Raw genomic sequence first — 41,114 nt, 5'->3', positions numbered from 1 at the left:
GACCTGCGCGCGCAGGTCCGCAACGGCCGGCCGCTGAGCGCCGAGCTGCTGCGCGAGGTCACCGACCGGATGATGTCCGCCGTCCGGGACCAGCTGGCCGAGCTGCGCGGTGAGCCGGCGCCGGCGACGTTCGCGCCGCGCCCGCAGCGCAGCCGGCCCGGCCAGCTGCCGGGGAGCGCCGCATGACGCGAGCGGCGGTCCTCGGGGCCGGTTCCTGGGGGACGACCTTCGGCAAGGTGCTCGCCGACGCCGGCTGCGCGGTCACCCTCCACGCGCGGCGGCCGGAGCTGGCCCAGGTCATCACCGAGACCCGGGAGAACCCCGACTACCTGCCCGGCATCCGGCTGCCGGAGCGGCTGCAGGCCACCGCCGACCCCGAGGAGGCGCTGCGGGACGCGGAGATCGTCGTCCTCGCCGTCCCCTCCCAGTCGCTGCGGGACAACCTCGTCGAGTGGGCGCCGCTGCTGCCCGACGACGCCGTCCTGCTGTCGCTGATGAAGGGCATCGAGCTGGGCAGCACCAAGCGGATGAGCCAGGTGATCTGCGAGGTCACCGGCGCCGGTGCCGACCGCGTGGCGGCGCTGTCGGGCCCGAACCTGGCGCGGGAGATCGCCGAGGAGCAGCCGGCCGCGACCGTCATCGCCTGCACCGACCACGAGCGTGCCGCGCAGGTCCAGGCCGCCTGCCACACGCCCTACCTGCGGCCCTACACCAACCGCGACCTGGTCGGCTGCGAGATCGGCGGGGCGGTGAAGAACGTGATCGCGCTGGCCTGCGGCATCACCGAGGGGATGGGTTTCGGGGACAACACCCGCGCCTCCCTGATCACCCGCGGGCTGGCCGAGACCGCCCGGCTGGGCACCGCCCTCGGCGCTGAGCTGACCACGTTCGCCGGTCTGGCGGGCCTGGGCGACCTGGTGGCCACGTGCAGCTCGCCGCTGTCGCGCAACCGCACCTTCGGGGAGAAGCTGGGACGGGGGATGACGCTGGAGGAGGTCCAGCAGACCACCCGCCAGGTCGCCGAGGGCGTCAAGAGCTGCCGCCCCGTGCTCGACCTGGCCCGCGCGCACGGGGTCGACATGCCGCTCACCGAGGCCGTCGTGCGCGTCTGCCACGAGGACGTGCCGGCGGCCCAGATGGTGAAGGAGATCATGTCCCGAGAGGCCAAGCCGGAGTGAGCGACGGCACCCCGAGCGGAGCCGGCGTGAGCCGGCCGAACGAGGGCCGAGCCGGGGGGAGCGGGTCACCCGAGGGCCCGGCCGGGGGAGCGGGCTCCGCCTGGGGGGACGGCACCCGGTCGGTCCGGGCCGGCGAGCCGGACGCCGTCCCCGGGGCGCCGCTGCGTCCCTCGCCGGTCTTCGCCGCCCCGTACCACCTGGGGGACGCACCGCCCCGGGCCGGCGGCGCGGACGCCTACGCGCGCACCGAGCACCCGACGCTGCGGGTCTTCGAGGCCGCCGTCGGCGAGCTGGACGGCGGCCGCTGCCTGTCCTTCGCGACCGGTATGGCCGCGATCAGCGCCGCGGTGCTGGCCTGCGCGCGGGCGGGGGACCGCGTGGTCCTCCCCTCGGACGGCTACTACACGACCCGGCTGCTCGCCCGCGAGGAGCTCGCGCGCTTCGGCGTCCGCGTGGAGTACGTCCCGACGCCGGAGATCGAGGCGGTCGCCGCCCGCGGGGACCTCGAGGGCGCCGCGCTGGTCCTGCTGGAGACGCCGAGCAACCCGCAGCTGGACGTCTGCGACATCGCCGCGGTCGCGCGGGCCACCCGCGCCGCCGGGGCCGTCCTGGCCGTCGACAACACCACCGCCACGCCGCTCGGGCAGCGGCCGCTGGAGCTGGGCGCCGACCTCACCGTCGGCAGCGACACCAAGGCGCTCACCGGTCACAGCGACCTGCTGCTCGGCCACGTCAGCACCGCCGACGACGAGCTGTGGGCCCGGCTCAAGGCCTTCCGCGACCACACCGGGGGCACCCCAGGGCCGTTCGAGGCGTGGCTCGGCCACCGCTCGATGAGCACGCTGGACCTGCGGCTGGCCCGGCAGGCCGCCACCGCGGCGGCCGTGGCCGACCTGCTGGCCGCCCACCCGGCGGTGACCGGCCTGCGCTGGCCGTGGCGCCCCGGCGACCCGTCGTACGAACTGGCCGCCCGCCAGATGCTGCGCCCGGGCGGCGTGCTGTCCGCCCAGCTGGCCGACGAGGCCGCGGTGCGCCAGGTGCTGGCCGCCAGCCGGCTGTGGACGGCGGCGACCAGCTTCGGCGGGGTGCACAGCACGGTCGACCGGCGGGCGCAGTGGGGCGGGGACGCGGTCCCGGTGGGCTTCGTCCGCTTCTCCTGCGGCATCGAGGACACCGCCGACCTCGTCGCCGACCTCGCCGCCGCGCTCGACCTCCTGTGAGCCGCACGACGCTGGAGCGGGTGCTCGGCGCGGGCCCGGTGCTGCGCCGGGGCCGCGACACCGACTACCACGCGCTCGCCTGGCACCCCGGGGAGCCGCACCGCACCCGCCGGGAACTGGTCGGCTCCACCTGGGAGCCGCCGCGCACCGGGGTCCGTTCCCTGGCCTGCCTGGCGCACGTCACCGACGTGCAGCTGGCCGACGTCTGCTCCCCGGCCCGCTTCGAGTTCTTCAACGGGCACTTCGCCGACCCGCGGATGCGCGCCCTGGTGCCGATGCACCGGCCGCAGGAGGCGATCACCGCGCACGCGATCGACGCGCTGGTCCGGACGCTCAACGGGCTCCCCGGCGGCCCGCGCACCGGGCACCCGCTGCAGGTGGTGGTCACCACCGGGGACGCGATCGACAACGCCCAGTGGAACGAGCTCGAGCTCTTCCTCGCCGTCCTCCGCGGCGGGCGGGTGTCCCCGGGGGCCGGCCTGTCCGCCTACGACGGCGTGCAGGCCGCCGGCTGGCCGCACGACCTCTTCTGGCGCCCCGAGGGCGACGACCCCGAGCCGGACATCTACCGCGCCCGGCACGGCTTCCCCGACCGTCCGGGGCTGCTGGAGGCGGCGTTCGCCTCGTTCACCGCGGAGGGGCTGCGCCTGCCGTGGCTGGGCTGCCACGGCAACCACGAGGCGCTGATCGCCGGGGTCGGCGTCCCGACCCCGGCCCTGGGCGGCCTCCTGCTCGCCGACCGCAAGCCGGTGGAGCTGGCACCGGACGTGCCGCTGGACGACGCGCTGCGGCTGTTCACCCACTCCTCCGAGGTCTTCACGACGGCCGGCGCGCGCACGATCACCCCCCTGGCCGGGCGGCGGTTCATCGACCGCCGGGAGTTCGTCGCGGCCCACCTCGCCGACGGGGGCGAGCCGGCCGGCCACGGGTTCACCGAGGCCAACCTGCGCGACGGCACCGCCTACTACGCGTGGGACGGGCTGCCCGGCGTCCGGGTGGTGTGCCTGGACACGACCCGCACCACCGGGGGTGGCGACGGCTCGCTGGACCCCGCCCAGAGCCGGTGGCTGGCCGAGCGGCTGCGCGAGGTGTCCTCGGTGGTGGTCGAGCCCGACGGCACCCGGGTGGCCACCGGCAACGCCGACCGGCTGGTCGTCGTCATCTCCCACCACGGGTCCTCCACGCTGCACCGGGACGACCCCTGGCACCCGCGGCCGGCCGCGGAGGCCGGCGTCCTGGGCGGCCCGGAGCTGGTCGCGCTGCTGCACCGCTTCCCCAACGTGGTGCTGTGGCTCAACGGGCACACCCACGTGAGCGAGGTGCGCCCGTGGGCGCACCCGGAGGAGGCCGGCCGGGGCTTCTGGGAGGTCACCACCTGCGCGGTCGTCGACTGGCCCGGGCAGGCGCGGCTGGTGGAGTTCCTCGACAACGGCGACGGCACGCTGTCGCTGGTCTGCACGATGGTCGACCACGACAGCCCGGCGCGGCCGCCCTCCCCGCTGGACCCGGCTGCGCGTGAGCCCGCGGGGCTGGCGTCGCTGCACCGGGAGCTGTCGGCCAACGTGCCGTGGGCCGGGCTCGACGCCGGGCTGGCGGGGGGGCCGGAGGACCGCAACGTCGAGCTGGTGCTGCGCTCGCCGCTCAGACGCTGACGGTCAGCCGGCGGCGGCCAGGCGCGCGGTGCGGTCCTCCCGCCGGCGCCGGTGCGCCGCCCGCGCGGTGAGCCAGCCGCTGATGCCCACGTAGTACACGAGGTAGGCCAGCGACAGCGCGACGACCACCGGGTGCGGGTCGGGCACCTGGAGCAGCAGCAGGGCGTAGGTGCCCAGCCAGACGGCGGTCAGCGCCAGGCTCAGCCCCTGCAGGACCTGCGTCCGCGACGGGTACAGGTAGCGCACCGGGACGAACACCAGCACGGAGCAGACCACCAGCACGGCGGCGATCGTCGCGGGGCCGAGGTCCAGGACGACGGCGTAGAAGGCCACCACGTTCCAGTAGCTGGGGAACCCGAGGAAGGTGTGGTCGTCGGTCTTCGCGTCGACCCGGCAGAACTGGTAGCTCGAGGCCAGCAGCGGCAGCGCGGCGACGACCCACCCGAGCGCGCCGGCGGGCAGCGAGCCGGTGGTCCACAGCAGGACCACCGGCGCGAAGGCGTAGGTCAGGTAGTCGACGATGTCGTCCAGCCGGGCGCCGTCGAACCAGGGGATGGTCTCCTTGACCCGCATCCGCCGGGCCAGCATCCCGTCGGTGCCGTCGACGACCAGCGCCGCGAGGCCCAGCCACAGGGCGGTGACCGCGTTGCCGTCGAAGGCCGCGAGCACGATCAGCAGCGCGAGCACCGTGCCGCTGGCGGTGTAGAGGTGGACGGCGGCACCGGCCAGCCGCAGCCCACGCGGGTGGACCGCCCGGAGGCCCTCGCCACCGGCGGTCGTCCCCGGGAGGCCCTCGCCGGTCCGGGCGGCCACGTTGTCGCGCATCGCGTCGAGGTTCCCACACCGCCGGGACCGCGGCGCTGCCGCACGCGGCCCGCCCGTCGCCGGGGGAGCGGCCGGCGGCTCCACTAGTGTCGGCCGCGATGAGCGGACAGGCAGGCAAGCTGCGCATCGCCGTCGTCTTCGGCGGCCGCAGCGCGGAACACTCGATCTCCTGCGTCTCCGCCGGGGCCGTCCTCGCGGCGCTGGACCCCGACCGGTACGACGTGGTCCCCGTCGGCATCACCCGCGAGGGCGGGTGGGTGCTGCCCGACCCCGAGCTGCGGCTCGCCATCGTCGACGGCGAGCTGCCCGAGGTCACCGGCGGGACGGCGGTGACCCTGGTGGGCGACCCCGCCCGCCGGGGGCTGGTCCGCCTGGACGGCAGCGGCTCGCGCATCGAGCTCGACGTCGTCTTCCCCGTGCTGCACGGCGCCTACGGCGAGGACGGCACGATCCAGGGCCTGCTGGAGATGAGCGGCCTGCCCTACGTGGGGTCGGGGGTCTTCGCCAGCGCGGCGTCGATGGACAAGGAGTTCACCAAGAAGCTGCTGGCGGCGGCCGGGCTGGCGCAGGGCGACCACGTGGTGCTCCGCGACGCGGCCGGGGCCCTGGCGGCCGACCCGGACGTGCTCGACCCCGCCGCCCGGGAGCGGCTGGGCCTGCCGGTCTTCGTCAAGCCCTCCCGCGCCGGGTCCAGCATCGGGATCAGCAAGGTCACCGACTGGGCGCAGTTCCCCGCGGCCGTCGCCACCGCGGCCGCGGTCGACGCGAAGGTCGTCGTCGAGGCCGCCGTCCCGGGCCGGGAGATCGAGTGCGGCGTGCTGGCCGGGCCCGACGGCGGGCTGCCCGAGGCCAGCCTGCCCGCCGAGATCCGGCTGCGGCCGGGCACCGACTGGTACGACTTCAGCGCCAAGTACCTCGAGGACGCCGCCGAGTTCGACGTCCCGGCGCAGCTCACCCCCGAGCAGACGCGGGCGGTCCAGGAGGCCGCGTGCCGCGCCTACCTGGCGCTGGACTGCTCGGGCCTGGCCCGCGTCGACTTCTTCCTCGGCACCGGCCCGGACGGCGCCGACCGGCTCGTCGTCAACGAGGTGAACACCCTGCCGGGGTTCACCCCGATCTCGATGTACCCCCGGATGTGGGCCGCGACCGGCGTGGGCTTCGCCGAGCTCGTCGACCGGCTCGTCACGGCCGCGCTGGCCACGGCCCGCCCGGCGGTCACCCCCGCCGTGGACGGCGGCGCGGGGAGGTGACCCCGCCGGTGCCGGCCCGGTGGGGCGGGACGGCGCTGCTGTCCGCCCGGCTGGTCCGGGCGGCCCCGCTGCTGGCGGTGCTGGCGTCGGCTCTCTGCGGGTGTGCCACCGAGGTCGAGGGCGTCGCGACCGCGGTGCCGGCCGGGCCGACGCCGTCGGATCCGGAGGAGCTGGAGGAGCTGGTGGTCACCACCGTGCCCTCCGGCCTGCCACGCGTGCCCGACACCGACCTCTCCCCGCCCGCGGGCGAGAAGTCCGCCGAGGACGTCGCCGCCTACGGCGAGGACCCCGACCGGGAGCGCCAGGTGCTGGAGGACTACGGCTACCGCTTCGGCTGGGAGCGGGTCTGGAGCGCCGGTACCGGACCGGTGACCAGCGTCTTCGTCAACCAGTTCGCGACCCGCTCGGGCGCCGGCGACTACGCGCGCGACCTCGCCGAGAACGAGGCGGAGCTCTACGACGGCGTGCTGCGGGAGGACCCGCCGCACCTGCCCGGCGGCTGCCGGCTGCTCACCGTGGAGGACGCCGAGCCGGCCGCCGGGCTGTCCGGGCCGGCGGCGTTCGCCTGGTGCGGGCACGGTGTGTACAGCGTCGGCGTGACCGCGGTCGCCGACTCGGTCACCGCGGCCTCCCAGGAGGTCCACGCCGTGTTGGAGGCGCAGCTGGAGCGGCTGCCGCCGTCCTGACCGGTCAGGGCTGCTGGGCCGGGAGGGCGTCGTTGATGACCGGCCCGAGGGCGGTGACCGGGGCGCTGTCGGTCTCGGCCGAGACGGTGACCTGCACGTGGACGGCCCGGTCCACGGTGGTCCAGACGACGACGTCGGGGTCGCCGGTGTCGACGAACCAGTTCACGCCGTTGATCTGGATCAGAGGGGAGGTCGCCTCCAACCCCGCCGGACGGTCGACGCCGCACACCAGCACGATCGCGGGGTCGCCCCACGCGTAGGCGAACGGGCTGTCGGACTGCACCGGGCGGGAGGGCTCCCCGGTCAGCTCCAGCGGCAGGGCGGACATCAGCCCGGGGCAGGACGCGTCGGCCTCCGGGGTCACCGGCGGCACCTCCACCGGCAGCGGCGGCAGGTCCACGCGGCCGGGCGAGGGGGCGCCCTCGACCTCGGCGACCCCGGACCCGCCGCCGTCGTCCCCGCTGCCGCCGTCGTCGCCGAGGACCCGGGTCAGCACCAGCAGGACGACGACCAGCGGGACGGCGACCGCCGTCACGACCAGGGAGATCCGCCGCAGCGGGTCGTCGGGACGAGCCGGCCGCTGCTCGGGGGCCGGCGCGTCGTCCGGGGGCTTCTCGGTCAGCGCGGTCAGATGTTGACGACGGGGCAGGTGAGCGTGCGGGTGATGCCGTCGACCGACTGCACGCGGGCGACCACGAGGCGGCCGAGCTCGTCGACGGTCTCGGCCTCGGCCCGCACGATGACGTCGTAGGGACCGGTCACGTCCTCGGCCTTGGTCACGCCCGAGATCTGGCTGATCGTCGACGCGACCTGGGCGGCCTTGCCGACTTCGGTCTGGATGAGGATGTAGGCGTGGACCACGGGAGACCTTTCCTCGGGCAGCGCTGCCGATGCGGCGTCCGCACCGGCGGGCGGACAGTTCGGCAACCTACCTCAGCCGGGGAGGGGGACCGGTGACTCGTCCCCGTCCCCTGGTGCCCCGGGACGACCCGGCCGACAGCGTGCGGGTCGTCGGCGAGTTCGGGGTGATCGCGCGCGTGCTGTCCCGGTCGGGCGCGGCGCGGGTCGCCGAGGTCGGCCCGGGTGACGACGCGGCGGTGCTGCGCGTCCCCGACGGCCGGGTGGTGGCGACCACCGACGTCCTGGTGGAGGGCCGGCACTTCCGGCGCGACTGGTCGTCGGCGGAGGACGTCGGGCACAAGGCGGCGGCGGCCAACCTGGCCGACGTCGCCGCGATGGGCGGCGTCACGACCGCACTCCTGGTGGGGCTGGCCTGCCCGCCGGACACCTCGACCGCCTGGCTGGAGGGCGTCGCGACGGGGCTGGCCGAGGAGTGCGCGCCGCTGGGTGCGGCCGTCGTCGGCGGGGACACGGTCTCCGCGGCGCCGGACAGCTCCGGCGTCGTCCTCTCGGTGACCGCCCTCGGCGACCTCGGCGGCCGGGCCCCGGTGCTGCGCTCCGGCGCCCGGCCGGGCGACGTGCTCGCCCTGGCCGGCCGGCTGGGCTGGTCGGCCTGCGGGCTGGCGGTGCTGCGGCGGGGGTTCACCAGCCCCGCGGCGGCGGTGGCCGCGCACCGGCGGCCGGCACCGCCCTACGCCGCCGGCCCCGCCGCGGCAGACGCCGGCGCGACGGCGATGTGCGACGTCAGCGACGGACTGCTGGCCGACGCCGGGCACCTGGCCGACGACAGCGGCGTGGTGGTGGACGTCGACCGCGCCGCGCTGGTGCGGGCCACCCTCGAGCCCCCCGGGCCGATGCAGCAGGTCGCGGCGGCGCTGGGCGGGGACCCGCTGGCGTGGGTCCTCACCGGCGGTGAGGACCACGCGTTCCTGGCCACCTTCCCGAGGCGGAGGACGCTGCCAGCCGGCTGGACGGCGATCGGCACGGTCCGGGCGGCGGGGGCATCCCCGGGCGTGCGGGTGGACGGCGTGCCGGCAACCGAGGTGGCCGAGGCCGTCGGCGCGGGAGGGACCGGGCATGTCCACTTCCGGTGAGGCGGCCGTGCTGCGCGCGGTGCCCTACGACGACCCGGTCGCGCGCCGGCTGGTCGCCCGGGTCCAGCAGGAGTACGTCACCCGCTACGGCGGGCCGGACGGGGCCGTCGTCGACCCCGCGGAGTTCGCGCCGCCGGCCGGGCTGTTCCTCGTCGCCGAGGTGGACGGCGTCCCCGCGGGGTGCGGTGCGTGGCGGGTGCACGACGAGGGTGTGGTCGAGGTCAAGCGGGTGTACGTCGAGCCGGCGTTCCGCCGCCGAGGGCTCGCGCAGCTGCTCATGGCGGAGCTGGAGCGCACCGCGGCCGCGGCGGGGCACCGGGCGGTGGTGCTCAACTCCGGCAACCGGCAGCCCGAGGCGCTGGCCCTCTACGCCGCCCTGGGGTACACACCGGTCGCCGGCTACGGCGTCTACGCGGACGCGCCCGGGGCGGTGTTCCTGGGCAAGGAGCTGCCGCCACCGGGTGGGGAGGAGCGGGCGTGGGCATCGTGACGATCTCGGCCGCGTACGGGGCCGCCGGTGCGGAGGTGGGCACCGCGGTCGCCGAGCGGCTCGGGCTGACCTTCCACGACCGGGCGATCCCGGCGCAGGTGGCCGGCCGGCTCGGCGTCCCGCTGAGCGAGGCGGAGGCCAACGACGAGAAGGTCGCCCGTGGGCTGTGGCGCCTGGTGGCCTCCCTCGGCACCATGCCCGACCCGGTCGGCGGCGTGGTGCCGGTCACCCAGCTGCCGGACGAGCGCGCCTTCCGGCAGCAGACCGAGCGCGTCCTGGGCGAGATCGCCGACGGGCCCGGCGGCGTGGTCCTCGGCCGGGCGGCGGCGCTGGTCCTCGGCGACCGCGCCGACGCCCTGCACGTCCGGCTCGACGGCCCGCCCGAGCGCCGGCTGGCGTCCGCGGTGGCGCGCAGCGGTCGACCGCGCGAGGAGGTTCGGCGGGAGATGGCGGCCAACGACGCCGCGCGGGAGGCCTACGTGCGGCACTTCTACCGGTGCGACCCGGCCTCGCCGGCGCTCTACCACCTGGTCGTCGACAGCACAGCGCTGCCGCTGGACGCGGTCGTCGACCTGGTGGTCACCGCCGCCCGGGCGCGCGGGATCTGACGAGCGCCCGGTCCGACGCCAGGGACGGCTCGTGGCCGCGGGTGGACCGGTCGCGGGGGCCGGAGGCTCCCCGACCGGGACACGGGTGGCGGCTCAGCGTCGGTCGGGGACGGCTCCTGGCCGCGGTGCCGTCCGGGAGGACGGCGGTGGAAACAGCCGAGGACCCCGGGGGGCGTCGCCCTCCGGGGTCCTCGCCCGGCCGGTGCCGGGGTGTTCGGTGCGGTCGTCGCGGTGTCAGGCGCGGACGACCTTGCCGGCGCGGATGCACGAGGTGCACGCGTTGATCCGGCGACGGTTGCCGGGGGCGACCAGCGCCCGCACGGACTGGATGTTCGGGTTCCAACGGCGCGGCGTGCGGCGGTGCGAGTGAGACACCGACATACCGAAACCGGGCCCCTTGCCACAGACATCGCACACGGCAGCCACGGTGGATCACTCCCAGAGAATCGTTCAGACGAGCGGTGCGCGACACGCGCCCGCACAAGACCGTCGACCAGTCTAACCGCTTCCCGCCGACGCCGTCGCCGCGCCCGTCGGGAACCGCTGTCGCGGCCCCGCCCGGACGGGTCGTCGCCCGGGCCGTGTCGGCCCGCCTGGGTACCCTCCGCCTCGTGCTGCGGGCGCTCGACGACGCCGCGGTCGGTCAGTGGTGCCGGGCCGCGGTCGCCGGCCTGTCCGCGTCCCGCGGGCGGCTCGACGACCTCAACGTCTTCCCCGTGCCCGACGGGGACACCGGCACCAACCTCCTGCTGACCGCCCAGGCGGCCCTCGCCGAGCTCGAGGAGCGGGGGAGCGCCGAGCCGGCGTGGGCCCCGCTGGCCCGCGGCGCGGTGCTCGGCGCCCGCGGCAACTCCGGCACGATCCTCGCCCAGCTCCTCCGCGGGCTGGCCGACCAGCTCACCGACGCCGGCCCCGCCGACGGCCCGACGTTCGCCGCCGCGCTGCAGAAGGCCGCCGACGCCGCCTACGCCGCGGTCGCCGACCCGGAGGAGGGCACCTTCCTCACCGTGGCCCGCGCCGGCGGGGAGGCCGCGGTGGCAGCGGTCGCCGAGGGCCGCGGCGAGCTCGCCGACGTCGTCCGTGCGGCGGCCGACGGTGCCCGCGCCGCCCTGGAGGCCACGCCCGGGCAGCTGGCCGCGCTGCGCGAGGCGGGCGTCGTCGACGCCGGCGGCGCCGGGCTCTGCCTGGTGCTCGACGCGCTGGTCGCCACGGTCACCGGGGTGGAGCCGGCCCGCGCCCCGCTGGTCGTGGCCGCCCGCGACCACGACCACGGCGGCGACCGGCCGCACCAGCCGCCGGCCGGCCCGGGCAGCGAGGTGCAGTACCTGCTGGCCGACAGCGACGAGGCGACCGTGACCCGGCTGCAGGACCGGCTCGCCGCGCTCGGCGACAGCCTGGTGGTGGTGGGCGTGGACACCCCGTCGGGCCGGGAGTGGAACGTGCACGTCCACACCACCGACGTCGGCGCCGCGATCGAGGCCGGGATCGAGGCCGGCCGCCCCTACCGGATCTCGGTCACCCCGCTGGCGCCGGTGCGCCCCCCGGCTCCGGTGCCGGGAGCGCGGGCGGTCGTCGCGATCGTGTCCGGCGAGGGGCTGGCCGGGTTGTTCGCCGGGGAGGGCGTCCGGGTGGTCCCGTGTGGTCCGGACGGCGTCACCGAGGACGACGTGCTCGCCGCGATCGTCGACTCGGCCGCCGCCACGGTCGTCGTGCTGCCCAACGACGCGGCCCTGACCGCGCCGGCCGCCCGCGCCGCCGAGCGCGCCCGCGAGGCCGACCGCGACGTGGCCGTCGTCCCGACGCGCTCGCCGCTGCAGGGGCTGGCCGCGATCGCCGTCGCCGACCCCGCACGCCGCTTCTCCGACGACGTCATCACGATGGCCGAGGCCGCCGCCGCGACCCGCTGGGCCGAGGTCACCCTGGCCGAGCAGGAGGCCCTGACCAGCGCCGGACCCTGCCGGCGCGGCGACGTCCTCGGCTCCGCGGAGGGCGACGTGGTGCTCATCGGGGAGGACCTCGTCAGGGTCTCCTGCGAGCTGCTGGACCGCATGCTCTCGGCCGGCGGGGAGCTGGTGACCCTCGTCGTCGGCCCCGACCCGGCGCTCGGCGCGGCCGTCTGCGCCCACGTCGCCGCGACCCACCCGCTGGTCGAGGTGACCCGTTACGACGTCGGGCCCGGCGTGGTCCCGCTCCAGGTGGGGGTGGAGTGATGGCGGTCGAGATGACGACCCGGCTCGACCGGGTGCTCGGCGCGAAGACGGCGAAGGCGATGGGGGAGTCGCTGGGGCTGCACACCGTCCGTGACCTGCTGCGGCACTACCCGCGCCGCTACGCCCGCCGCGGGGAGATGACCAAGCTGGAGGACCTCCAGGTCGGCGACCGCGTGACCGTCCTCGCCCAGGTGCGCAAGGTCACCACGCGGAAGATGCGCAACCGTCCCGGCAGCCTCACCGAGGTCACCGTCGGCGACGGTGCGGGCTCCATGCAGCTGGTGTTCTTCAACCGCAGGCACGCCAACCTGCGGGAGGGCGCCTGGGGGCTGTTCGCCGGCACGGTCGGCGAGTACCGCAACGCCAAGCAGTTCGCCCACCCCGACTGCCACCTCATGACCGGTGACGACGACGAGGACTGGGCGCGCGCGCTCATCCCGATCTACCCGGCCACCAAGGACGTCTCCAGCTGGGTGATCCAGCGCTCGGTGAAGCTGCTGCTCGACGCCGGGGGCGGTTTCGGGTTCGTCGACGACCCGCTGCCCGAGGAGATCCGCGCCCGGCACGCCCTGCCGAGCCTGCCCGCGGCGCTGCTGGACATCCACCGGCCGACCTCGGCCGAGGACGTCGAGCACGCCGAGCACCGGCTCAAGTGGGACGAGGCGCTCACCCTCCAGCTGACCCTCGCCGCCCGGCGCCGGGCCGCCGCGCTCGAGCCCGGCGTGGCCCGCCCGCGCCGCCCCGGCGGCCTGCTCGACGCCGTCGACGCCGCGCTGCCGTTCGCGCTCACCGAGGGGCAGCGCGAGGTGGGGGAGGAGCTGGCGGCGGAGCTGTCCCGGGAGCAGCCGATGCACCGGCTGCTGCAGGGCGAGGTGGGGTCGGGCAAGACCGTCGTCGCGCTGCGGGCGATGGCCCAGGTCGTCGACTCCGGGGGCCAGGCCGCCCTCCTGGCGCCCACCGAGGTGCTGGCCGCGCAGCACGCCCGGGGCATCCGCGCGCTGCTGGGTCCCCTCGGCCGCGCCGGTGAGCTCGACGGCGACCCGGCCGGGACCCGGGTCACCCTGCTCACCGGCTCGCTCAAGGCCGCTGCCCGGCGCGAGGCGCTCGCCGAGGTCGCCGAGGGCCGGGCCGGCATCGTCGTCGGCACCCACGCGCTGCTGCAGGAGACCGTGGAGTTCGCCGACCTCGGCCTGGTCGTCGTCGACGAGCAGCACCGCTTCGGCGTCGAGCAGCGCGACGCGCTGCGGGCCAAGGGCAACCGGCCGCCGCACGTGCTGGTCATGACCGCCACGCCCATCCCGCGCACCGTCGCGATGACCGTCTACGGCGACCTGGAGACCTCCACGCTGCGCCAGCTGCCCAGCGGCCGGGGCGGCGTGCGCAGCTCCGTGGTCCCGGTGCGGGAGAAGCCGGCCTGGCTGGACCGGGCCTGGGAGCGGCTGCGCGAGGAGGTGGCCGCCGGGCGGCAGGCCTACGTCGTCTGCCCGCGGATCGGCGAGGACGCCGGTGCGGACGAGGAGCCCGACGACGCCGACGGCGCGCCGGCCGAGGAGGCGACGTCGGACCGCCGTCCGCCGCTGGCGGTGCTCGACGTCGCCGAGGCGCTGCGCGAGGGACCGCTGGCCGGGCTGCGGCTGGAGGTGCTGCACGGCCGGCTCACGCCCGAGGAGAAGGAGGCCCGGATGCGGGCCTTCGCCGCGGCGGAGGTCGACGTGCTGGTCGCCACCACCGTGGTCGAGGTCGGTGTCGACGTCCCCAACGCCACCGTCATGGTGGTGATGGACGCCGACCGCTTCGGTGTCAGCCAGCTGCACCAGCTGCGGGGCCGCGTCGCGCGCGGGAAGCACGAGGGGCTGTGCCTCCTGGTGAGCGAGGCGCCCACCGCCTCGGCCACCGGTCAGCGGCTGGCCTCGGTCGCCGCCACCTCCGACGGCTTCGAGCTGGCCCGCCTCGACCTCGAGACCCGCCGCGAGGGCGACGTGCTCGGCGCCGCGCAGTCCGGCAACCGGTCGGGGGTCCGCCTGCTGTCGCTGCTCGAGGACGAGGAGCTGATCGCCGAGGCCCGCGTGGAGGCCGGCGCGCTGCTGGCGACCGAGCGCGGCCTGGCCGACTTCCCGGGGCTGGAGACGGAGGTCGCCGCGCTGGCCACCGACGAGCGGGCCACGTACCTGGAGAAGGCATGAGGGAGGGGCCCGACCTCCGCACCCCTCGCGGGCTCGGGGCGGGCTCCGGGACGGCGCCGTGACCCGACTGATCTCCGGGGTCGCCCGCGGACGGCGGCTCAAGGTCCCGCCGTCGGGGGTGCGGCCCACCGGCGACCGGGCCCGGGAGGGCCTGTTCAACAGCCTGTCGACGCTGCTGGACCTCGAGGGGGCCACGGTCCTGGACCTCTACGCCGGCTCCGGTGCCCTCGGCCTGGAGGCGTTGAGCCGGGGCGCGCGGCAGGTGGTGTTCGTCGAGTCCGGGCCGCGCGTGCTGCCGGTGCTCAAGGCCAACCTGGCCGCCGTCGGCCTGCCCGGCGGGCGGGTGGTCGCCGGGTCGGTGCCCACCGTGGTGGGCGGGCCGCCGCCGGCCCGCTTCGACCTCGTGCTCGCCGACCCGCCCTACGCCACGCCGGTGGCGGAGGTCCTCGGCGTCCTGGAGGCGCTGGTCGCCGGGGACTGGCTGGCGCCGGACGCCGTGGTCGTGGTCGAGCGCTCGTCCCGCGAGGAGCCCTGGGAGTGGCCGACACCCCTGCGCGGACTGCGCGACCGCCGCTACGGGGAGGCCGTGCTCCGGTACGGTCGCTGTCCGTGAGGCGTGCGGTCTGCCCCGGCTCGTTCGACCCGGTCACCAACGGCCACGTCGACGTCATCAACCGCGCAGCGGCGCTGTACGACGAGCTGGTCGTCGCCGTGCTGGTCAACCCCGGCAAGGCGGGGCTGTTCACCGTCGACGAGCGCATGGAGCTGCTCCGGGACGCCGTCGCGGGGCTGCCCAACGTCACCGTCGACAGCTTCCAGGGTCTGCTGGTCGACTACTGCCGGGACCACGACATCCCGGTGATCGTCAAGGGGCTGCGGGCGGTCAGCGACTTCGAGTACGAGCTGCAGATGGCGCAGATGAACCGGGAGCTGGCCGGCGTCGAGACGCTGTTCGTGCCCACCGCGCCGCAGGTGGGGCACCTGTCCTCGAGCCTGGTGAAGCAGATCGCCACCTTCGGCGGGGACGTCTCCAGCCTCGTCCCCAAGGCCGTGCACGCGCGGCTGCTGGCCCACCGGGAGCGGGGGATGTCGTGACGGAGGTCGTGTACCGGCTGTACGAGACCGTCGACGAGCTCAGCAGCGTCATCGAGAACGCCCGCAACGTGCCGATGTCCGGTGGCTCGTGCATGGTCCCGCGCGACGTCCTGCTCGACCTGCTCGACGACCTCCGCGAGAACCTCCCCGAGGAGGTGCACAAGGCTGGCGCGATCGTCGAGCAGCGCACCGAGATCCTCCAGCAGGCGCAGGCCGAGGCCGAGCGGCTGACCGGCCGCACCCGCAGCGAGAGCGAGCAGGTGGTCGGCTCCGCCCGGCGGCAGCGCGAGGAGATCCTCGGCACCGCCCGTCGGCAGCGCGACGAGCTGCTCGCCCGGGCACAGGCCGAGGCCGAGGACCTGCTGGCGCAGGCCGAGGAGGAGGCCGAGCGGATCGTGGCGGAGGCCCGTCAGCACCACGAGGCGGTGCTGGCCGACGCCCAGGCCCAGCACGCCGAGGTCCTCGCCGCGGCCGCGGCCGAGCACGAGCGGCTCATCAGCGAGACCGAGGTCTACCGCGGCGCGGTCAGCCGCGCCGACGAGCTCGGTGCGCAGACCGCCGCCGACGTCGCCCGCATGCGCGCGGAGGTCGACCAGTACGTCGACACCCGGCTGGCCGACTTCGGCGCCACCCTCGAGCGCATGGTGCGCTCGGTGGAGAAGGCCCGCTCCGCGCTCCGGGAGTCCTGAGGGAGGACCCCGCCGGCGGGTGGGTGGCCTCACCCGGTCGGCGGGGACGGTGCCGTCCGGGCATCGGGTAGGCTGGTTCTCCGGTCGACCGCCGGAGGCCTCGCGCCCCGGCCGGCCCCTCCCCGCTGCCTACCGCGAGTACCGACATGCCTGCCGCTCAGCCGCCCCGCTCCGGCGCCGCGTCCCCGGACGCCCGGCGCCCCGCTGCCAACCCCTGGCGCGTGGACCTGCGGGAACTGGGTCGACGGGCCGGCTCCCTGCAGGAGCTGGACCGGACCATCCCGGCTCCCGCGGACTGGAGGGTGGAGCTCATCGGCGTCCCCGAGGGGGCGACGGTCGCGCTGCGGCTGCGGCTGGAGTCGGTGATGGAGGGCGTGCTGGTCTCCGGTGACGTGGAGGTCCCGCTCGTCGGGTCGTGCGCGCGGTGCCTGGAGCCGGTCGAGGACACCCTCCGGCTCGACGTCCAGGAGCTGTTCGCCTACGAGGGCAGCACCACGGAGGCCACCAGCGAGGAGGACGAGGTCCGGCGGGTCGAGGGCGACCACCTCGACCTCGAGCCGATGGTCCGCGACCTCGTGGTCCTCAGCCTGCCGCTGGCGCCCACCTGCACCGAGGACTGCTCGGGGCTGTGCGTGGACTGCGGTCAGCGGCTCGACGACCTGCCGGTCGACCACACCCACGAGGTGCTCGACCCGCGCTGGGCCGGACTGGCACAACGCTTCGGTGCCTCGCAGGCCGACCGATTCGCTTCCGGACCGGGCACCCCCGGTGCGGACAACCCAGAGGAGAACTGACCGTGGCCGTCCCGAAGCGGAAGATGTCCCGCGCCAACACCCGCATGCGTCGCTCGCAGTGGAAGGCGTCCGCTCCCACGCTCTCGCCGTGCCCGAACCGGGCCTGTGGCGAGCTCAAGCCGCCGCACCAGGCCTGCCCGAACTGCGGTCAGTACGAGGGCCGTCAGGTCCTCTCGGTCTGACCTCCACGAGTCGACCCGCCGTGGCGACGCCGGTCACCGGGACCCCACCCGCACCGGGAGGGGCTCCCGGCCGCTCGCCGGCGGGGCAGGCGCACGCCGAACGGTCGGCCGCCTGGCTCCGCGACGCCCTGGGCGTCGAGTTGCCCGGCGGCCTCCTGGCGTTGGCGCTGACCCACCGGTCCTACGCGTACGAGAACGGTGGGCTGCCCACCAACGAGCGCCTGGAGTTCCTCGGGGACTCCGTGCTGGGCCTGGTGGTCACCGACGAGCTGTACCGGCGCCACCCCGAGCTGCCCGAGGGCCGGCTGGCGAAGCTGCGCGCCTCGGTGGTCAACATGGCCTCCCTGGCCGGGGTGGCGCGGCGGCTCGGCGCCGGCGGGCTGGGGCCGCACCTGCTGCTCGGGCGCGGTGAGGAGACCACCGGCGGCCGGGAGAAGGACTCGATCCTCGCCGACGCGGTCGAGGCGTTGATCGGCGCCGTCCACGTCGGTCTGGGCCTGGACGCCGCGGCCGCCATCGTGCACCGGCTGTTCGACCCGCTCCTGGACCAGGCCGCCACGCGCGGCGCCGGTCTGGACTGGAAGACCAGCCTGCAGGAGCTCGGCGCCGCCCTCGGCCTGGGTGCCCCGACCTACGTGGTCGAGGACGAGGGCCCCGACCACGCGAAGACCTTCAGCGCGGACGTCGTCCTCGACGGCACCGTCCGCGGCCGCGGCTCCGGCCGCACGAAGAAGGCCGCCGAGCAGGAGGCCGCCGAGGCCGCGTGGCGCGCACTGTCCACGTCGCCCGCCGATGGCGACCCCGCGTCGGCCGCACCTGCCGAGGACTGACCCGCCGTGCCCGAGCTGCCCGAGGTCGAGGTGGTCCGGCGCGGCCTGGAGCGCTGGGTCGCCGGGCGCACCGTCGCCTCCGTCGAGGTGACCCACCCGCGCGCGGTCCGCCGGCACCTGGAGGGCACCGACCACTTCGTCGCGGCGCTGACCGGCCGCACGTTCACCGCAGCCCGCCGCCGTGGCAAGTACCTGTGGCTGCCGCTCGCCGAGCCCGACGGCACCCCGGTCGGTGCGGCGCTGGTCGCGCACCTGGGCATGAGCGGCCAGCTGCTGGTCGAGAAGCCGTCCCAGCCCGACGAGACGCACCTGCGGGCGCGCTTCACCTTCACCGACGGCGGCCGCGAGCTGCGGTTCGTCGACCAGCGCACGTTCGGCGGGCTGGCGGTCGAGGAGGCCGGGGAGAGCGAGGCCGGGAGCAAGGCAGCCGGGCTCCCCCCGCGGCTGGCGCACATCGCCATCGACCCCCTCGACGACACCTTCGACACCGCCGGTTTCAGCGCGGCCCTGCGGCGACGGCGCACCGAGGTCAAGCGGGCGCTGCTGGACCAGACCCTGATCGGCGGGGTGGGCAACATCTACGCCGACGAGGCGCTGTGGCGGGCCCGCCTGCACGGCGCCCGCCCCACCGACAAGCTGACCCGCGCCCAGGTCGAGGACCTGCTCAGCGGTGTCCGCGACGTGCTCGGGGAGGCCCTGGCGCAGGGCGGGACCTCCTTCGACTCGCTGTACGTCGACGTCAACGGCCAGAGCGGCTACTTCTCCCGGTTCCTCGCGGTCTACGGCCAGGAGGACCGCCCCTGCCCCCGCTGCGGCACGCCGATCATCCGCGAGTCGTTCATGAACCGGTCGAGCTACAGCTGCCCGTCCTGCCAGCCGCGCCCCCGCGCCCGCCGGGCGGCCGCCGGGACGCGGGCAGCCCGGCCGTGACGCGCCGCGCGGTCGCCGTGGTGTCCGGCTCGGTCCAGGGGGTCGGCTACCGGTGGTTCGTGCGCGGCCGGGCCGAGGCCGCGGGGCTGGCGGGCTCGGCGACCAACCTGCCGGACGGGCGGGTCGAGGTCGTCCTCGAGGGGGAGGACGCCGCGGTGGCCGCCGTCCTGGCCGATCTGGACGGCCCGGCTGCGCCCGGCGCGGTCACGGGTGTCGACGTCCGGGACGAACCGGCCCGGGGCGGCACCGACTTCACCACAGGGTGACGAACGCGACATCCCCCTGACACGTGACGTGTGCAGGGTCGGCGTTGACCTGCGTGACCTGGCCTGTCACCCTGGGAACACACGGACCGCGCCGACCGTCGTACGGGGCGCAGGTCATCCCTCAACGCAGTCGAAAGGCCGTTCCCGCCATGGCCAAGGCCCTGTTCGGTCACGTCGTCACCCCCGCGGAGCTCCGAGTAGTCGAGGAGAACGCCGTCCTGCGGGCCAAGGTGCGCCGGCTGGAGCAGGAACTGCAGCAGCTGCGCGCTCAGCGTGACGCGGCCATCGCCCACGAGCTGCTCAGCATGGCCGGCGACAACGCCGAGCCGGCGCTCGCCTAAAGAGCGGAGCTCCGGCCCCGTCCCGGAGGCTCGCCCCGAGCGTGCGAGGGGTGAGAGGGACGGGGTCCTCCCACTGATCCTGTGCACCTGTCGAGCCTGACGCTCAAGGGCTTCAAGTCCTTCGCGTCCGCGACGACCCTGCGCCTCGAGCCGGGGATCACCGCCGTCGTGGGCCCCAACGGCTCCGGGAAGTCCAACGTCGTCGACGCCATCGCCTGGGTCCTCGGTGAGCAGGGGGCCAAGAGCCTGCGCGGCGGCAAGATGGAGGACGTCATCTTCGCCGGCACCGCCGGCCGCCCGGCGCTCGGCCGGGCCGAGGTCACCCTCACCATCGACAACGCCGACGGCGTGCTGCCGATCGAGTACACCGAGGTCTCGATCACCCGCCGGATGTACCGCTCCGGTGAGAGCGAGTACGAGATCAACGGCGACAAGGTGCGGCTGCTCGACGTCCAGGAGCTGCTCAGCGACTCCGGCATCGGCCGCGAGATGCACGTCATCGTGGGGCAGGGGCAGCTCGACGCCGTCCTCTCCGGCCGTCCGGAGGACCGCCGCGCGTTCGTCGAGGAGGCCGCCGGTGTCCTCAAGCACCGCAAGCGCAAGGAGAAGGCGCTCCGCAAGCTCGATGCGATGCAGGCCAACCTCGACCGGCTCGGGGACCTCACCGCCGAGCTGCGCCGCCAGCTCAAGCCGCTGGGCCGGCAGGCCGAGGTGGCCCGTCGCGCCGCCGGTGTCCAGGCCGACCTGCGCGACGCCCGCCTGCGGCTGCTCGCCGACGACCTGGTGCAGCTGCGCGACGCCCTGGACAAGGACGTCGCCGACGAGACCGCCGCCCGCCAGCGGCGGGCCGTCGTCGAGGCGGAGCTGGCCCGGACGTCGACCCGTGAGGCGGCCCTGGAGGCCGAGCTCGCCGCCGACGCGCCGCTGTTGAGCTCGGCGCAGGAGACCTGGTACCGGCTCTCGGCGCTGACCGAGCGGTTCCGCGGAGTCGCCCAGCTGGCCGCCGAGCGCCACCGGCACCTCTCGGCGGTGCCGGCCTCGCCGACCGGCGGCCGGGACCCCGAGCAGCTGGAGGCCGAGGCCGACCGGGTCGCCGCCACCGAGGCCGAGCTCGCGGCAAGCCTGGAGGCCGAGCGGAGCCGGCTGGCCGCCGCGGTGACCACCCGGGCCGAGGCCGAGGCCACGCTGGCCGAGGAGGAGCGCGCCTGGGTCGCCGCTGCGCGGGCGCTGGCCGACCGCCGCGAGGGCCTGGCGCGGCTGTCCGGGAAGGTCGCCGCCGCGCGGTCGCGCGTCGCGGCCGGCGAGGCGGAGATCGAGCGGCTGGCACTGGCCGCCGGGGAGGCCGCCGACCGCGCCGAGGTCGCCGCCGAGCGACTGGCCGAGCGCCGCGGCGAGGTCGCCTCCCAGGAGGACACCGACGTCGCCCTGGTCACCGCCCACTCCGACGCCGTCGCCGCGCACGCCGAGGCCGCCCGGGCGGTCACCGAGCTGGCCGCCGCCGAACGGGCTGCCGAGCGGGACCGCGCGTCCTGGCAGGCCCGCCGCGACGCGCTGGCCCTGGGCCTGGCCCCGGCCGACGGGTCCGCCGCGGCGCTGGCCGCCGGCCTGCCCGGCGTGCTCGGCCCGGTGACCGAGCGGCTCGCCGTCGAGCCCGGCGCCGAGGTCCCGCTGGCCGCCGCCCTGGCCGGCATGGCCGACGCGCTGGTGGTCGACGGTGTCGCCGGGGCCGCGGCCGTGCTGGCCCACCTGAGGGACGTCGACGGTGGCCGTGCCGGGCTGCTCGTGACCGGCGGTCTGCCCGCGCTGCCCCGCGAGGGCTGGCCGCAGCTGCCCGAGGGCGCGCGCTGGGCGCTGGACCTCGTGACGGCCCCCGAGGAGCTGCGGCCCGCGCTGGCCCGAGCCCTGGACCGGGTCGCGGTCGTGCCCGACCTGGCCGCCGCCGTCGCGCTCGTGGGCACCCACCCGCGGGTGCGGGCGGTGACCGCCGACGGCGACCTGGTCGGCGCCGACTGGGCGGTCGGCGGGCAGGCCAACGCCCCCTCCGGGCTGGAGGTCCGCGCCCGGGTCGACGAGGCCGAGCGGGAGCTGACCGCCGCCGCCGAGCGCGCCGCGGACCTCGCCGACCGCCTCGCCGCGGCGCGGGACACGGCACGGGAGCGCTCGGCCGACGTCGACACCACCCTGGCCGCGCGGCAGGCGGCCGACCGCACCCGCTCCGTCGTCGCCGCGCACCTGGCCGAGCTGGGTGCCGCTGCCCGCTCGGCCGCCGCGGAGGCCGAGCGGTCCGCTGCCGCCCGGGTCCGCGCCGAGCAGGCGCTGGAACAGGCGCAGGCCGCGCTGAGCGACCTCGAGCTGCGGCTCGCCGAGGCCGAGGCCGCGCCGGTGGAGGAGGAGCCCGATCCCGCCGCCCGCGACCGCCTGCGCCTGGAGGCCGCCGCCGCGCGGCAGGCCGAGACCGAGGCGCGGCTGGCGGTCCGCACCGCCGAGGAGCGCGCCCGGGCGCTGTCCGGCCGGGCCGAGTCGCTGCGCCGCCAGGCCCGCCAGGAGCGTGCCGCCCGCGAGCGGGCCGCGGCGGCCCGGCTGGCCCGCCAGCGGGGCGCGCAGGTGGCCGCCCGGGTGCGCGCGGGAGCGGACACGGCGCTGACCGCGCTGGCCACCAGCCTCGCCCGTGCCGCCGCCGAGCGCGACGAGCTGGCCCGGGTCCGCACCGCGCGGGAGGCCGAGCTGCTGGAGGTCCGGACGGCGGTCCGTGCGGCCACCGCCGAGCTGGAGCGGCTGACCGACGAGGTGCACCGCGACGAGGTCGCCCGCGCCGAGCAGCGGTACCGGATCGAGACCCTCGAGGGCCGGGCCGCCGAGGAGTACGGCGTCGACCTGCCGACGCTGCTGGCCGAGTACGGCCCCGCCGCGGCCGTGCCGCCCACCCCCGCCCAGGTGGCCGCCGCCCAGGCGGCGGGGGAGCCCGAGCCGCAGCCGGTGCCCTACGACCGTGCCGCCCAGGAGCGCCGCGCCGCCAGGGCCGAGCGCGACCTGGCCACCCTGGGCAAGGTGAACCCGCTGGCGCTGGAGGAGTTCGCGGCCCTGGAGGAGCGGCACACCTTCCTCGCCACGCAGCTGGAGGACCTCAAGGCGACCCGCCGGGACCTGCTGACCGTCGTCCGGGAGGTCGACGAGCGGATCCACGACGTCTTCGCCTCCGCCTTCGCCGACGTGCAGCGGGAGTTCGAGCAGGTCTTCGCCACCCTGTTCCCCGGCGGCTCGGGTCGGCTGTACCTGACCGACCCCGAGGACCTGCTCACCACCGGCGTCGAGATCGAGGCCCGCCCGCCGGGCAAGAAGGTCAAGCGGCTGTCGCTGCTGTCGGGCGGCGAGCGCTCGCTGACCGCCGTCGCGCTGCTCGTGGCGATCTTCCGCGCCCGTCCCTCGCCGTTCTACGTCCTCGACGAGGTCGAGGCGGCGCTGGACGACGTGAACCTCGGCCGGCTGCTCACCCTGGTGGAGCAGCTGCGGTCGACCTCGCAGCTGATCCTCATCACGCACCAGAAGCGGACGATGGAGATCGCCGACGCCCTCTACGGCGTGAGCATGCGCGGCGACGGGATCACCGGCGTCATCAGCCAGCGCCTCCGGGAGCCCGAGGCCGAGTCCGCCTGAGGCAGCCGCCACCCATCGGCGGTGTCGGGAGCGATGCCCCTGTCCTGAGCCCCGCGGACGGCGGTGTCGCTTCCGACACCGCCGGGCGTCACGGGCCGGCGGGGACCTCCAGGTCGACGACGAGCGGCAGGTGGTCCGACGCGCCGGCACCGTCGAGCACCCGCGCCGCCGCGACCTCGATCCCGGGGGTGACCCACACGTGGTCGATCCGCTGGTGGGGGCGCCGGGCGGGGTGGGTGCGACCCTGGGCGTGCTGCCAGAACCGCCACCCGGCCCGGTCGTCGCGCTCGCGGGCGAGCTCCCAGGCGTCGGCGAACCGCGCCTGCAGCACGGCCAGCTCCGGCCAGCCGGGCTCGGCGTTGAAGTCGCCGACCAGGACACCGGCCTCGGCCGGGTCGGCGTGCAGGTCCGCGAGCACCTGGGCCTGCGCCGCCCGCTGCTCGGGCGGGCGCGTGGACAGGTGGGTGGTGGTCACCCACAACGCCCCGCCGTCGAGCTCGACCCGCACGCGCAGGGCGCTGCGCGGCTCGCCGTCGCCGGGCAGCCGGTGGACTGCGTCGTCCCGGATCGGCCGCCGCGACAGCAGCGCGTTGCCGTACTGGCGGCGCATGGTCTGCTCGCCGCCGCGCGGCTCGTCGATCGCCGGCCCCCACGCCAGGTGCATGTCCAGCGCCCGCGAGAGCAGCAGCGCCTGGTCGACGTCCTCGCTGCGGTCGCCGAAGCGCCGGTCCACCTCCTGCAGGCAGACGACGTCGGCGTCGACCGCGGCGATCACCTTGGCCAGCCGGGCGAGGTCGTGGCGACCGTCGTCCCCGACGGCGTGGTGGGTGTTGAAGGTGGCCAGCCGCACGCGGATCGGCGGCTGCCCCGGGGTGGGAGCGGGTCGCGTCACCCGCTCAGCCTGTCACCTCCGCGGCGACGCGGTCGGACAGCGGCAGGTCGGCGACCTCCCGCAGGGAATCCCCCCCGAGCCGGTCCCGTTCGCAGACGAACAAGCGGAAGCGCGCCTCGCGGTCGTGGAGCACCAGCTCACCGAGCTGGTTGCCGAACCACGGGCCGGTGACCTTGGCCCAGTCCAGCTCGGAGGGCTGCACCCGGCCCAGCCGGGCGATCCCGGTCGTCAGCCGCCGCGCCCAGCGGCTCCAGCCGATCCGGAACCCGACCTTGATCGGGTGCGGCGCCTGGTTGTGCAGCGGGGAGACCGTCAGCTGGTGCACCCGCGTGGTGAGACCGGGAGGCCGCACCAGCTCGGCGGCGTAGGCGTGGTGGACGTCGCCGGAGAGGACCAGCGCGGTCGCCGGTGCCCGGCCGTGCTCACCGCGGGCGATCGCGGCCAGGGCCCTCCCCAGCCGCTCGAAGGAGTTCCCGAACGCGGCCCAGTGCTCGAGGTCGGCGGCCTGGCGCAGCTTCTCCGACAGCCAGCCGACCGGCCCGCCCAGGTGGCGCCGGTTGAGCGTCTCGTTCCACCGCTCGATCTCGTGGATGGCATGGGGCAGCAGCCAGGGCAGGGAGGTGCCCAGGATCAGGTGCTCGACGCCCTCCTCGACCGCGCGGTGCATCGCCGCCTCCACCCAGGCGAACTCGTCGTCGTCGAGCATCTTGCGGTCGTGCTCGTCGAGGACCCGGCCGGCGCGGCTGTCGATCATCACCATCCGCGCCTCGCCCCAGTGGCGGACGTAGCTCCAGCGCACCGACCGCGGGTCGCTGTCGGCCGACCGGGCCATCGCCCGCAGCACCGGTTCCGCGTCGTCGGGGGACTCGCCGACCGCCTGCCAGGTCCGGTTCTCGGCCAGCTCCTGCGGGCTGAGGTTGCCCAGGTGCTGGTAGACCCAGTAGCTGACCAGCCCGCCGTCGATCCGGCCCTCCCACCAGTCCTCCCCGGTGGTCTCCCGGCGCCAGGCCGCCGAGGTGTTCCAGTCGTCGATCATCTCGTGGTCGTCGAAGATCATCGAGGACGGGATCGTCGACAGCAGCCAGCGGACCTGGGGATCGCTCCAGGACTCGGCGTAGAGCCGGGTGTACTCCTCGAAGTCCGCGACCTGGGCGCCCTCGGGGGTGTGCTCCTGGCGGCGCAGCGCCAGCCAGGAGCGGGTCGCCGTCGTCAGCTCGTCGGCGTACACCTGGTCGCCGAGCAGCACGAGGGCGTCGGGCCAGGTGTCCTCCGGCTGACCCGCCAGGTGCGCGGCGTAGGTGTCCAGCGCGTCGGGCGGGATGCCCTCGGCCGCGTCCACGGTGCTGGGGGTGGCGTAGCGGCAGGAGCCGAAGGCGATCCGGAAGGGTCCGGGGCGGCCCGGGGTGCGGATCCGGCTGGCGGGGAACCGTGAGGTCGCCTCCGGCCACACCCACTCGCCGTCGAGGTGCACCTCGTACGGCGTGGTGCTGCCCGGCTCGAGGCCCTCCACGACGACCAGGGCGTAGCAGTGGCCGGCCACGGTGAAGGTGCGGGCCCGCCGGCCGAGCACCTCGACCTCGCAGGGGCGGTCGGTCTCGACCCAGACGGTGGCCGACACGGGGTCGACGTGCCGCAGCAGCGGACCGAGGAGGAGGACCGGGGACTCGCGGCCGGGCAGGGGCATGCCGCACAGCCTGGCCCACGGACCTGTGTATCGCCCAGTCCCGGTGAGTCGGGTGCTGGGAGACTGTCGGCCATGGAGTTCGTGCTGATCGCGGTCGCGATCCTCGTCGTCGCCCTGGTCCTCGGGGTCAGCCTCCTCGTCGGTCGCGGCCGGCGGACCACCCGCCTGGACGACGACGCCGCCGCCGGTACGACGCTGACCCGTCCGCGCCCGCCGGCCCCGACCGAGGAACCCCGCCCGTCCGGCGCGACGGCCAGCGGGCAGGGGACGGTCCAGCCACCGGAGGCGCCGCCCGCGCCACCCGCCCCGCTGCCGCCGGCCGAGCCCGAGCCGGGGCTGGTCTTCGAGACCCCGCCGCCGTCGGCGGGCCGCCTGGTCCGGCTGCGCTCGCGGCTGGCCCGCTCGCAGTCCTCGCTCGGCCGCGGCCTGCTGACCGTCCTCGCCCGCGAGAAGCTCACCGAGGACGACTGGGAGGAGGTCGAGGAGACCCTGCTGGCCGCCGACGTGGGCGTGGCCGCCACGCAGCAGATCGTCGACCGGCTGCGGACCCAGTCGATGGTGCTGGCCACCGCCTCCGGGGCCGACCTGCGCCGGCTGCTGGTGCGGGAGCTCACCGCCGTCCTCGGCCCGGACCTCGACCGCCACCTGGGCGTCGACCGGCGCGAGGGCCGCCCCGGCGTCGTCCTGGTCGTCGGCGTCAACGGGGCGGGCAAGACGACGACGGTCGGCAAGATCGCCCGGGTGCTCGTCGGCGACGGGAAGAGCGTGGTGCTCGGCGCGGCCGACACGTTCCGCGCCGCGGCCGCCGACCAGCTGGAGACGTGGGGGGAGCGGGTCGGCGTCCTGACCGTGCGGGGCCGAGAGGGCGCGGACCCGGCGTCGGTCGCCTTCGAGGCGGTGCGCACCGGCGTGGAGGCCGAGGTGGACACGGTGGTGGTCGACACTGCGGGGCGGCTGCACACCAAGGGCGGGCTCATGGACGAGCTCGGCAAGATCAAGCGGGTCGTGGAGAAGCAGTCCCCGGTGACCGAGGTGCTGCTGGTGCTCGACGCGACGACCGGACAGAACGGTGTCGTGCAGGCCCGGGTGTTCACCGACGCCGTCGACGTCACCGGCGTCGTCCTCACCAAGCTCGACGGCACCGCCAAGGGCGGCATCGTCGTCTCCGTGCAGCGGGAGCTCGGCATCCCGGTGAAGCTCGTCGGGCTCGGGGAGGGGGCCGACGACCTGGCACCGTTCGAGCCGGAGGCCTTCGCCGAGGCGCTGGTGGGCGGGGCGGACTGAGAGAGGACCCCCTCCTCCCCGGTCGCCTCCCGAGGCTCGGCCCGAGCATGCGAGGGCTGGAGGAGGGGCCCTTCTTCAGCGGGTCAGCGCCGTGACCGCGGTGCGGACATCCTCGTCGTGCAGCGCCATCGTCGCGTCGCCGACCGACAGCTCCACCCGCACGATCGCGGGGTCGCCCGTGGGGGCTGCCCGCGGCCAGGTCCACAGCCCGTGCTCGACCGCCAGCACCCGGGCCGCCGCCGCGAACGCCTCCGGCGTCGTGCGCAGCAGCAGGTGCAGCATCGGCGTCTCCGGCGGGTCGGGGACGACGGTGACGCCGGGCAGGTCGCGCACCGCGTCGGCGACCTCGCGCGCACGGCCCAGGTAGGCCGGCATCAGTGGCAGCCGGCGGCGCAGGCAGGTCAGGGCCGACGCCGCCCCGGGCCACATGCCGAACACCGTGCCGCCCATCCGGCGCCGCCACTCCCGCACCTCGGCCACGACGTCGGCCGGCCCGGCCAGGCAGCAGCCGGCCAGCGCGCCGAGCCCCTTGTAGAAGCTGACGTAGACGGTGTCGAACGGCGCGGCGATCTCGGCGGGGGAGCGGTCATACCCGGCCGAGGCCTCCCACAGCCGGGCGCCGTCGAGGTGGGCGGCCGCGCCGCGCTCCCGGGCCCAGACGGCCTGCGCCACGACGTCGTCCCACGCGGGGAGGCGGCCACCGAGGTCGCGCTGGGGCAGCTCGACCAGCAGCGCGGCCGGGTGCTCGGCGACCCCGTCGAGGTCGGCGCGCAGCAGCGGCCGGTCCCGGTCTCCGACAGGGCGGCCGACCATGCCGTGCAGCCGCTCGAGCGCCTGCTCCTCGTGGCGGGCCAGGTGACACTCGGGGTGGAAGACCACGGTGCGCCGGCCGCGCCGGTCGGCGTGCACGCGCAGCACCGCCTGCTGGGCCATCACGCCGCTGGGCACGTAGACCGCCGCCGGCAGGCCGAGCACCCCGGCCACCTCGGCTTCCAGGTCGGTGACCACGCCGCCGTCGCCGTAGCGGTCCAGCGCCGTGTCCGCCGGGATCGTGGCCAGCAGGTCGCCGGCCCGCCACTCGCCGTGGCCGCTCAGGGACCGGTCGCAGGAGGCGCGCAGGGCGAGGAGGTCGTCGTCCACCGGGTTAGTCTCGCCGAGGCCGCGGACGGGTCAGGGCACCGCCTTCGGGTCGAACCCGAAGGGGAGCTCCAGCCGGTGGCGGTGCAGCAGCTCGGTGTCGGCGAGCAGCTCGCGGGTCGGCCCGTCGGCGGCCACGACGCCGCCGTCGAGCACGACCGAGCGCGGGCACAGCTGCAGGGCGTAGGGCAGGTCGTGGGTGACCATCAGCATCGTCACCGGCAGGGCCTCCAGGACCTCGGCGAGCTCGCGGCGGCCCGCCGGGTCCAGGTTGGACGACGGCTCGTCCAGCACCAGGATCTCCGGGTGCATCGACAGGACCGTCGCGACGGCGACCCGACGGCGCTGCCCGAAGGAGAGGTGGTGCGGCGGGCGGTCGGCGACGCCGGCCATGCCGACCTGCTCCAGGGCCGCGGCCACGCGGGCGGCGACCTCCGCCTCGGGCAGCCCGAGGTTGCGTGGGCCGAAGGCCACGTCCTCGCCGACGGTGGGCATGAACAGCTGGTCGTCGGGGTCCTGGAAGACCACGCCGACCCGCCGGCGGATCTCCTGCAGGTGCCGCTGGTCGACCGGCAGCCCGGCGACGGTCACCGTGCCGCGCCCGCCCCGCAGGATGCCGTTGAGGTGCAGCACGAGCGTGGTCTTGCCGGCACCGTTGGGCCCGAGCAGGGCCACCCGTTCGCCGCGCTCGATGCGCAGGTCCACCCCGAACAGGGCCTGGTGCCCGTCGGGGTAGGCGAAGGCGAGGTCCTCGACGTCCAGGGAGGGCGGGGCGCTCACCCGAGAAGCAGACCAGACGCCAGGACGGCGCCGGCAGCCACCGGGAGGGCGAGGGCGGCCAGCCAGGACTGCGCGGCCACGGCGGGCACCGGGGCCGAGGGCATCCGGCCGGTGTAGCCGCGCGACAGCATCGCCAGGTGCACCCGCTCGCCCCGCTCGTAGGAGCGGATGAACAACGACCCGGCGGCCGGGCCCAGCACCCGCAGCGCCCCCAGGTGGCGACCGCGGAACCCGCGGGACTCGCGCGCCACGCGCATCCGCCGCAACTCGCCGCCGACCACGTCGGCGTAGCGGAACATGAACATCAGGATCTGCACGAGGACCGACGGCAGCCGCAGCCGCTCCAGGCCGCGCAGCAGGGCCCGCGGCTCGGTGGTCGCCGCGAGCACGGTGGCGGCCAGCACCGACAGCGTCGCCTTGGCCAGCAGCCCGCCGGCGGCGACCAGCCCGCTCTGGGACAGGGAGAGCCCGGCGACCTCGATCCGCGGCCCCTGCGCGACCACCGGCAGCAGCAGCGCGAACAGGACGAAGGGGGTCTCCACGGCCAGGCTGCGGGCCAGCCGGCCCGGCGGGACGCGGGCCACGGCCGCCGCTCCGAGGACGAGCGCGAGGTAGCCCGCGTAGGCGGCCCACGCCCACGGCGCGTGCACCGGTGTCGCCACCACCACGACGGCGAAGCCGAGGACCGCCACCAGCTTCAGGTGCGGCTCCAGCCGGTGCGCCGGGGTCGTCCCTGCCACGTAGGCGGCACCCAGCGCGCCGCCGTGCCCGGCGCCCACCTCAGTCGGTCGCGTCGGCGGTGTCGCGGCCGCGCCGGCGCACCAGCAGGGTCAGCCCGCCGGCCAGCACGAGCGTGACCGCGACCCCGGCGATCCCGGCCAGCCCGCCGGAGAGCCGGCCGTCGTCGATGCCGGCCACGGCGTAGTCGGCCAGCGGGGAGTCGGCCGTGGCGCTGTCGCGGGCGGTGTCCAGGAAGCCCTCCTGCTGGGCCGACCACTCCAGGCCGTCGGGGTGCGCGCTCGCGTAGTAGCTGCCCACGCCGGCCACGAGCAGGGCGACCAGGAGGCCGACGAGCAGGAAGCCGCGGGTCCGCCGGGACGTGGTCACCGGGCACCTCCGACGGGAGCGGTGGGACGCGGGGCGAGGTCGGCGGCGGTGCGCAGCCGTCGAGCCCCCCACACGAGGTCCGGCCGGACGGCGAGGACGGCGGCGAGCACCGCGACGGTGATCACCGCCTCGCCGATGCCGATGAGCACGTGGATGCCGCCCATCGTGGCGGCCACCGTGCCGACCGGGACGTCGGCGACACCGCCCACGGCGAACAGGGCCACGAACGCCAGCGCCGCCACGGGCACCGAGACGAAGGCGCCCGCGCCCGCGGCGGCCAGCACCCCGGTGCGGGTCCGCGGCAGGACGGCGGTCAGCAGGCGGAAGACGCCGTACGCGACGCCGACGGCGACGACCGCCATCAGCGTCACGTTGGTGCCCAGCGCCGTCAGCCCGCCGTCGGCGAAGAGGACCGCTTGCACCAGCAGGACGACGGTCATGCACAGCACCGCCGTCCAGGGTCCGACGAGGACGGCGGTGAGCGCGCCGCCGATGAGGTGCCCGCTGGTCCCGGCGCCAACCGGGAAGTTCATCATCTGCACGGCGAAGACGAAGGCGGCGGTCAGGCCGGCCAGGGGGGCGGTGCGCTCGTCGAGCTCACGCCGGGCGCCCTTCAGGGCCACCGCCACGGCCCCGGCGGCCACCGCGCCGGTCGCGACCGACGTCGGGGCGTCGAGGAACCCGTCGGGAACGTGCACGCTGCCTCCTCGCAGATCCAGGCCACCCGCAACGGACGACCGGGACCGACCTTATTGCAGGCTCTTGGCAGTTGCACACGTCTTGCAACAAGCGGCCGGGTCCGTGACCGGGGTCACGCGGGGGTGCCGTGCAACACGACTGGAACACGAGCGCCGGACACGCGGACCGGAGTTCACCGTGCGGAAACAGCGGCGTGCCGTCGGGCGAAACAGGCGGGCGGCACGGTGAACGCCACGTCGCCCCTCGCTCGAGGGGCGCCGCACTCCACCGTCCCGCCCCGGCGCACCGCGTGCCGGTCCCGACCCCAGATGCGGCCCATCCGGCCCACGACCCACCTCAGGAGGTTGCCGTGGTCAACACCGGCGACACCGCCTGGATCCTCACCAGTGCGGCGCTCGTGCTGTTGATGACCCCTGGCCTGGCCCTCTTCTACGGCGGCATGGTCCGCGCGAAGAGCGTCCTCAACATGATGATGATGAGCTTCGGGGCGCTGGCGCTGATCAGCGTCCTGTGGGTCGTCTACGGCTACTCGATCGCCTTCGGCAACGACGTCGGCGGGGGCCTGCTCGGCAACCCGGGTGAGTTCTTCGGCCTCCAGGGCCTGATGGAGGACCTGACCAGCGAGGCGGGCGGCCTGCCCACCATGGCCTTCGTCGGTTTCCAGGCCGTCTTCGCGATCATCACCGTGGCGCTGATCAGCGGCGCCATCGCCGACCGCGCCAAGTTCGGCGCCTGGATGGTCTTCGCCGCGATCTGGGCGACCGTCGTGTACTTCCCGATCGCCCACTGGGTGTTCGACTTCGACGCCGACGGCCACGTCGGCGGCTGGATCGCCAACGACCTGCTCGCGATCGACTTCGCCGGCGGCACCGCGGTGCACATCAACGCCGGTGCGGCGGCCCTCGCCCTCGCGCTGGTGCTCGGCAAGCGGCGCGGGTTCGGCCGTGAGGCGATGCGTCCGCACAACCTGCCCCTGGTCATGCTGGGTGCCGGCCTGCTGTGGTTCGGCTGGTTCGGCTTCAACGCCGGGTCCGCCCTCGCCGCGAACAACACCGCGGCGGTGGTGTGGGTGAACACGCTGGCCGCCACCGGCGCCGCCGTCCTCGGCTGGCTCGCCACCGAGAAGCTGCGCGACGGGCACGCCACCTCGCTGGGGGCCGCGTCCGGTGCGGTCGCCGGCCTGGTCGCCATCACGCCGTCCTGCTCGGCGGTCTCGCCGATCGGCGCGGTGGTCCTGGGCATCGTCGCCGGTGTGCTCTGCGCCCTGGCCGTGGGCCTGAAGTACCGCCTCGGCTACGACGACTCCCTCGACGTCGTCGGCGTCCACCTCGTGGGCGGCCTGTGGGGCACGATCGCGGTCGGCTTCCTCGCCGACCCCGACGCGCCGGCCGGCGTGGAGAGCCTCTTCTTCGGCGGCAGCGTGGACCAGCTGTGGCGCCAGGTCGTCGGCGCGGTGGTGGTGATGGTCGTGTCCTTCGTGGCCACGTACATCATCGGCACGGTCATCCAGAAGACCATGGGCTTCCGCATCACCGAGGAGGACGAGGTGACCGGCATCGACACGGTCGTGCACGCCGAGTCCGGCTACGACCTGACCTCCCTCACCAGCGGCGGTGGCTCCACCGCACCACTGAGCGGCCAGGCGCGCGCCGAGGCCCGTAACACGGAAGGGGTCCGGGCATGAAGCTCGTCACCGCCATCGTCAAGCCGTTCAAGCTCGACGACGTCAAGAACGCCCTCGAGCTGATCGGGATCGCGGGGCTGACCGTCAGCGAGGTCCAGGGCTTCGGCCGCCAGCGGGGGCACACCGAGGTCTACCGCGGGGCGGAGTACCAGGTGGACTTCGTGCCCAAGGTCCGGATCGAGGTGGTCGTCGGCGAGATCGACGCCGCCCGGGTCGTGGACGCGATCGTCGAGGCCGCGTCCACCGGCCAGATCGGCGACGGGAAGGTGTGGGTCACGACGATCGACGAGATCGTCCGGGTCCGCACCGGTGAGCGCGGCGCCGACGCCCTCTGAGGTCCTGCTCGCCGGCCGGGGTGGTGGGAGGACCCGCCACCCCGGCCGGTGCCGTTCCCGGACGAGTCAGGAGGAGAGGGGGAGTCGTGCTGGACACCGGGTCGCTGCCCGCACTGTCGCGGGCGGAGCGGGGTGAGGTCCTCGACGCCTGGTTGACCGGCCTCCTGGACGAGGCCGTGGCGGGGACGCCGCCTGCCCGCCCGCGCCGCGGCTCGGGCGGGCGGGGAGGGGACCAGCCCCGCACCGGCACCGACGGGGTCGCCCTCGTCGCGGTCGGCAGCCTGGGGCGCCGGGAGTTCCCGCCGCACGGGGACCTCGACCTGGTGCTGGTGCACGACGGCCGGCCGGAGATCGCCGCCCTCGCCGACGCGATCTGGTACCCGATCTGGGATGCCGGCCTGCGCCTGGACCACTCGGTGCGCACCGTCGCCGAGGCCGTCGGCGTGGCCTCCACCGACGTCAAGGCCGGCCTGGGCCTGCTGGACGCGCGCCTGGTGGCCGGCGACGCCGACCTCGCGGCCGCGCTGCGCACGGCGACGCTGGCCAGCTGGCGGCAGTCGGCGTCCCGGCTGCTGCCCCAGCTGCGCGACCTGCGCCGCGGCCGCGCACGGCAGGTCGGCGAGCTCGCCTTCCTGCTCGAGCCCGACCTCAAGGAGGCCTACGGCGGACTGCGCGAGGGGCAGGTGCTGCGCGCGGTGGCCGCGGCCCAGCTGGCCGACGAGCCCTCGCCCGAGGCCGAGGAGGCCTACGCGCTGCTGCTCGACGTCCGCGACGAGCTGCGCCGGCGGCTGGGCCGCCCCGGCGACGTGCTCGTCCGCCAGGAGCAGCGGCCGGTCGCGGTCGCGCTCGGGCTGCCCGACGAGGACGCGCTGCTGCGCGAGGTGAGCCTGGCCGGGCGCCGGCTGGCCTTCGTCGCGGACGAGACCTGGCGGCGGGTGGAGGCCTCCCTGGTCCGCCGTCCCCGCGGTCGCTACCGCCGGGTGCGCCGGGAGCCGCTGGCCGAGGGCGTCGTCCGTCAGGGGGACGAGGTCGTCCTCGCCCGCGACGCCCGACCGGCCGCCGACCCGGGTCTGGTGCTGCGCGGCGCAGCGGCCGCCGCGCGCGCGGACCTGGTGCTGTCGCCCTACACGCTCAAGGTGCTCGCCGTGCACGCGCCGCCGCTGCCGGAGCCGTGGCCGGCCGAGGTGCGCTGGTCGTTCCTCCGGCTGCTGGCCAGCGGCCGCTCCGCCGTCGCGGTGCTCGAGCAGCTGGACCAGGAGGGGCTGCTGTCGCGGCTGCTGCCCGAGTGGGACCGCGTGCGCTCGCTGCCGCAGCGGCACCCGTGGCACCGGTTCACCGTCGACCGGCACCTGGTGGAGGCCGCCGCCGCGGCGGCCGAACTCACCCGCGACGTCGACCGGCCCGACCTGCTGCTGGTCGGCGCGCTGCTGCACGACATCGGCAAGGGCTGGCCCGGCGACCACAGCGAGGTCGGGGAGCCGGTCGCGGCGCGGATCGCCACCCGGATGGGGTTCTCCGAGGTTGACGTCGCGACCCTGGCCGCGATGGTGCGCCACCACCTGCTGCTGCCCGACACCGCCACCCGCCGCGACATCGACGACCCCGCCACCATCGACCGGGTCGCGGCGACCATCGGGCACGACCCGGCGCTGCTGCAGCTGCTGCACGCCCTGGCCCAGGCCGACGGCGCGGCCACCAGCAGCTCGGCGTGGAGCCCGTGGAAGGCCCACCTGGTCGCCGCCCTCGTCGCCCGCGTGCAGGGCCGGCTGGGCGGGACGCCGGCCCGCGACCCGGAGCCGGTGCTCCAGGCGGCCGAGCCCCAGTTCTCCGCGCCGCTGGAGGGGGCCGGCGGGGTGAGCGTCGGCGTGGAGGACGTCGCCGACGGCCAGCAGGTCACCTTCACCTCCCCGGACCGGCACGGGCTGTTCAGCAACCTGGCGGGGGTGCTGGCGCTCAACCAGCTCGACGTCCGGGCGGCGAAGGTCAACGTCGTCGACGGGCGGGCGACCGCGGTCTTCGCCGTCCGGCCGCGGTTCGGGCGGGTCCCGGTCCCGTCGATCCTGGCCGACGCGGTGCGGGCGGCCCTGGAGGGCACGCTCCCGCTGGCCGACCGGCTGCGGCAGCGCGAGGCCGACTACCGGCAGGACGCCGTCCGGGCGACCCCGCCGCGCATCGCGTGGCACAACGGCGAGGTGACCGGTGATGCCACCGGGATCGTCGAGGTGCGGGCCGGGGACCGGGCGGGGCTGCTGTACCGGCTCACCGCCGCGATCGCCGCCGAGGGGCTGGACGTGACGTCGGCGCGGATCGAGACCCTCGGCGCCGACGCGGCCGACCACTTCTACGTGTGCAACCCCTCGGGCGTGCCCATCGACAGCGAGCAGCGGGCCCGCGTGGACGCCGCGCTGGCGGCCGCGGTGCGGGGTGCGGTGCCCGATCCGGTGACCGCGCCGGGGGACACGCCGGGCTGAGGTCCCCGGAACTGTCGGACCCCCGTGGCACCGTCGGAGGCGAGTGGGACGGAACGGTCCCGTCGTCCGGGGGAGGGCACCGCATGCGCAACCGGTCCGTGGAGATCGCGACGGCCGAGGGGCGCGTGTGGCCCTGTGCGGCCTGTGGCGACGACCGGGAGTTCGTGCAGCCCCCGTGCGTCGACGGGCACACCGACGACGGGGGCGAGTGCCCCGAGTGGGCCTGCGCCGACTGCGGGACGGCGGTCTTCTCCGCCGCTCCGTCGGCCACCGTCGTGGTCGTCCCGCAGCGCCGCGCCGCCTGAGGGAGGCCCCCCACCCCCGCCGCTCGCACGCTCGCGGCGGTCCCGGACGGGGCCACCCGAGCGGGGTCCGCAGCGCAGGCCGCCGTCCCGGGCGCTGGGCTCGTTAGGCTGGACCGGAGGTGGCGCGACGGCCCCGGGGACCCCGGGTGCCGGCAGCCGAGCAGCCGGTCGGTCCGACCGGCCGGCCGCGCCCGCGAGAACTGCTGAGGACGTGCTGTGTTCGAGACCCTCTCCGACCGCCTCGACAAGGTGTTCAGCGGCCTGCGCGGCAAGGGCCGGCTCACCGACGCCGACATCGACGCCACCGCGCGCGAGATCCGCATCGCGCTGCTGGAGGCCGACGTCGCGCTGCCGGTGGTGCGGGCCTTCATCACCGCGGTCAAGGAGCGGGCGCGCGGCGCCGACGTCTCGCAGGCCCTGAACCCGGCCCAGCAGGTCATCAAGATCGTCAACGAGGAGCTCATCGAGATCCTCGGCGGCGAGACCCGCCGGCTGCGCTACGCCAAGCAGTCGCCGACGGTCATCATGCTGGCCGGCCTCCAGGGCTCCGGTAAGACGACGCTGGCCGGCAAGCTCGGCCGCTGGCTCAAGGGCCAGGGGCACACCCCGCTGCTGGTGGCCGCCGACCTGCAGCGGCCCAACGCGGTCAACCAGCTCTCGATCGTCGCGGGCCAGGCGGGGGTCGACGTCTTCGCCCCCGAGCCGGGCAACGGCATCGGCGACCCCATCCGGGTCGCGGCCGACTCCATCGAGCACGCCCGCCGCACCATGCACGACGTCGTGGTGGTCGACACCGCCGGCCGGCTCGGCATCGACGCGGAGCTGATGGCCCAGGCCGCCGGCATCCGCGACGCCGTGCAGCCGGACGAGACGCTGTTCGTCGTCGACGCGATGATCGGTCAGGACGCCGTCACGACCGCCGAGGCCTTCCGCGACGGGGTCGGCTTCTCCGGCGTCGTCCTCACCAAGCTCGACGGCGACGCCCGCGGTGGTGCCGCGCTGTCGGTGCGGTACGTGACCGGCCAGCCGATCATGTTCGCCTCCACCGGCGAGAAGCTCACCGACTTCGACGTCTTCCACCCCGAGCGGATGGCCTCGCGCATCCTCGGGATGGGCGACGTGCTCACCCTCATCGAGCAGGCCGAGCAGGCCTTCGACGCCGAGCAGGCCGAGAAGATGGCCGGCAAGCTCGCCTCCCGGGAGGGCTTCACCCTCGAGGACTTCCTCGAGCAGATGATGGCCATCCGCAAGATGGGGCCGATCGCGAACCTGCTGGGCATGCTGCCCGGGGCGGGCGCGATGAAGGAGCAGCTCAAGCAGGTCGACGACCGCGACCTGGACCGCACCGCGGCGATCATCCGGTCGATGACCCCGGAGGAGCGGGTCAACTCCAAGATCATCAACGCGTCGCGGCGGGTGCGCATCGCCAACGGCTCCGGGGTGACCGTCACCGAGGTCAACCAGCTGCTGGAGCGCTTCGCGCAGGCCCAGAAGATGATGGGCCAGATGGCCGGCAGCATGGGGCTGCCCGGCATGGGGCCGATGTCGAAGAAGGCCCGCGGGCGCCAGATGCAGGCGCAGTCCAAGAAGGGCAAGAAGGGCAAGGGGAAGGGCAAGGGCGGCCCCGCGCGCCGGCCGATGGGCGCTCCGGGCCTCCCGCCCGGCGCGGGCTTCCCCGGGGGTGGCCTGCCCGGTGGGATGCCCGGCGGCATGCCGACGCTGCCGCCCGGCCAGGGCCTGCCCGACCTCACCAAGCTGAACTTCGACCAGTTCAAGGACGACCGGTCGTGACCCCGGCTCCCGCAGGGCGGTGAGCACCCCGGCGCTCCACCTCGCCGGCGTCCTGCTGCCCGAGGCCGAGCAGCGGGACGTGTGGGTCCGCGACGGGCGGCTGACCTTCGAGTCGGTCCCGGGCGCGGAGACCGTCAGCCGCGGCGGGTGGCTGGTCCCGGGGCTGGTCGACGCCCACTGCCACGTGGGCATCGGCCGCGGCGGCGTGCACGTCGAGGACCTCGCCGGGCTGCGCGAGCAGGCCCTCGCCGAGCGGGACGCCGGCGTGCTGGCGCTGCGCGACTGCGGCTCACCGGTGGACACCCGCGCGCTGGACGACGAACCGGACCTGCCGCGGATCATCCGGGCCGGCCGGCACCTGGCGGCACCGCGGCGCTACATCCCCGGGCTGGCGGTCGAGCTGGCGCCCGGCGACCTCGCCGCCGAGGTGCGCGTGCAGGCCCGCCGCGGCGACGGCTGGGTGAAGCTCGTCGGCGACTGGATCGACCGCGGTGCCGGCGACCTGGCACCCGAGTGGCCGGCCGACGCGGTCGCCGCCGCGATCGCGGTCGCGCACGAGGAGGGTGCCCGGGTCACCGCGCACACCTTCGGCACCGACGCGCTGCCCGACCTGATCCGCGCGGGCATCGACTGCATCGAGCACGGCACCGGCCTGACGGAGGAGCTCATCGGCGAGATGGCCGCGCGCGGCACCGCCGTCGTCCCGACGCTGGTCAACGTGGAGAACTTCCCGTCCTTCGCCGCCGCGGGGGAGGCGAGGTTCCCCGCCTACGCCAGCACGATGCGGCGGCTGTACGCGTCGTCGGGGGCGGTGGTCCGGGCGGCGTTCGAGGCGGGTGTCCCCGTCTTCGCCGGCACCGACGCCGGCGGCGGGATCGACCACGGCCGCATCGCCGACGAGGTGCGCGCTCTGGCCGAGGCGGGCCTGCCGGCCGAGGCCGCGCTGGCTGCGGCGTCGTGGTCGGCCCGGGACTGGCTGGGCCTGCCGTGCCTCGAGGAGGGGGCGCCGGCCGACCTGGTCGTCTACGACAACGACCCCCGCACGGACCTCGACACGCTCGCCCGGCCGCAGCTCACCGTCCTGCGCGGCCGCGTCCACTGACCCGTCCCGGGATCGTCCCGACGGGGGCACGGGGACGGGTTCCACGGCGGTGCGGGAGGGCACCTCGCCGCGGGTGGAGCCCGGAGGGCGACAATGCGCTCCGTGCTCCTGCGGATGTCCACCCTGTTCCTGCGCACCCTGCGCGACGACCCGGCCGACGCCGAGGTCCCCAGCCACCGCCTCCTGGTCCGGGCGGGTTACATCCGGCGGGCCGCGCCGGGCGGGTTCACCTGGTTGCCGCTGGGCTACCGGGTCTTCCGCAACGTCGAGCGGGTGATCCGCGAGGAGATGGACCGGATGGGCGCGCAGGAGGTGCACTTCCCGGCGCTGCTGCCCCGCGAGCCCTACGAGGCCACCGGTCGCTGGACCGAGTACGGCGACAACCTCTTCCGCCTCAAGGACCGCCGCGGCGTGGACCACCTCCTCGGCCCCACGCACGAGGAGATGTTCACGCTCCTCGTGAAGGACCTGTACTCGTCGTACAAGGACCTCCCGTTGTCGCTGTACCAGATCCAGACCAAGTACCGGGACGAGGCGCGGCCGCGGGCGGGCCTGCTGCGCGGCCGCGAGTTCACGATGAAGGACAGCTACTCCTTCGACGTCGACGACGCCGGCCTGGACAAGAGCTACGCCGCCCACCGCGACGCCTACATCCGGATCTTCGACCGGCTGGGGCTGGAGTACGTGATCGTCTCGGCGATGTCCGGGGCGATGGGCGGGTCCAGGAGCGAGGAGTTCCTGCACCCGACCGAGATCGGCGAGGACACCTTCGTCCGCTCGGCGGGCGGCTACGCGGCCAACGTGGAGGCGGTCACCACCGTCGTCCCCGACGAGATCCCCGTCGACGGGCTGCCCGAGGCGCACGTCGAGGACACCCCGGACACCCCGACCATCGAGACCCTCGTCGCCGTCGCCCGGCAGCTGTTCCCGGACGCCGGGTACACCGCCGCGTCGACGCTGAAGAACGTCGTCGTCACCCTCGTCCACCCCGACGGGACGCGCGAGCCGCTCGTCGTCGGCATCCCCGGCGACCGGGAGCTCGACACCAAGCGCCTGGAGGCCCAGGTCGCCCCGGCGGAGGTCGAGCCGTTCACCGAGTTCGAGGAGCACCCGCGGCTGGTCAAGGGCTACATCGGCCCGCAGGTGCTCGGCGCCGACAGCGAGTCGGGCATCCGCTACCTGGTCGATCCGCGGGTGGTGCGCGGCAGCCGCTGGATCACCGGGGCCAACGAGACGGGCAAGCACGTCTTCGACCTCGTCGCCGGCCGGGACTTCACCTGGGACGGCGTGATCGAGGCCGCCGAGGTGCTGCCCGGCGACCTCGCCCCGGACGGCTCCGGCCCGCTGGAGCTGGCCCGCGGCGTGGAGATCGGCCACATCTTCCAGCTCGGCCGCAAGTACGCCGAGGCGCTGGAGCTGAAGGTGCTCGACGAGAACGGCAAGCTCGTCACGGTCACCATGGGTTCCTACGGGATCGGCGTCTCGCGGGCCGTGGCGGCGATCGCCGAGTCCACGCACGACGAGCTGGGCCTGGTCTGGCCGCGCGAGATCGCCCCGGCCGACGTGCACCTCGTGGCCACGGGCAAGGACGCCGCCGTCTTCGAGGCCGCGGAGTCCCTCGCCCAGGAGCTGCAGGCCGCCGGGCTGACCGTCCTCTACGACGACCGGCCGAAGGTCTCGCCGGGGGTGAAGTTCAAGGACGCCGAGCTGCTCGGGATGCCGACGATCGTCACGGTCGGCCGCGGCCTGGCCGACGGCGTGCTCGAGCTGCGGGACCGCGCGACCGGGCAGCGCGAGGAGGTGCCGGTCGGGGAGGCGGCGGCCCGCGTGGTGGCCGCCGTCCGCGGCTGAGGGACCCCGTCCCCCTTCCGTCTCGCGGGCTCGCCGCGAGCCCCTGGACGGGGCCGGGCCGAGCGGAGCGACGTCACCCGGCGACGAGCTCCACCTCGTACCCGTCGGCGTCCTCGAGGTAGGCGGCCCGGTGCTCCGGGCCGCCGGCGAACGGGTGCCGGTCGGGGAAGAGCAGCCGCCAGCCGTGGGACGGCGCCTCCGCGACCAGGTCGTCGAGCTCGGCCGCCGTCCCGGCCCAGAACGCGAGGTGGTTCAGGCCGGGGGAGCGGCGCTCGTGGACGGTCCCGTCCAGGTCCGGGGACTGCTCGACGACGACGTAGACGTCGCCCGACCGCCACGACCGGCCGTGCGCCCAGGACTGGTACGGCTGCGCCCCGAGTGCGGTCAGCAGCCAGCCCCAGGAGTGCTCGGCGCGGGCCAGGTCGGGGACCCAGACCTCGATGTGGTGCAGCAGGCCTCGCCTCGGCATGGGGCCATCCTGCGGGATCTGGCATGATGGTCGGTCGAACACGGCGGTGGGCGGCCCTCTCACCGTTGCCGGCCGTGTCCCTGGCTCCGCCCCGGCGTACCCCACGCGTCCGTCCGGCGAGCAACCGACGAAAGCGTTCGAGGAGAACACGAGCCACCGTGGCCACCAAGATCAAGCTCATGCGCCTGGGCAAGATGCGCGCGCCGTACTACCGGATCGTCGTCGCCGACGCCCGCACCAAGCGGGACGGCCGCTCGATCGAGACGATCGGCAAGTACCACCCGAAGGAGGACCCGTCCTTCATCGAGGTCGACTCCGAGCGCGCCCAGTACTGGCTGGGTGTCGGCGCGCAGCCGACCGAGGCCGTCGCCGCCATCTTCCGGGTGACCGGTGACTGGCAGAAGTTCAAGGGCGAGCCGGCCCCGCCGCCCATGAAGGTCGCCGCC

41 protein-coding genes and 1 pseudogene (1 of these 42 only partly in view) are annotated in these 41,114 nt (G+C 75.7%); 30 read left to right on the top strand and 12 right to left on the bottom strand.

The genetic code is table 11. The annotated features are described in order from the left end of the window. The 4 genes and pseudogenes from ACI79I_RS18795 to ACI79I_RS18780 form a co-directional block, all read left to right on the top strand. Positions 1 to 186, top strand: a pseudogene (locus ACI79I_RS18795) (lysophospholipid acyltransferase family protein); the annotation flags it as partial. Then, positions 183 to 1,178 (top strand): NAD(P)H-dependent glycerol-3-phosphate dehydrogenase, encoded by a 996-nt coding sequence (locus ACI79I_RS18790; protein ID WP_456993828.1) that lies wholly within the window; start codon positions 183 to 185, stop codon positions 1,176 to 1,178. The pseudogene ACI79I_RS18795 and the gene ACI79I_RS18790, both read left to right, overlap by 4 nt. Positions 1,179 to 1,204: 26 nt before the next feature. Beyond that, positions 1,205 to 2,398 (top strand): cystathionine gamma-lyase, encoded by a 1,194-nt coding sequence (locus tag ACI79I_RS18785; RefSeq protein WP_456993827.1) that lies wholly within the window; start codon positions 1,205 to 1,207, stop codon positions 2,396 to 2,398. Continuing rightward, on the top strand, positions 2,395 to 4,050 hold the full coding sequence (locus tag ACI79I_RS18780) for a TIGR03767 family metallophosphoesterase (protein ID WP_456993826.1): 1,656 nt from the start codon (positions 2,395 to 2,397) through the stop codon (positions 4,048 to 4,050). Before ACI79I_RS18785 ends, ACI79I_RS18780 begins: the two co-directional genes overlap by 4 nt. 3 nt (positions 4,051 to 4,053) lie before the next feature. Here the strand turns inward: ACI79I_RS18780 and ACI79I_RS18775 are convergent, their stop codons facing one another. Then, positions 4,054 to 4,875, bottom strand: coding sequence for a CDP-alcohol phosphatidyltransferase family protein (locus ACI79I_RS18775; RefSeq protein WP_456993825.1), 822 nt, complete (start codon positions 4,873 to 4,875; stop codon positions 4,054 to 4,056). A gap of 98 nt (positions 4,876 to 4,973) precedes the next feature. Here ACI79I_RS18775 and ACI79I_RS18770 point away from each other — a divergent pair, with 98 nt between their 5' ends. Further along, on the top strand, positions 4,974 to 6,125 hold the full coding sequence (locus tag ACI79I_RS18770; protein WP_456993824.1) for a D-alanine--D-alanine ligase family protein: 1,152 nt from the start codon (positions 4,974 to 4,976) through the stop codon (positions 6,123 to 6,125). After that, entirely contained in the window at positions 6,122 to 6,811 is a 690-nt protein-coding gene (locus ACI79I_RS18765) for a hypothetical protein (RefSeq protein WP_456993823.1), read from the top strand. Before ACI79I_RS18770 ends, ACI79I_RS18765 begins: the two co-directional genes overlap by 4 nt. A 4-nt stretch (positions 6,812 to 6,815) precedes the next feature. Here the strand turns inward: ACI79I_RS18765 and ACI79I_RS18760 are convergent, their stop codons facing one another. Together ACI79I_RS18760 and ACI79I_RS18755 are read right to left on the bottom strand one after the other, a co-directional pair. After that, positions 6,816 to 7,346 carry a DUF3515 domain-containing protein gene (locus tag ACI79I_RS18760; protein WP_456993822.1) on the bottom strand — a complete coding sequence of 177 codons (531 nt, stop codon included), beginning with the start codon at positions 7,344 to 7,346 and terminating at the stop codon, positions 6,816 to 6,818. Between the two features lie 92 nt (positions 7,347 to 7,438). Continuing rightward, positions 7,439 to 7,672 (bottom strand): Lrp/AsnC ligand binding domain-containing protein, encoded by a 234-nt coding sequence (locus tag ACI79I_RS18755; RefSeq protein ID WP_135140864.1) that lies wholly within the window; start codon positions 7,670 to 7,672, stop codon positions 7,439 to 7,441. A gap of 92 nt (positions 7,673 to 7,764) precedes the next feature. Here ACI79I_RS18755 and ACI79I_RS18750 point away from each other — a divergent pair, with 92 nt between their 5' ends. From ACI79I_RS18750 to ACI79I_RS18740, 3 genes are read left to right on the top strand one after another with little or no spacing between them, the layout of a single operon-like run. Further along, positions 7,765 to 8,805, top strand: coding sequence for a thiamine-phosphate kinase (locus ACI79I_RS18750; protein ID WP_456993821.1), 1,041 nt, complete (start codon positions 7,765 to 7,767; stop codon positions 8,803 to 8,805). Continuing rightward, entirely contained in the window at positions 8,789 to 9,295 is a 507-nt protein-coding gene (locus ACI79I_RS18745; RefSeq protein ID WP_456993820.1) for a GNAT family N-acetyltransferase, read from the top strand. The genes ACI79I_RS18750 and ACI79I_RS18745 overlap by 17 nt, the downstream gene beginning before the upstream one ends. After that, positions 9,283 to 9,903, top strand: coding sequence for a cytidylate kinase-like family protein (locus ACI79I_RS18740; RefSeq protein ID WP_456946388.1), 621 nt, complete (start codon positions 9,283 to 9,285; stop codon positions 9,901 to 9,903). Before ACI79I_RS18745 ends, ACI79I_RS18740 begins: the two co-directional genes overlap by 13 nt. Positions 9,904 to 10,137: 234 nt before the next feature. Here the strand turns inward: ACI79I_RS18740 and rpmB are convergent, their stop codons facing one another. Continuing rightward, complete coding sequence (gene rpmB, locus ACI79I_RS18735) at positions 10,138 to 10,320, bottom strand: 50S ribosomal protein L28 (protein ID WP_425283681.1); 183 nt, start codon at positions 10,318 to 10,320, stop codon at positions 10,138 to 10,140. Positions 10,321 to 10,514: 194 nt separating this feature from the next. On the opposite strand from rpmB, the gene ACI79I_RS18730 reads away from it, so the two are divergent. From ACI79I_RS18730 to smc, 12 genes are all read left to right on the top strand, one after another. Next, complete coding sequence (locus ACI79I_RS18730) at positions 10,515 to 12,113, top strand: DAK2 domain-containing protein (RefSeq protein WP_456993819.1); 1,599 nt, start codon at positions 10,515 to 10,517, stop codon at positions 12,111 to 12,113. Further along, entirely contained in the window at positions 12,113 to 14,296 is a 2,184-nt protein-coding gene (gene recG / locus ACI79I_RS18725) for an ATP-dependent DNA helicase RecG (RefSeq protein ID WP_456993818.1), read from the top strand. Before ACI79I_RS18730 ends, recG begins: the two co-directional genes overlap by 1 nt. 58 nt (positions 14,297 to 14,354) lie before the next feature. Beyond that, a complete protein-coding gene (rsmD, locus tag ACI79I_RS18720) occupies positions 14,355 to 14,909 on the top strand; it encodes a 16S rRNA (guanine(966)-N(2))-methyltransferase RsmD (protein ID WP_456993817.1) in 555 nt (184 codons plus the stop codon). Then, positions 14,906 to 15,391: a pantetheine-phosphate adenylyltransferase gene (gene coaD, locus ACI79I_RS18715; RefSeq protein WP_456993816.1), complete on the top strand. Its 486-nt coding sequence runs from the start codon at positions 14,906 to 14,908 to the stop codon at positions 15,389 to 15,391. Before rsmD ends, coaD begins: the two co-directional genes overlap by 4 nt. After that, entirely contained in the window at positions 15,388 to 16,080 is a 693-nt protein-coding gene (locus ACI79I_RS18710; protein ID WP_456993815.1) for a hypothetical protein, read from the top strand. The genes coaD and ACI79I_RS18710 overlap by 4 nt, the downstream gene beginning before the upstream one ends. Positions 16,081 to 16,301: 221 nt before the next feature. Beyond that, positions 16,302 to 16,874, top strand: a complete 573-nt coding sequence (locus tag ACI79I_RS18705) for a YceD family protein (protein ID WP_456993814.1) — start codon at positions 16,302 to 16,304, stop codon at positions 16,872 to 16,874. A 2-nt stretch (positions 16,875 to 16,876) separates the two neighbouring features. Continuing rightward, on the top strand, positions 16,877 to 17,056 hold the full coding sequence (gene rpmF / locus ACI79I_RS18700) for a 50S ribosomal protein L32 (RefSeq protein ID WP_456922146.1): 180 nt from the start codon (positions 16,877 to 16,879) through the stop codon (positions 17,054 to 17,056). Between the two features lie 20 nt (positions 17,057 to 17,076). Further along, a complete protein-coding gene (gene rnc, locus ACI79I_RS18695) occupies positions 17,077 to 17,886 on the top strand; it encodes a ribonuclease III (RefSeq protein WP_456993813.1) in 810 nt (269 codons plus the stop codon). A gap of 6 nt (positions 17,887 to 17,892) precedes the next feature. After that, on the top strand, positions 17,893 to 18,816 hold the full coding sequence (mutM, locus tag ACI79I_RS18690; protein ID WP_456993812.1) for a bifunctional DNA-formamidopyrimidine glycosylase/DNA-(apurinic or apyrimidinic site) lyase: 924 nt from the start codon (positions 17,893 to 17,895) through the stop codon (positions 18,814 to 18,816). Further along, a complete protein-coding gene (locus ACI79I_RS18685) occupies positions 18,813 to 19,082 on the top strand; it encodes an acylphosphatase (RefSeq protein ID WP_456993811.1) in 270 nt (89 codons plus the stop codon). The genes mutM and ACI79I_RS18685 overlap by 4 nt, the downstream gene beginning before the upstream one ends. A gap of 149 nt (positions 19,083 to 19,231) precedes the next feature. Beyond that, the gene (locus ACI79I_RS18680) at positions 19,232 to 19,423 is read left to right on the top strand and encodes a hypothetical protein (protein WP_456946378.1); all 192 of its coding nucleotides are present in this window, start codon (positions 19,232 to 19,234) and stop codon (positions 19,421 to 19,423) included. Positions 19,424 to 19,504: 81 nt separating this feature from the next. Next, a complete protein-coding gene (gene smc, locus ACI79I_RS18675; RefSeq protein WP_456993810.1) occupies positions 19,505 to 23,077 on the top strand; it encodes a chromosome segregation protein SMC in 3,573 nt (1,190 codons plus the stop codon). Between the two features lie 88 nt (positions 23,078 to 23,165). On the opposite strand, the gene ACI79I_RS18670 is transcribed toward smc, so the two are convergent. Together ACI79I_RS18670 and ACI79I_RS18665 are read right to left on the bottom strand one after the other, a co-directional pair. Further along, positions 23,166 to 23,969: an endonuclease/exonuclease/phosphatase family protein gene (locus tag ACI79I_RS18670; RefSeq protein WP_456993809.1), complete on the bottom strand. Its 804-nt coding sequence runs from the start codon at positions 23,967 to 23,969 to the stop codon at positions 23,166 to 23,168. A gap of 4 nt (positions 23,970 to 23,973) precedes the next feature. Next, positions 23,974 to 25,653 carry an alkaline phosphatase D family protein gene (locus ACI79I_RS18665; protein ID WP_456993808.1) on the bottom strand — a complete coding sequence of 560 codons (1,680 nt, stop codon included), beginning with the start codon at positions 25,651 to 25,653 and terminating at the stop codon, positions 23,974 to 23,976. 72 nt (positions 25,654 to 25,725) lie between these two features. Between ACI79I_RS18665 and ftsY the strand changes: the two genes are divergently transcribed. Continuing rightward, positions 25,726 to 26,937 (top strand): signal recognition particle-docking protein FtsY, encoded by a 1,212-nt coding sequence (gene ftsY, locus ACI79I_RS18660; protein WP_456993807.1) that lies wholly within the window; start codon positions 25,726 to 25,728, stop codon positions 26,935 to 26,937. A 75-nt stretch (positions 26,938 to 27,012) separates the two neighbouring features. Here ftsY and ACI79I_RS18655 read toward each other — a convergent pair whose 3' ends face one another. Genes ACI79I_RS18655 through ACI79I_RS18635 form a run of 5 tightly spaced genes read right to left on the bottom strand, consistent with a single transcriptional unit; the run spans position 27,013 to position 30,659 of the window. Further along, positions 27,013 to 28,077: a threonine aldolase family protein gene (locus tag ACI79I_RS18655; protein ID WP_456993806.1), complete on the bottom strand. Its 1,065-nt coding sequence runs from the start codon at positions 28,075 to 28,077 to the stop codon at positions 27,013 to 27,015. A 30-nt stretch (positions 28,078 to 28,107) separates the two neighbouring features. Continuing rightward, the gene (locus tag ACI79I_RS18650; protein WP_456993805.1) at positions 28,108 to 28,854 is read right to left on the bottom strand and encodes an energy-coupling factor ABC transporter ATP-binding protein; all 747 of its coding nucleotides are present in this window, start codon (positions 28,852 to 28,854) and stop codon (positions 28,108 to 28,110) included. Continuing rightward, positions 28,851 to 29,633 carry a cobalt ECF transporter T component CbiQ gene (gene cbiQ / locus ACI79I_RS18645; protein WP_456993804.1) on the bottom strand — a complete coding sequence of 261 codons (783 nt, stop codon included), beginning with the start codon at positions 29,631 to 29,633 and terminating at the stop codon, positions 28,851 to 28,853. The genes ACI79I_RS18650 and cbiQ overlap by 4 nt, the downstream gene beginning before the upstream one ends. 1 nt (position 29,634) lies before the next feature. After that, the gene (locus ACI79I_RS18640; RefSeq protein ID WP_456993803.1) at positions 29,635 to 29,961 is read right to left on the bottom strand and encodes a PDGLE domain-containing protein; all 327 of its coding nucleotides are present in this window, start codon (positions 29,959 to 29,961) and stop codon (positions 29,635 to 29,637) included. Further along, positions 29,958 to 30,659 carry an energy-coupling factor ABC transporter permease gene (locus ACI79I_RS18635; RefSeq protein ID WP_456993802.1) on the bottom strand — a complete coding sequence of 234 codons (702 nt, stop codon included), beginning with the start codon at positions 30,657 to 30,659 and terminating at the stop codon, positions 29,958 to 29,960. The genes ACI79I_RS18640 and ACI79I_RS18635 overlap by 4 nt, the downstream gene beginning before the upstream one ends. 350 nt (positions 30,660 to 31,009) lie before the next feature. Between ACI79I_RS18635 and ACI79I_RS18630 the strand changes: the two genes are divergently transcribed. The 7 genes from ACI79I_RS18630 (at position 31,010) to ACI79I_RS18600 (ending at position 40,199) form a co-directional block, all read left to right on the top strand. Further along, entirely contained in the window at positions 31,010 to 32,344 is a 1,335-nt protein-coding gene (locus ACI79I_RS18630; protein ID WP_456993801.1) for an ammonium transporter, read from the top strand. Next, a complete protein-coding gene (locus ACI79I_RS18625) occupies positions 32,341 to 32,679 on the top strand; it encodes a P-II family nitrogen regulator (RefSeq protein WP_097208882.1) in 339 nt (112 codons plus the stop codon). The genes ACI79I_RS18630 and ACI79I_RS18625 overlap by 4 nt, the downstream gene beginning before the upstream one ends. An 86-nt stretch (positions 32,680 to 32,765) precedes the next feature. After that, positions 32,766 to 35,150, top strand: coding sequence for a [protein-PII] uridylyltransferase (locus ACI79I_RS18620; RefSeq protein WP_456993800.1), 2,385 nt, complete (start codon positions 32,766 to 32,768; stop codon positions 35,148 to 35,150). Positions 35,151 to 35,233: 83 nt separating this feature from the next. After that, positions 35,234 to 35,455, top strand: coding sequence for a hypothetical protein (locus ACI79I_RS18615; RefSeq protein ID WP_456993799.1), 222 nt, complete (start codon positions 35,234 to 35,236; stop codon positions 35,453 to 35,455). A 216-nt stretch (positions 35,456 to 35,671) separates the two neighbouring features. Beyond that, positions 35,672 to 37,246: a signal recognition particle protein gene (gene ffh / locus ACI79I_RS18610; RefSeq protein ID WP_456993798.1), complete on the top strand. Its 1,575-nt coding sequence runs from the start codon at positions 35,672 to 35,674 to the stop codon at positions 37,244 to 37,246. Between the two features lie 19 nt (positions 37,247 to 37,265). Next, entirely contained in the window at positions 37,266 to 38,348 is a 1,083-nt protein-coding gene (locus ACI79I_RS18605) for an amidohydrolase family protein (RefSeq protein ID WP_456993797.1), read from the top strand. Positions 38,349 to 38,441: 93 nt separating this feature from the next. Further along, a complete protein-coding gene (locus ACI79I_RS18600) occupies positions 38,442 to 40,199 on the top strand; it encodes a proline--tRNA ligase (protein WP_456993796.1) in 1,758 nt (585 codons plus the stop codon). 73 nt (positions 40,200 to 40,272) lie between these two features. Here the strand turns inward: ACI79I_RS18600 and ACI79I_RS18595 are convergent, their stop codons facing one another. Next, on the bottom strand, positions 40,273 to 40,668 hold the full coding sequence (locus ACI79I_RS18595; protein ID WP_456993795.1) for a VOC family protein: 396 nt from the start codon (positions 40,666 to 40,668) through the stop codon (positions 40,273 to 40,275). 158 nt (positions 40,669 to 40,826) lie between these two features. On the opposite strand from ACI79I_RS18595, the gene rpsP reads away from it, so the two are divergent. Beyond that, on the top strand, positions 40,827 to 41,114 hold the 5' portion of the coding sequence (gene rpsP / locus ACI79I_RS18590; protein WP_456993794.1) for a 30S ribosomal protein S16. 147 nt of this gene lie beyond the right edge of the window; the window shows 288 of its 435 coding nt (coding positions 1-288); its start codon is at positions 40,827 to 40,829; its stop codon lies beyond the right edge, outside the window.

The organism is Geodermatophilus sp. SYSU D01105, from assembly GCF_054050095.1.
This window is presented reverse-complemented; position numbering and strand designations above follow the sequence as displayed.

Excerpts from the sequence above, each read along its gene's own strand:
- ACI79I_RS18790 (WP_456993828.1), top strand. The coding sequence starts at position 183 with ATGACGCGAGCGGCGGTCCTCGGGGCCGGTTCCTGGGGGACGACCTTC.
- ACI79I_RS18775 (WP_456993825.1), bottom strand. The coding sequence starts at position 4,875 with ATGCGCGACAACGTGGCCGCCCGGACCGGCGAGGGCCTCCCGGGGACG.
- ACI79I_RS18770 (WP_456993824.1), top strand. The coding sequence starts at position 4,974 with ATGAGCGGACAGGCAGGCAAGCTGCGCATCGCCGTCGTCTTCGGCGGC.
- ACI79I_RS18745 (WP_456993820.1), top strand. The coding sequence starts at position 8,789 with ATGTCCACTTCCGGTGAGGCGGCCGTGCTGCGCGCGGTGCCCTACGAC.
- recG (WP_456993818.1), top strand. The coding sequence starts at position 12,113 with ATGGCGGTCGAGATGACGACCCGGCTCGACCGGGTGCTCGGCGCGAAG.
- ACI79I_RS18680 (WP_456946378.1), top strand. The coding sequence starts at position 19,232 with ATGGCCAAGGCCCTGTTCGGTCACGTCGTCACCCCCGCGGAGCTCCGA.
- ACI79I_RS18665 (WP_456993808.1), bottom strand. The coding sequence starts at position 25,653 with ATGCCCCTGCCCGGCCGCGAGTCCCCGGTCCTCCTCCTCGGTCCGCTG.
- ftsY (WP_456993807.1), top strand. The coding sequence starts at position 25,726 with ATGGAGTTCGTGCTGATCGCGGTCGCGATCCTCGTCGTCGCCCTGGTC.
- ACI79I_RS18625 (WP_097208882.1), top strand. The coding sequence starts at position 32,341 with ATGAAGCTCGTCACCGCCATCGTCAAGCCGTTCAAGCTCGACGACGTC.
- ACI79I_RS18615 (WP_456993799.1), top strand. The coding sequence starts at position 35,234 with ATGCGCAACCGGTCCGTGGAGATCGCGACGGCCGAGGGGCGCGTGTGG.
- ACI79I_RS18600 (WP_456993796.1), top strand. The coding sequence starts at position 38,442 with ATGCGCTCCGTGCTCCTGCGGATGTCCACCCTGTTCCTGCGCACCCTG.
- ACI79I_RS18595 (WP_456993795.1), bottom strand. The coding sequence starts at position 40,668 with ATGCCGAGGCGAGGCCTGCTGCACCACATCGAGGTCTGGGTCCCCGAC.